Genomic DNA, 51,425 nt, shown 5'->3' with positions numbered 1-51,425 from the left:
TCGGCTTTTTCATTGACTTCGTTGCTTTCATAAACACCTCTACTTGCAGTATAAATACTACCTATCAAAGTGTCCTGTTCTATTAAACCATTACACGCGTCATGGTATCGCAGGCAATGCTGGCCATAAAAGTAGCTCGTCTAGGCACAATACCCTGCCAACCAAACACTCTATAACCTGCAATACGCGTTTCAAAGCCTAACCATTGAATAGGATTAAACATCATCCAGATAGCAATAATTTTGGTGACATAGCCAATACCTGCGGCAACAAATGGCATTGACGCATAAAGCAACCAATTATTTGATAGGTCCGTAAGGATATCAGCAAGGGATAGCATAAAATTCATACTCTCAGGCGATGGATTGGATGGCTTTATGCGTGTTTTATCCGAAGTCGCAGAGAGATAGCAGTGACAATTGTCAGCCGATGAGGTAATCGCAGTAATAGACTCTAGATAACATGATCAATAAATATATGTGTTAGTAAAAAGGGGTATTGTCGTGAGTGCCACCACCGTCTTAAATATCGAGGATTATCAATAGAGGTGGTTGATGTTTTGCGTGTGAGCTGCATTACTGATAAGTATTGACTCTTTCGCAACCATAATCAAAACATCAACAGACGCTAATTCATCATTATTTCTCGGTATCCTCTTCTGTATCTTCTGTCTCAGTATCTCCATCATTCAAAAAAGCCGAATCATCACCAGGTTTAACCAATTGCTCGTTGGGAAGCGTGAGTGCTTGTGTCTTTAGCATAGGATTTTCATTGGTTATCTGAGTGCTTGAGCCTAAGTTATCACTGGCTTTTACCGAGAAAGAAGTGGGGCTGTCTGCCATCGTTGTAGCCTCTTGAGATGTGTTAGGTTGAAAGCGTGCATCCTCTGTTTGAGAGGGAGTTTGGCTATCATCAGCGCCAAATTTGAGAAGCATGATAATCAGCGTCAGTAAACAAATCAGTATTAGCCAAGGCCATATAGGAATGTTTTTTTGCTCGGAGGTGGGCGCGTGGCTAGTCACATTGTTCATCATCATCACCGATTTGTACGCAATAAAATTCTGCAATTTGTCACAGAGAAGACATTTTTCTGCAATAAAAAAACACCATAGTAGCTTCCATAACGCATGCCGCTCTGTGCATGTATCGTCGCTGCCAATGAGCCTACTCAAGAAATATGTAGTCGATATGACAAAAAGATGAGTGTTTTATTGCAGCTCTTAAACAAGCCATGATTGATGTTGAACACGCATTAAGGAAGACATCTCACCGTATTTTCTCCTCCTTGTTTGAACTTAAGCCGCATGAACAATGTGAATGCTCAGAGGTTGAGAGAATGATGTTTAGCGTGTTGTCTAAACGGATGTTGAAAATCAAGCCGATATTGGGGATTGTATACTGATGTATTTGCGCTGTTTGCTCGTTATCACGACTACCATAACGGCTGGATTGACTGTGCCTGTTTATGCAGAGCACAGCACGACGTCTATAAAAAATCAGCAGCGTCCTGTACGTCAATTAGATTTATTAGAAATTATTGTGGATGGCAATACGGTATTGTCGGATAGCGAAATTCAAGAGGTATTATGGCCATTTTTGGGGCTGAATAAAGCACCTGAAGATGTGGATAAGGCACGTGAGGCACTAGAAAAATATTATCAAAAACAAGGTTATAAAACGGTATCGGTCAATATACCAAAACAATTTGTTAAAGAAGGAACTGTCAGTTTACATGTTGTTGAAGGCAAAATTAGGTCAGTATCTGTGACAGGAAGTCAGTACCACTCACTGACGCGTATCAAAAAACAGCTCTCCGAGTTTAGAGAGGGTCACGTTCCTAATTTTAATAAAGTACAAGAACAAATTCAGCAGGCTAACAGCTCAGCAGATAATGTAGTCACTCCGAGCTTAAAAGCGGTCAATACAGAGCCAATGCCAGAAGACTTGCTCGCTAAAGATAAAAATCAGCTTGGGCATAAACTGGCAAATTTTATTGATGTCGAGCTCGCGGTTGAAGATAAATTACCGTTACACGGTTTGGTCGAGTTGAATAACCGTTACACCCAAGGAACGAGTGAGTTTCGTTCGGCAGTGAATATCAGTTATGACAACTTATGGCAACGTGGACATAGTATTTCGTTGTTTTATCAAACCGCTCCCAAAGCACCGCAGGAAGCAGGAGTGATTGTTGCGAATTATAGTTTTAAGCAATTGCTGGCAGGAAAAAATGTCAATTTCTCTTTAGGTGGCATGCGCTCTAACAGTAATGTGTCTACTTTGGGCGGGATAGAAGTGATTGGTGGTGGCCACAGTTATAGTGCTAAAGCCTCATGGCCATTAGATTCTATTAATGAAAAAAAGTCACATGCTATTAATATAGGTATAGATTATAAAAGTTTTGCCTCTAAGGTGAAGTTGGCTGGCTCTAGCACCACAACGCCTATCCGTTATTATCCCTTATCGCTTGCTTACTCGTCGTTTAGCTACGATGAGCAAAGCAGCATTCAGTTTGACACCAGTTTTACCGTTGCCTTACCACAGCTAGGCAGTGATTCTTCACTGATTGACCAAAATCGTTTTGGTGCAAGTCGACAGATGATTTATAACCGCACCTCTATAGCCTATAACCGAGATTTGGCTAACGGTTGGCAATTATTGGCTAAAACGGTGGGGCAGATTAGTGATAGACCCCTAATATCTAACGAGCAATTAAGTGCGGGGGGAATGGATACAGTTCGGGGGTATTTAGAGTCAGAAGCCATTGGCGATTACGGTCTTAATACGGTGTTAGAGCTGCGTAGTAAATCACTGACCGAATACCTTAACGAGGGTTCTCGTTTACAAGCACTACAAGACCTAAGACCTTTTATATTTGTTGATGGTGCGAGTTTATATCAACATCAGCCTTTACCCGATAGTCCACGCAATGTGGATTTGGCGAGTGTGGGATTTGGCTTAAATATCAATGCTTTTCAATATCTTAACGCGGTATTAGACCTGAGTGTGCCTGTTGTTGATGGGCCAACAACACACAGTGGGGATAAACGCATTCTTTTTCGTCTTTGGACTGCTTTTTAGAGAGTATGCCTCATGGTTAATCAGATTAATAAACATACATCAATGCCATTGCGTGCGAAGACACTATTGTCTTTTGCGGTGTTGGGCTTAGTCGGGTTATCGAGTCAAGCCCAAGCGTGGTGGAGTAATGACTGGGCATATCGCAAGTCGATTACCTTAGATGCTCAGGCAGCAGGGGTATCAAATGAACAAAATACAGTGCCCGTGTTAATTCGTCTGCATGAGGGTATTTTGAAGTTTACAGACGTTGCGCCTGATGGCGCTGATATTCGCTTTGTTGCCGATGATGATAAAACACCGTTAAAGTTTCATATCGAAAAGTTTGACTCTGTATTTAATTTGGGTTTTGTTTGGGTGCATGTCCCTAAGTTGGCAGCAGGAAAGCCCACATCCATTTGGATGTATTACGGTAATCAAAAAGCGACTCCTGAAAATAATAGCAAAGATACCTACGATGCCAATCAAGTAGCCGTCTATCACTTTGCTGAAAAAGGTACACCAGTTCAAGACAGTAGCGCATTTCAGCATCATGCAACGAATTTTGTGGCTACCAATGAAAGTGGCTTAATTGGTAATGCAGCACGTTTTGACGGCACAGCCAGTTTAAGTTTGCCCGCCAGTATCACGACTACAGGTGGCACAGGTGTCACATGGTCGGCATGGGTAAAGCCTGTTGCGCCAGAAAGCTCGGTGATTTATGCGCAAGCGGCGGCCAATAATCTAATTGTTGGCTTAAATAATGGTGCTCCCTATGTGTCTGTCAATAATGTCTCTACGCCTTTGTCGGCACAAATTGCCGACAATAATTGGCATCATTTAGCGCTGACATCGAATGCAGGACAAACCACATTTTATGTGGATGGTCAGGTACGTGCCACGCTCAATCAAGGAATTAATGCCTTACAGGGATTAGCGACCGTTGGGGGATTGGGCAATCAGCAATTATTTCACGGTGAAGTTGATGAACTAAAAATTGCCAAAGTTGCCCGTGATGCCACCGCTATCCAATTAGAAGCCAATAACCAAGGCACCAATGACAAATTGGTACAGTTTGGTGGTGACGAGGCTTCCTCAAGCAGCGAGACTGGCTATTTTGGTGCGATTATGGCGTCTCTGACCTTTGACGGTTGGGTGGCGATTGGGTTTTTAATGGTCATGATGGTCATTAGTTGGATTGTCATGGCGCAAAAAGGGCGATTGATTGGCCGCGTTTCAAAAGCAAATAATTTCTTTTTGGAGTTATTTCAATCGGCAAAAGGGGATTTTGCTAAGTTGCATGCGGTGACTCAAGCCTCTGCCAACCCGCAAGAAGCACACCTAAACGCACAGCAATTTCTATTACTTAGTCACTCCCCTCTGATGCGTGTTTTTCAACGTGGTATCAATGAGTTACATGACCGTCTACAAATTGACCCCAGAACAGGTCGCCCACTTGCGGTGTTATCTGAACAATCTATTGAAGCGATTAGAGCTACCTTAAATGGTGCTTTAGTACGCGAGACACAATTCTTAAATAAAAATTTAGTACTGTTAACCATCGCGATTTCTGGAGGCCCTTTTATTGGCTTATTAGGCACAGTGATTGGGGTCATGATTACCTTTGCGGCGGTGGCGGCGGCAGGGGACGTGAATGTTAATGCCATTGCACCTGGTATTTCTGCGGCCTTAGCGGCAACCGTTGCGGGCTTGGCGGTCGCGATTCCTGCCCTGTTTGGTTACAACTACCTGTTAACACGCGTAAAAGAAAACACTGTAGAAATGAATGTTTTTATTGAAGATTTTATTGCGCGTATGGCCGAAAACTACAATGACCCAGCCGCATTACATGCGATGAGTGATGACTAAGTATGAGGAGTAATCAGCATGCAAGTGCAAGAGGATAAGGCCTACGACGACATCAATATTACCCCTATGCTCGACTTGGCGTATGTGCTTTTAGTGATGTTTATCATCATGACGACCGCCGCCGTGCAGGGGATTAAAGTCAATCTGCCAAAAACCAGCTCGCAGCCCAGTTTGGCTAAACCGAAAACGGTATCGGTGACTATTGCCAATGACGGTAAGATTTTTATGGATGCAGTGCCTGTATCAATGGCCGAACTAGAAGACCGTTTAAGGCAAAAGAAAGCGGAAAATCCTGAGTTGCCTGTGGTAGTGAGAGGCGATGGAGAAACGCAATATCGAAATGTGATTGATGTTTTGGCCTTGTTATCGAAGTTAGAAATTACCCAACTCGGTTTAGTTACACAGCGATTGGTGCAATGAATAGCGTGTTTGTGAACGGCGGCTTAGCAGCGACACCCGCAACATTTTGGCAAAAACATCTCAGTAAAATCCTGATTGCTGGACTCTTGCTATTGATTGTCGGGGCTATTTATTACCTTGTTGCCAATAAGCAGCCGAGTAAAAAAGTGATGCCTGCACAGGTGGTACAGTTGAAAATTATTGTTCCGCCGCCGCCACCCCCACCACCGCCGCCGCCAAAAGAAGAGCCAGTGAAGGTAAAAGAGCAAGTGCAACAGCCTACACCTGAGCCTGTACAAGCTGCGCCCATGCCTAAATCCGAAGCACCGCCCACGCCACAGTTAGCCGCAGATAGCGAAGGAGCTGGCGATTTGAGTGGTAAAGCAGGTGGTACTCCCTATACGGGCGACGGTGCGATAGGTGGGACAGGCGGGGGTAACGGTACAGGTGTAAAAGGCAGTTATCGGGGCGCATTGGTTAATGAGTTTAATGAGAAGTTAAAAGCAGAGCGTGCGCGTTTGCGTAGTAGTGTGCCAATTAAACCTATTTCTGTACGTGTCAATCTTGCGGCAGATGGAACGATAGAAAAGCTCGACTTGCTAGAAGGGACGGGTCGAAACGAGATGGATAGGATTGTGATGGATATTTTGCGCCAAATAAAGAAGACCGCTAGCCCTCCGCCTGATGGGCAGGCAAAAACTTATTCATTGCGTATCAGTTTTGATGATTAAACATTTTTTGAGATTGGAGTAGTAGTTAAATGACACGTGCTGAGCAGTCATCTGTGACCAAGCCTATGTTTAGGCAATCCCCATTATGGTTTGCGATTGCGTTAGCAATGAGTGCAAATGCGTGGGCAGCAAATGGCGAGGCTGAGACTAAGGCCGTGAATCATACTGCGCCAATCAGTGCCTATGCAGCGAAAGAGTTATTACGGTATTTAATTAACAGTAAATCCTTAAACGCAGGTGATGCTCAAAAAGTGGTTGAGCAGATGCAGTCTGAACAAGCAAAAAAGACATCCGAAGAGTTGCTAAAAAGTTTGATTAACAGCAAAGCGCTGTCTTTAGCAGATGCACAAAAATTAGTCGAGAGTTTGCGAGCAAATCAAACGCCAGTAGTCAATGCACTTAAAGATGATGGCATAGTCAAAAGTTCAACGCCTGAATCTAAAGAAAAAGTAGCCACACCTGTCAATACTACGAATAATATTGCCAACGCCAACGCCAACGCCAACGCCAACGCCAACGCCAACGCCAATCCTGCAACGACACCAGCACCCGTGGCTACAGAAAAAAAAGTAGAGTCACCAGAACCAGTAGGTCGTGTGCGTGCAGTGTATTTGCCAGATAGTGAACGACAAAAAATTAGAGAGGAAATTAAAGCAGAAGTATTGGCTGCTGCTAAGAAAGAAGAATGGGTGAAAATTCAAGAAGCACCCGAATGGACACGTAATATACGCTTTTTTGGCGACATTATGCTGCGTCAACAGGCCGACTTATATGATGACCGTAATTCTAGCCAGATTTTTAACTATCAAGCCATTAATAGCGGGAGTCCTATCAACACGACTGTCAAACAAGGAACAACGCCCGATTTATTAAGTTTTCCTTTTTTGAATACCACCAAGAATCGTCAACTTACCCGATTGCGGGCGCGTTTAGGCCTGCAAGCGACGGTCGCAGATAATGTTGAAGCAGGTTTAAGATTAGCAACAGGCTCAACCACAAATCCTGTCTCTAGCAATCAAACCTTAAGCTCAAATTTTGCCAAGAGCAACTTTTTATTAGACCGTGCATGGTTACGCTATCAAGCGACAGATACCATGAGTTTTAGTGCGGGCAGAATGGCTAATCCGTGGGTGTCAGCAACTGAGTTGGTGTGGGACAAAGATGTGAATTTTGATGGCTGGGCAGTGCAATATAAGCCACATAGGTTATCCAAAGCGAATTTTTCATTAACCACGGGGCTATTTTCTTTAGAAAGTACCGATGCCAACTTCCCAAATAACAGTCTATTCAAAGTGGGGAGCGAAAATAAATGGTTATACGCCCTACAACTGGCCAGCAAAATCAATGTTAGTGAAGAGCTCAGTTTACGTGGCAGTATGGCGTATTACGACTTTGCCAACGTGCAAGGGCAGGTATCTAAACCCTGTTATACCCCAGACAGTAGTACGTCTTGTAGTACAGACCATACCCGTCCAATTAATGTGCAAAAAGGCAACACCATGATGGCGCTGCGTGACACACAGCCCTTAAACAGTGGTGTAGACCCTGAATATCAATACTTTGGATTGGCTTCTCCCTATCGGTTATTAAATATTAATGTGTCATTAGACCAACGCTTAAACAGTGCACTGCATGCTCAATTTGATGTGGATATCGTCAAAAATCTCGCATTTAACAAGGCGAATATACAAAAGCGTCAACCCATTAATAATTTAGCGCCTTGTCCTGTCGCTAATCCTAATTGCAATCAGCAGTTTGTTGGTGGCGATTTAGGCTATCAAATGCAAATGCGAGTGGGTTATCCACAAATTAAATCCTTTGGTCAATGGAATACTAGCTTTGGCTATCGTTATGTGGAAACAGACGCTGTGTTAGATGCCTTGACTGACTCCGACTTTCATTTGGGTGGCACGAATACAAAAGGCTATTTTTTAGGGGCAAATTGGGGCTTTGCGAATAATGCATGGATAGGTGCAAAGTGGTCAAGTGCGACAGAAATAGAAAGTGAACCACTGGCAATTGATGTATTGCAAGTGGATGTCAATGTTCGCTTTTAAGGGGTAAATCATGAGTACCAAATTTGTGGTATCACTGTTGGTGATGGCTATAAGTACCCACGTTTATGCTGACCCCGCACTAGATAGAATGCGTGACCAACTACGCCAAACTGTGCTGCAAATGCGTCAGCTCGAAGACGAAAACCTGAGTCTAAAAGCAAAACTGGCCAATGCAAATACGATAGCGAGTGCTCCTGTGGTCAAAATAGTCACTAAAGACAACAGCGCAGAGTTGCTTAAGTTACGTACGACGGCGCAACGTGAGCTAGAAAAAGCCAGTGCATTACAAAAGCAAATAGATGAAATGACACAACAAAATCAACAACTACAAAACTATCTCACAGAAGTCAAAGTCATGCTGAGTCATCAACAGCAGTCTATCTTAGCATTGAACGAAAAAACGCTATGGGCAGAAAAAAGGCAAAAAATTTGCGAGCAGAGTAATCAGTCTTTGCTTGAGTTGAGTCAAGAGATTTTACAAGGCTATCAAAAGCAAAATTTTTGGCAAGCGATGCGTAAACATGAGCCACTCTTGGGTTTATATAACGTCAAAATGGAAACAATTTTACAAGGTTATCAACAAAAAATACTGGCTGCACAGTTAACGCCGAGTGTTAACGATAATCAAAACCAACAGCCTGTATCTGACAGTTTTTTGCCATAATCAAGGTATATAAGATGAGTGATATATTGCAAGTAGTTAGCCCTCAGCAGATGGTTGATATGTTACAAAAGGTTGGCTGTCGGGCAGTCATTAAACAAGAAGCACAGCAAGTGCAAGTACATAGTGCTGCACAAGGTCTAAATTTTGCTATTTCGTTTGGTCAGGCACAAGGTGAGGGTTTTACCGATATAGCATTTAGCTGCGCTATTAAAATAGAAGGTGACCCACCTGCGCAACTCATAGACGGCTGGAATCAACAAAAACGCTTCACCCGTTTGCTTAAGCAAGGGGAGTGGTTAGTGTTAGTGATGGATGTGTTAGTAGCAGGTGGCGTAACACCTGTATGGTTATCTTCTCAATGCGAATTATGGGACGGTTTACTCAAGGAGTATGTCCGTTATTTACAAAACCCAAGCGCTTCTAGTTAGGGCTTAATTATCTCAGGACTTAGGTGTTTCATGCCCCTCAATCCCCCTTTAATAAGGGGGGGATGCCGAAGGCAGGGCGGTAAATGTGAGCCAATAAGCGTCCTAATGTGAAATTTAATTGTTTGTTTTGACATGCGGAGATGAATCATGGTGCGTAGACGCTCTCTATTAGCCAAACGTATTGCGCCTAAACTGAGTTTATCGACCCAAGGTTATCTGCGTTTAGCGATGATGCAGGCATTGAGTTTGCCATTATGCATGCTCCCACAACTGAGTGAGGCTGCGCCTGCCTTTGGCAGTGCGGCATGGTTTGCCCAAAGCCAAAATACCAGCGCGAAGCCAACCGCACCAACATCAACCCCCAATAATGCGCTGGTGGTAGGGGGTGTAGTTACGCCTCAACAAGCGCTAAAACAAGCAGACCGCTCTTTAGAGAACTTAAGGCGTACCTTAAATACCGTCATGCAAACGCAACGTTTGCAGCAAATGGCGGCAAAAAATTTACTGGCGAATGCTAATGTCGCCAATGGTTTGACCAATGGGGGCTTACAAGTTGCGGCAGGCGCGGAGGCGGATGCCAAAAACCCAAGTCAATGTGTGGCTAATTTTAATTGTTTATGGCAAAACGCCAATTTACCCACCCAAACCACAGTCAATGGTCAGACCACGGTTAACATACAACAAACAGCCGCTAAAGCAATTTTGACGTGGGACTCGTTTAATGTTGGCGCACAAACGACCTTAAATTTTGACCAAAAATTAGGCACACAAACGGATGGTAAAAATGATTGGATTGCATTAAATAGAATTAATGCTTCAAGCTCACCAAGTCAAATTTTAGGTAAAATTAAAGCTGATGGTTCTGTCTATTTAATTAACCCCAATGGCATTATTTTTGGGCAAGGTAGCCAAGTCAATGTACATTCTCTCTTAGCTTCCTCTTTACCTATTTATTTGAATCCGCAGTCTAAATCGTTATTAGCCCCTAATACGGCATATGTGTCGGCAAGTAATAAGTTGTTTTTAGAAAGGGGTATTAACTCTGTGGGTACGAATACCGCAGCAGGTAATTTATTAGGCATAAACTCAGGTCAAACATTATCTATTAATGATAATGGTTCTGTCACACGCGGTCAAAATGGCCAAGCAGATACTATTAATTATCAGTTGCCTAAAGATATTAGCATAGAGCAAGGTGCAAATATTCGGGTCGGTAATTTAGGTTATGCCTTAATTGCTGCCCCTAATGTCAATAATGAGGGGACTATTTCTACCGATGGTGGCCAAGTCATTTTGGCGGCAGGTTTGGGGGTATCCTTAAAAAATCCTGCCAGTGGTTCGGTTTTACTCAACCCCACGATAACAGGTAAGTTACTAGATACTGCGAACAATAATAAAGATGTCACGCCTGTAGGCACTGTGAGTAATACAGGTTTAATTCAGGCGAATCGTGGTGATGTGCGTTTACAAGCAGGCCATATTCAGCAAGATGGCGTGATTATTGCCACCACCAGTATTAGTCGTGCAGGCTCAATTAATATATCGGCACAAGATGAACAAGCCACCGATAATGCCCAAGCGCGTACAGGCTCAGTGGTGTTTGGTGCTAACAGTGTCACTACTTTATTACCCGATAAACTGTTATCCGATAATTTGTATTTGCAAGTATTGGCCAATATGGCAGGCCAAGAAAATAATTTATTAACGATTATTAACAGCCAACAAACTGACAGTGAAAAAATCGCCGCCATCAATCAAGTTTTAGCCAAAGACCAGCAATTATCAGCCGATATGTTTGCTGAGAAAATGAACTCTCTAGCCAAGTTATTAATTTCTAATCCAAAATTCAAACAAGATTTATTGATTAAGCCTGTTAATTTAACCGATAAATTAAGTCTAATCAGTGATAAATTGGATGAGACAACGATTTCGAGTCCAACCGCAACACAAGTATTTCAAACGGGTAGTATCAATATCACAGGTGGGGCAGTCACCTTAAAAGAAAAAGCCTTGATTGAAGCACCTGCACAAAAAGTTAATATCAGTGCCATTAGCCAAAATGATGCCGTCATTAATTCTTCAGCCATTAAAGACGGTAGTCAAACAGGAAGGGTATTTTTGGATAAAAATGCCGTCATTGATGTTGCAGGTTTAGCCGATATTCAACAATCTGCTAATACGAGTTTAGTGACGATTCCACGTTTAGGCTTAAATGAGTTAGCCGATTCCCCATTACTAAGAAACAGTTTTTTATATGGCAAGTCGATTATTATTAATGGTGATATTAGTGGCACACGCAACGATGGTGTGAGTTGGGTGGGTACGCCATTAGCTAATTTGTCAGGTTATGTGCAACAAGTTAAACGTACAGTCGATTTATTATTACAAAATGGCGGTACAATCTCTTTAGCAGGCAATGAAGTTTTAAGCCAAGAAAGCTCTTTACTGAATTTAGATGGTGGTTATAGCCATTATTTAGGTGGCTATTTACCCACTACACGGTTAGTTACCGAAACGGGTCGGGTAGTGGACATTGCCAATGCTGACCCTACGGTGAATTATGTCGGTATTGCTGGGCAGTTTGTTGAAGACCATCAACGTTGGAACAGTTCACAGGTTTATATCAATCCGATTGTGCGCGGTGATAAAGGCATTTATGTAGAGGATTACATTAAAGGCGGCAATGCAGGTACTTTAAATTTATATGGTGTCACCACGACCTTATTATCGGGTGATGTCAGTGCCAAAGCGGTCAGTGGCCGTTATCAAGTTGCTGGTAATCAGCAAGCCAAAGGTGGTACGGTGAATTATGGCGCAACCACGAATGCCATCAATGCGGTATTACCTAGCCCCACCTTAATTCCTGTTAGTACCAGCTTTGTCTTGAGCAATAATATTGTTAGCCTCAATCAACTAGCTGAAAACTTTAATGAGAAAAGTGTCATTCAACCTAGCACTAAAGCGATTAGCGATACCCAAAATTTAGACCACTGGACACCTGTGGATGTCAACAAGCTAGAGCAAGCAGGGGTGGCTAACGTCAATGTGGTGGCGGATACCTTTGGTGCTAACCGTTTGGGTGGTGAAGTTGTTGTTAATGAAGATGTAGATTTTGAAGTTCAATACGGTGGCAAAATCAGCCTGAGTGGCTCAAAAATCAAAGTGGATGGTAAATTAACGAGTCATTCAGGGGCAATCAATTTAGTCAGTACAGGCCGTACCTTTATTGAAGGCACAACGACGATGCCTGATAGCCAAACACCATTAAGTCGTGGTGATATTAGCATCGGTAGTAAAGCGGTTTTAGATACCAGTGGTTTATGGATTAATGATACGGGCAAAGACGCTAATCAAATTTTTGGTTCAGCCTATAGCAATGGGGGTAGTGTCAGTTTAGTCACTCAACAAAATGCCATTAATAAAAATGGTGTGGCTACCGATACCACAGGCTCAATTAACTTAAGTCAGGGCAGTGTGATTGATGTGTCGAGTGGTGGTTATGTGGCCAATACCGCCAAAGTCAATCAAAAGAATTTAGTCCCAATTGGTAAATCGGGTGATGTTAGTTTAGAAACTTATGTGCCTGCTCAATTACCCTTTGGTGGCGATGGTGCGCCACCTTTACCCAGTGATGACCCTGTATCGGGTGCAAAATTAAATTTAGCAGGTACGATTAAAGCCTTAGGTTTTAGTGGTGGCGGTAAGTTAAGTTTAAGAACATTAGGTTTACAAATTGGCGGCTCTGCCTCCGAAGATGCCCCGTGGACAATGGTATTACCCGAAAATTATTTTGATAACATGGGCTTTGGTCATATTTATTTGCAAGCCGAATATGATGCCAAAATTGCCGAATTTACTACCTTAAAACCACGTCAGTTGAGTTATGTCACCGACCAAGCATGGCGTTTATCTGACTTACCTTCATTTAGCAATTTATTAGACATTGCCGAGCAACAAGATTATTTAAAAGTGGGTCAGTGGGATGATAGTCGTCGCCAAGCGGTCAATTTAAGTATTTATGCAGGGGATTTTGCCACATGGCAAACCAATCAGCTTGGTGGTTTACCACCTGATTATACTGACTCGGGCATTACAGGTGCATTTAGCTTAGAAAAAGGCGCGGCCATTCAAGCCGATAATCAAGCCAAAGTCACGTTAGGCTCAATGACTCAAGTGAATATTAAAGGCAGTGTGGTAGCGCATGGTGGCGAAGTCACCATTACTGCCGATACTGCGCGTGGTGGTTATGCTCAAGTACCGGGTTTGGTGGTTAATGGTAATGCCTTTACCTCCGATAACAAATCCATTTGGTTATCTGCTGATAGTTTATTAGATGTATCAGGCACAACCTTATTAGACCCCTTAGCCTTTGGCGTCTCAGGCCAAAAATTAACATCAGGCAAGGTGTTGGATGGCGGCACAGTGACCATCACCAATGACACAGGCTATGTTATTGCGGTGAATTGCCAAGATAACAATAGTTGTACGGCGAATAATACTAAACAAGCAGCAACCATCAATGTATCAGGCACAACAGCAAGCCTAGATTTAGCCAATGAGCAAGGCCAATGGCAAAGCCAAAAAGTGGCGAGTAACGCAGGTAAAATCCGTATTGGTGCCGCTAAAGGCTTGTATTTTCATGGCAATCTACAAGGACACAGCGGCGACAATAATACCGAAGGTGCGAGTTTAGCCATCACCCCCTTAGTTGGACGTTTTAATACGCCAGAAGAATTTAAGGGGGCAAAAGCCATTCATTTAACCCAGCATCTCGTGGCAATGCCTGATGCCGCTAAAACCCCGACCCCCGAAGTAGATACATTTATTGAACATGATGCCGATGACAGTGTTGCCCCAACAGGCATTTTGCATTTTGCGGCGGATAGTCTAAAGGATTCGGGCATCAGTAGTTTGAATTTAGGCGTTGACCCTAAGCTAAACAGCTCACAAGCGCCATTACCGATTATTTTTTCGGAAGATGTTAAATTATCCCTGAGTAATCGCTTAAATATTAATATGTCTATGATGTTGACGGGTGTTTATACGCCTAACGTCAATATTGATGATGAAAGTACGGAGTTTATTAGTCAGTTTCGTGTCTTTAGCCCTAGCACTAAAGCAACATTAGGGACAATTATTGACGAAGAAGAAACCGTTTTTTTAACAGGAAAAGTAGAATATCTACAAAAAGAGTTTGATATTCAGTTAGATGCATCGTATGTCAATGTCAGTGGTTTGCATTTTGGCGCGAACTATCCGCTCTACTATACAACGGATGATTTTGACAATTTAAGTCCTGCCGATGTGGAAGGTAATCTCTTAATGCGCATGACTTTTGCCAAGGATACCGCCCCTATTTTTGAGCGTATTATTGAGCGAGATGAGGGCACGACCACCACAACCACCAATTTATACGCACCAACCACAGACGGGAGTGGTCTTAACTACACGGTGGATTCGCGTTATGTGGAAGATGGCGAATTAGTTAAGAGTCGAGATGATGAGACCTTTGTCAGCTTATTACCCAAATTTTATAAGTCTAAATTAACCATTAATGCCGATGCAATGGACTTGGGTGGCCAATTTATGATTGATGGTTTTGCCAATGTCGCCTTAAACAGTAAAGGCGATATGCGGTTTGTCACACCGTCAAGTTATGACTATTTACGAGACGCCAGCAATATTACCCGCGCAACGGCTGTACCAGGTTTATTACAAACAACGGCAGAGTTGAACTTAAATGCAGGACAACTCTATCCTGCAACAGGTAATAAATTTATCGTCAATGCGATGGGGCATTACGAAAATCACATTCTTAAAGAAGCAGATGACCCTGAAGACCCAGAAACGACCTATACCTATAGTCAACTCAATGACTTAAAAGGCAATAAAATCCATATTGGGAAAACAGCTAATAGCAGAAGTAGCACACCCTTATCGGTGGGTGGCAGTTTGGTCTTTAACGCCGAAACCATTAATCAAGGCGGTGTGATTAAAGCGCCACAAGGCGAAATTGTTTTGGGTGCAATCAGTGCCAACGACAGCGAAGCCTTAACACGACTCAGTTTTCCTGCAACCAATTTAGATGGCTCGGCCTTAAAAGTACAAGTACCTGTTATTCAAACAAAAGAAGTCAACCTATTAGCAGGTAGTCAAACATCGGTATCCTTAGAGAATTTACTTATTCCTTATGGTATGACTGCGGATGGTCAAAATCTGCAATACAATGGCAGTGCCAGCTCCGCAGCAGGAGCCGCTACGTCGGTCGATAACCTAAAAACCGCGCCCAATAAAATGTTGTCCATCAATGGACAACAAGTGAATTTGGCGTCAGGCGCAAGCATTAATGTGGCAGGTGGTGGTGATTTACAAGCGCAAGAATGGATTGCAGGCACAGGCGGTTCTAGAGATGTATTGGCGGCTTATAACACCAGTTATGCGACAGGCTCAGCAACACAAGTGCCTTTATATGCCGACGGCCGTCCTGTGTATGCCATTGTTAAAGGCGTACAACCTCAACTCGCCGCGTATGACCCACAATTTATGGCTGACCCCTTAATTGGTCAAAGTGTTTATTTAAGTGGTATAGATGGCTTAGCCGCAGGTACATATACCTTATTGCCTGCGCGTTATGCCACTTTGCTTAATGCTTATCGTATTGTACAAGACACGGCCTTAGTCGATAGTTTGGCTCGTGATAATACGGTATTGGCAGATGGTACATTACGTGTCGCAGGCTATTTTAAGGACAGTATTTCGGGTAATAAATCGGCACGTACGACCAGCTTTTTTGTACAAAAGCCCGAAGTATGGCAACAGTATTCGCAATACCAATTCACGAGCTTAAATACCTATTTTGCCAATAATGAAGCAACCAAACTGGCCAATTTGCCCAAAGATGCAGGCCAATTAGTGTTAAATGCCCAACAAAGTTTAAGTTTAGGCGCTAAGGTCAACGGTCAAGCGGTTACTGGTGGGTTGGGTGCGGACATCAATATTGCCGCCCCTAATTTATTAATTGCCAATAAACAAACAGCCAATATCGAAGGTTTTGTTCGGGTGGATGTTGACGAGTTAAATAAGCTCAATGCAGGACGTTTAGTGTTAGGTGGCACAAGTACACGCCAAAGTAATGTGGATTTGCTCAAAGCCAAAGCCACACAAGTAGTGGTTGATACCGCAGGTAAAGCGCTAACGGCCAATGAAATTATTGTTATGGCACAAAGCCCACAACCCACAGACGAAGTACCAGAGCCAACCGTAGGTGCAGTGACCATTAAGCAAAATAGTATTTTGCAAGCACAAGGCAATAGCGAACGCGTAAGAGCGACCCCCTTACAAGTCGGGTTATTAGCTGATTTTGATGATAACGGTAATGATATTGATGCCGCAAATGGTAATGGCGCGTTATTACGTTTAAGCAGTGGCAAAGAGGTTTTAATTAACCGTATTAATGTTGCAGGCATTGACGGCGAAGGGGATACCACCACAGGCAATCTCAATATTGGCAATAATGTCAGTTTGGTGGCTAATAGTATTAGCCTAGATGCAACAGGCAATACCAATGTCGCTGCCAGCACAAAATTTGCTGCACAAAGTATTGATGCCAATGGCGCAACGGTAATTTTTAGCGAAAACAACAGTAATCAAAATGGCTTAGTGTTAAGCAGTCAATTATTACAACAATTATCAGCGATTGATAAAGTGACGATTCGTAGCCGTAGCAGCATGGCGTTTAATGGCAATGTGAATATTAATATTCCTAAAGAGCTAACTTTAAGTGCTGCTAGCTTAGTGAGTGACGGGGGTCAAAGCCAAATTAATAGTGAACGCTTAACCTTGGGTAATGATTTAGAAACAGGACTGGCCACTAGTTCGGATAAAAAAGGTCAGCTCGTGTTTAATACTAAGCAGTTTTTACTGCAAGGTGGCAAAATTAATTTAGCAGGATTTGACCACTTTACCGTCAATGCCTCACAAGGTATGGCCAGTAATGGTGTGTCACAGTTAGAGGCTCAATCTGCCCAAGTGACATTTAATACACCTGTACTTACCGCCTTAACAGGCAGTCAAAGTACGATTAGTACGCAACAAACGCTCACCGTGAATAGCTTAGCATCGCAAGCAACACCGATTGATGCGGCAGGCGGTAAATTAACACTAAAAGCCAATGGCTTAACTGTAAATAGTCAGTTACAAGCAAATTCGGGCAAAATTAGCTTGGATGCAGGGACTGGTGAGTTGTTATTAGGCGATAAGGCCAAATTAGATGTCAGCAGTCATCGTAAAGATTTTTATGATGTCACGCGCTATAGCCCCGCAGGGGATATTAATTTACAGGCTCAAGGCGATATTAAAGTCGCCGAGAATGCACAACTCAATTTAGCAGGTTTAGGGGATAGCCAAGCAGGTCAATTACGCATTCAAGGACAAGGCAAAATAGAGTTGTTAGCGCTTGCCAATGCTAAAGCAAAACAAAGTAGCCAAAGTGGTCGTTTTAGTTTAACGAGTACATCAGCAGTCGATTTAAATAATTTAGTCGATTGGTTAAATGACAGTGGTTTTCAACGCAGTGTGAACATTAGCAGCAAACAAGGCAATTTAGTCTTAGCTGCTAACAAAACCTTAAATGCCCATCAAATTCAATTACAAGCGCAAGGTGGGACAGGCCAACAAGACCGTCAAAACGGTAATGTCATTATTGACGGTACACTCAACGCAGCTAATGGCCAAGTGGCAAAAATTAGCTTAGAAGGGCGTAGCAGTGTCCAAATCAATGGACAGTTATTAGCGAATAATGCCCAACAAGCAGGTGAAATTAACTTAATGACATCAGGTCAAGGCAATGGCCAAGTGGATGCTAACTATGGTTATCGTCTAGTGGATGCCAATGACAGTGGCAAAATTGTTTTAGCTCAGAGTGCCGTCTTAAATGTGGCATCTGCTAAGCAACAACAAGGCAACATTAATTTACGTTTACCGTTATTAGCTAATCAATCCTTGAATCTGCTCAATCAAGGCGCAAGCATAAATAACCAAGCCTTAGTCAGTATTCAACCGATAGCCAGTTGGCACACCACAGACAGTAGTACAGGCAATCAACATTTTGATGGCATTATTGATCCTGCGGGTGCGTATGGTGCAGATGGTAAAAAATTAACCAACACTCTCAATAGCAACCATCAACAGTTTTATGGCCAAACCTTAGCGCAATTTATCCAACAAGTGACTGTGGATGTGTCGGGATGGGGAAATACGACGGGTACTGAATTGCGTAAAGTGATTGAATTGGTTAATCCTAGCACAACGATAAATGACGGTAATATCACCGTATTAAGCCATTGGAATTTGGCCGCTCAAGACAATAATCAAGGGGTATACCGTACCGATAAAGGCATAGCACCGATATTACAATTAACCGCTGAAAAAGATATTCAACTCAAAGCCAGTTTGAGTGATGGCTTCCAATTAGCCAATAAAGTCACGCTAGAACAATCGGGCGTGGTTGACCCAGATGCCGAGCCATCAACTAATCCAAACAGTGTTGACTTAGATAACGCCTTATTAGGTAGCCAAACATCACCCACGAGCTTAGGATTGCTAACTGCAAATTTAATGACGGGTGATAGCAGTTCATTTAGTTTATGGGCAAAAACGGGTGATATTCGTTTAGAAGGAAAAGAATTAGTTAAGCCAAGCAGCACCGATAATCGTTCTTTAGCTATTCCAACCATGTTGCGTACAGGCGTAGGCAATATTGACTTAAAAGCAGGCAATGATATTGCGATTGTTGATACCTTAGCCCCTGCGGTGATTTATAGTGCAGGTAAAGTTGAGCAGCAAAATAGCCAGTCAACCATTGTCCAGAGCAAACAAGGTTTGCCTCTGTTAGTAAATAATGGCCTCGTCAATAGTAGTAAAGGGGGTAATATTACCTTAGTCGCAGGCCGTCATATTATTGGCCAAGAAATGATTACCGATGATGCAAATGGCACGGTGACTGGTCAAGCAAAAATGGATATGAGTCAATTTTGGTGGCCGTGGTTACAAAACCCTTGTTTCTTTACCGAAGTGGGCTGTGGCAACAATACCTCATCGGCGATTAACTTAGCGATGTTTAATCAAGGCATCTTAAGTGTCGGTGGTGATGTTGATATTGCCGCACAAGGTAATATCCGTGATTTGTCGGTGTCTTTACCGACAACATGGACAAAAACCAATAATCAAACTCAAACTTATGGTGGCGGTAATTTAGACCTATATGCAGGCGGTAATCTATTAAGTGGTACTTATTTTGTTGCCAAAGGGACGGGTAATATCAAAGTAGATGGCGTGATGAGTGCCGATTTATTTGATGATAACTTTAATCCTATCGCCACCTTGTTTGGTTTACAAGATGCTAAACTGAATATTGTTGTCAATAGTTATGCCGAAGCAGGCGGCGTATTTAATCCTTCTTGGTTATTCGCTGGCTTTGATAGTCAATCGTATAGTGCAAATTCAGCATTTAACTTACAGTCCATTGCCAGTAGTGTGGTGTTAGGCAATTTAGCGACTACTGCGGGCAGTAGTTACGGCGTCAACGAAGATATTGAAAGTCCATTATCACAGGCTTACCATTTTATTGCGCCTGCTCACGTTGATTTAGTGGCTGCATTTGGTTCGGTCAATATCCGTAAAAATCTAGAGTTATATCCCTCCGCAACAGGTCAACTTAATATTTTGGCTGATGGCAATATTAATCTCATCAACAATGATGTAAATAACAGTTATGTCGGGTTAATTGATGCGGATGCCTCCGTATTGCCCTCTATTGATAATCCAATCATCGCTAATGTGAAAGCCAGCTTTATCAAGAGTGGCCAAAACGCTGCCGTAGATTTACACACTGCTTTAGGCTTGCATCGTGCAGATAATCAACCGATGCGTTTATATAGTGTGACGGGTAGTTTGGTGAATGGTCATCCTGAGCGTCAATATAATGGGGCAATGATTATTGCGAGTCCCAAATTTGCCGATATTCGAGCAGGTTTAGATATTGTGAATTTGTCATTTATGGGACAGCATTTATATGCTTCGGATGTGACCAATGTACAAGCAGGGCGTGATTTTTATAATCCAAGTTTAGTGGCTAACCAAAGTGTGCCATTTGTTGAGTTAGGGGGGTTAGGGGCGTTAAACATTCAAGCGGGACGTAATTTAGGGCCATTAACCTCTGCCAATGATGCCTTGACTCAAGGTTATTTATTGCCGAGCAATCCGTCATATCCCGCCATTCGTACTATCGCAAACAAGAATAATGCCTACTTACCGCGTACAGGTGCAGACATTCACTTAGCATTTGGCCTCAGTCCAGAGATGCAAGGTTATGATGAGACCATTGCCATTAATCCTTTAGGGACTGTCCAGTTACCAACAGCCAAAATACAGATTGATGCCTTTGCAAATACCTATCTGAATCCAGCCGTTTTACACAACCCTGACGATGTGAATGACAGTTTAGGTACGCCAGATTATCGTCAACAGTTAGTTAATTTTGTTGGTCAATATCAGCAAGACCAATTAGTACGGACACAACAAACAGGCCAGTCTGACTTATTAACGGCGGCACAGTCATGGTCGTTACTGAGTACCGAGCAACAAAAACAACAAGCACAACAGGCGTGGCAGTTATTTAGTCAATTACCCATAGGTCAACGTCAGCGTTTAGTCAGTGCGGTGTTTTTAGATATTCTGAATCAAGTGGGTTTAGATTATAACCGCGAAAGTAGTCGTTTTAGTGGTCAATATGGTCGTGGTTATAAAGCCATTGATACCTTATTCCCTGCCAGTCTAGGATTTACGGCAAACAGCCTGACAGGCAAAAATGGCGCACAGCAAACGGTCAAAACAGGCGTGTTTGATATGCGTGGCTCAACCGTACAAACACAAAAAGGCGGTGATATTGCCATTTTAGGCGCAGGCGGACAAATATTAGTTGGTAGCACCTCGGCACCCCCCCAAGTCGCGGCCTCACAAAGTACCGCAGGTATTGGCCCCAGTAGCCAAGGTATTTTAACCCTCGAAAAGGGTAAAATTGGTCTTTTTACGGATGGCAGCGTGTTATTGGCACAAAGTCGTATTTTTTCAGTACAAGGGGGCGATTTGCTGATTTGGAGTTCTAACGGCGATGTAAATGCGGGTAAAGGGGCAAAAACCAGCTCCGAAGTCCCCCCCTTAAAATACGAATGTAATATCGACCAGTTTTGCTTATTAGATGCAAAATCACAAGTCAGTGGTGCGGGTATTGCCGTATTACCGCCTAAAGCGGGTGAACCTGAAGGCACTGCAAATTTGATTGCGCCTGTTGGCACAGTGGACGCAGGTGATGCAGGGATTCGAGTATCTGGAAGTCTGAATGTCGCAGCCTTTAAGGTAGCAAATGCGGACAATATTCAGGTACAAGGAAAGTCGGTGGGCGTACCAACGGGTACAACCGATACTGCCGCCTTGTCTTCGGCAAGCTCTGTTGCAGCTGCCGCTCAACAATCTGCCGATGCGATGGCCGCAGCCCGTCAACAACAACGTAAAGACTTTATCCCATCAAACTTCCTATTTGAATTTATTGGTGGCGATGACGAGTAAGCTAACGCAAAAAAGGCAGAGAGTTTCTGCCTTTTGTATTGATGACTCTCCAACTTAAGACTTAGGCACTTGTTCGGTATAAGCCTACGGCTTTTTAGTTGAAATATGACTGTTTATAACGCACTGTTGGGACGTTGTGGTGCAACTGTTTGAGCCAAGGGTGAAGCGGGGCTTTCAAGCCACACCGTTGCTTGCCCGCTGAACGCCTGAGCCATGCAGGGCGAAGGCTGGATTGCTGTTAAGCAACGAGTTTCGCACCACGAAAGGGTTTTGCTGACGTTGGCCGAAACCAAAGTCAGTCCCGCGGAGGGCGGCTGTCATAGGGGTCTGAAATAATTTCTATATAAAAATCAATAAATTAACATTTTTTATTCCGAGCTCAGGTTATCTATAAACTCAATCAGATGTCATTATCAATACTCAAAAATCCCCCCAATAACACCGTCTGAAAACTTCATCAAATTGCAATCAATATGCAATGAAAGCGCTGGATAATCTTTCCCGTAGACCATAATGCTGTTGGTTAATAAACAGAATGAAAAAATTCATGTGTTTGCTGTTTAGTTGCATAGTCAGTACCCATTTACACGCAGACGTTGAACTGAATGGCTTATTGTTGAATCAAACACGAACATTTGCAGGGCAGGCTTTTTACGTCGCATTTGTGGATAATTGGCAAGTACTCGATAGTCAAGGTCAATACAACTTAGTGATTGTTGAACGTCCATCGGCACGCAGTGGTAGTCAGATTAGTGTCAAATACGGCGAACAAATCATCTACCAACAAGTGCTGCATTTTAATGCGCAGAAGGCACAAAGAGCAGGTCAAGCAGCCGCTAGCGTTGTATTTGAGCGGGTTATGAATGAGCAGGTGGAGCAGGTGCTTTCTACAAATCCTGACATGGCTCAAGACGAAATTAAACTGAACTGATTTAGGTAGAGATGAATGAATAAGCGGTATTGCATCATAGGGTTCATGTTAGTTGCCAATACAAATTATGCAGGCCCCTTGATTTATACACCTATCAATCCCTCTTTTGGGGGTAATCCTGCTTATGGTTCTATTTTATTGGGTGAGGCGCAAGTACAAGACCAACATAAAGCGCCTGTAGAACCTAAAAAAGTAGACTCTGCCTTAGAGACATTTAATAAACGCTTACAAACCGCCTTAATTAATCGGCTGACCACGAATGTGATTTCTAGTGTTGTCAATGGTACGGGTAAAGTGCAACCTGGTATCGTAGAAACGACGGATTTTAAAGTGGAAATAACCGATATTGGTCAAGGTTTACTAAGAATTACGACAACGTCTAAACTCACCGGACAGGTTCAGACGTTTGAGTATGATCAAGAGGCAGAGAGTAGCCTCTAAATACTTTAACTTAAGTTTAAATTCAATTCCCAGAGGAAGCGAAAATGTTTAAAAAGAACCTGTTAGCGATTGCTGTATTAACAATGAGCAGCGGTGTGGTGTTAGCCGATAACGAAGCCTATATTAGCCAAGGTGATGATACGGGCACAGCCAGTATTGCCACCGTTGAGCAAATTTATACCGATGTCGCCAGCGCACATTTTGGTATGATTGTTCAAAATATCACCGACACAAGTACAGCTACTGTGTATCAAGGTTTAACCGATACAGCGGGTGCAGCAGGCACTGTTGACCCAACAGCACCCACGATTACAACACCATTAGGCACAACAATTGACCCTACCTTAGCGGCTTTTGCAGATTTATTATCTACACCTTATGAGCCATTAACAGGCGCTGTGACTAACTTTGCTTTAGTAAAACAAGACGGTGCTGCCAATGCCATCGCTACTATTTATCAAGTAACGGGTGATGAAGTTGCCGATATCGACAATGCAGGCATTGCCTCTGTGACTGACCCTGTCAGTGGTAACACGGTGGGTATCGATGCAGGTACATTGACCGATGGTATTAATGAAATTGAACCAGGTGTGGTATCTGGTACAACCGATGCTAACTCTGGCAATATTGCCGCCATTTCTCAAGGTGCAGAAGTCACAGACCGTGCAGGTAATGTGTTAGGTATCGCCGCTCAAGGTGATGCAAGCGATAGCGAAATTGCGTTAATTGTACAAATGGGTACAGGTAACATGGCGCAAATTTTACAAGCGGGTGATACACAGTTTGCGGCTATCATTCAAGACGATACCAATAACGATGCGTATATTGCTCAGTATGGTGGTGCAAGCAACAGTGCAACTATCACACAAACAGCCGTTCAAGATATTGCCACCATTTATCAAGCAGGTGATGGTAATACCGCCCGTATTTATCAACATCCCGCTTTGTAATGTAGTCTAGGGCAAGACATATTTGGATATATTTGTCTTGCCTATCATAGCTACTTAAAGGCTAAAGATAGGGTAGTCATTTACCGTATAGGATGAGAGATAAAGGATGAACGCAATACTGGCAGGTAATTAGCAGTTTGCGTACGTGTAGATGATGCAGACAAGGATGTTGTTATAAAGGCTCCCTTTAGGTTTGCCAGCACTAAAGGGAGTTTTTATATTGTTATCGTAGGTATGCTGTGTCATAGCGTATGTATGTTGAAAAGCAGTATGAATTTTAATTTTAGAGACGGTAGCGCACAATGTTGATAAATAACATAAAGCCTTTGTTATTATCCCTCATCATGGTTCATTTAACGGCATGTAGTGTCATGAATACCAAGCCGTTAGAAAGTTTCGGTACTGCAGAATTAACACCCAATACCAATATGACGCGTGAATTAAATAACCTTCCACTGCCACGCGGTAAAATCGTCACCGCAGTTTATGGTTTCAAAGACCAGTCTGGACAATATAAAGCCAATCCAGACAGTAACTTTTCGACGGCTGTCACGCAGGGTGGCACATCTATTTTGGTGAAAGCGCTCAGAGACTCCAAATGGTTTATGCCAGTAGAACGTGAAAATCTACAAAATGTATTAACCGAGCGCAAAATTATTCGTGCTATTGAACAGCCAAACGATTCGGAGACTAAAAATCCCATTAAATTACCCACATTAATGGGCGCGAAATTATTAATAGAAGGTGCAGTTGTTGGTTATGACTCTAATATTAAAACAGGGGGTCTAGGTGTTAAGTACTTAGGTGTTGGTTCGGCAGGCCAATATCGTGCTGACCAAGTCACGGTGAATCTACGTGCTGTAGATGCCAATACAGGTCAAATATTACATACCGTTTCAACCACAAAAACGGTTTATTCAACCCAATTAACATCGGGTGTTTATAAATTTATTTCCTATAAAAGTTTGTTAGAGGCAGAAGTCGGCACAACCTTAAATGAGCCTGTACAAATTGCTGTGCAAGAAGCGATAGAGGCCGCAGTTGTCAATTTAATTGTAGAAGGTATTGATAACCGAAGTTGGTTATTGGCAAATGATAGTGACAAAAATGCACCTATTTTTCAACGCTATCGTCAACAGCGTATGGATAATCTGGCCTTAAATGATACGCAGGATAAAGCTAAAAAAATAAAGCCTACCATGTTAAATGAGGTTGATAATGCCTTCGATAGCACAAAAATTAAAGAACAAAATAAGCTAAAGACAGAGCAAATTAAACGTGTTCCTATATCGTCTGAGGCGAAGAGTCAGGCCTTTAGTTTTGATTAATGGAGTGAAGGTATGAGCAAAAAATATGGTTATGTATTAGCGGTTCTGATATCGCCTGTTTTTGCCGCCGACCCGTTAGATGTGCAAGACATAGACTTAAAAGCCGATAGTTTTAGAGCTGCCAATACAGGTGCAATGCCTGTGACTTATGAAGATGAAATTCTTATTCATCAAATTGGCATAGCAAATTATGCACGCAGTGAACAATTTGGCGTGATTGAGGCGAATGCGAGTATTAGACAAACAGGCAATCATAATGCATCAGGCACTTATCAGGCAGATGGTGTGAGCAACCTGATTAATCTCACTCAGCAGGGCGATAATAACTTTGCCTTGATTAGTCAGTCGGGTGACATAAATAGTGCCAATATCAACCAATTAAATGATAATAATCGTCTCACCTTAGACCAACAAGGGGCAAATAATACGGCTAATATAGACCAGTTTGGTAACTCATCGCTCATATTTAACCAAACGGGAGACCAAACGGCTAATATTACGCTTTCTAATACCGCGCAAGGCAGTATTACTCAAATATCACCCACACTCACTTTAGATATTCAAAATTAATATTATTATCATTAAGCCGCTTCACATATAATTACAGGGAGTCTAAAAAGAATAGACTCTTAAAAAATAATAGGACGCCTCTATAAGACGTTTTTAGCCACAGCTATACCGCGTTTATCTCACCAACCTTAGCGATTACTAAAATATAGCGTACAACGAAAGTTGATTTATATGTTTGCTGTAAGTAGTCGCTGATAGATAATAATGACTACTCATCAGACTATCATTTGATTCTGTGTTGAATCAGACGCAGATAGATGGCGCTCTCTTATATGGCAGAAGATGACTGGCCTAGAGTTGAATTATGTCTTTTTTATTAACAATTTATTAATTTTCTAACTTGTTTGTATGTGTTTTTTTGTCATAAAAAATACATGGTTTTGTAGTCTAAATTTCAATCAAATGCAATGTTTGTTGCCTAAACTCCCTGCCAGTCATGTAAGTCCGGTACATGGCCAAATTCATTCTAACAAACCCAACAGGGGAGAGAACCATGACCCGTTTAACTCGTATTGCTGCGGCTATTGCCACTGTGATGGTAGTGCCTGTATATGCAGCCAGTACTCCGCCAGTAGCCAATGGGACTATTTATGGTGGTGGTGCAACATTGCCAGTCAGTGCTTATGTGGGTGGTGCATACTTAAAGAGTAACCCAGCCAAACGTTTAAGTGTTACCTCGACGTCTGCAAAAGTATTAGAAGCCGACCCAGCCGACCCTAAATCTCTATTTGGTAATTTTACGGTAAATGGTGTGGGCGGCGACAAGACGAAGTTATATAAAGTGTCTTATTGTGGTACTGGCTCTGGTTTAGGTCGTAATGTCATTCGTGGTACAGCAGATGCGACTGGTACTTGTGGTGATTATAATGGTAATCCAACTGGCTTTTCTGCATTAACTGCGGCGGCTGACTTTGCAGGTACAGACGCACCTTTCTCTGCAACAGAATATAACTCTTTTGCCACTGGCCCACGCGCTGCTCGTGTAGCACCTGTGCAATTTCCAGCCGTTGCTGCTTCTATTGCCATTGTCTATAATAATGCTGATTTAGGTAATACCACTTTAAATTTGACTGAGTCGCAAATTTGTCAAATTTTTGCAGGTCAAATTACTAACTGGAATCAAATCAATCCCGTATTACCCAGCAAAACAATTAAGTTAGTACCACGTTCTGACAGTTCTGGTACAACCTTCTCCATGACCAACCATTTATCTGCGGTATGTCCAACAGCCGTTCCTAACGCTGTGACAGGTTTTCAAACCCAAAATACCTTTACCGGTATCAGTGGTTTGCCAGCAGGCTCTGTGCCTGCAAGTGGTAACGGTGGTGTAGTCACCACGGTTCTAGCCACAGACGGTGCGATTGGTTATGCTGATATTGCAGACGGTAAAATTCGTGCTGCGTTAGCAGGTGGTCAATTATTACGTCATGCCACGGTTTCTATTAAGCCAGACGTTGCTGCTTATACTGAAACTGTGATTCAACGTAATGCCGACGGCACACCAAAAATCAAAAATGGTGCAGTTGTAACGAAATTAGTTAAGTACAAAGCACAAGTCTTCAAAAAGCACGACCCATTAAAAAACTTACCTAAATCTGTTGCCTTAACATCTGTTGGTAATAAAGCATTAGGTGCTAATGATGCGAATGGTCGTCCAACCTTAGTAGATTTAACACCCATCTCGGGTTCTACATCGGGTTGTATGCAATTAGTTGACCCATCTTCTTATGCTAAACCAGCGATTAACGCTAAAAAAGGTGACTACGTACAATATCCTATTATTGCAGTTAGTTACTTAACGGGTTATGAGGCAGGTTATGCAGCAGGTGGTGATACTGCTAAGGCGGATGCAGTACGTGCTTTATTTAAATTACCTTACGGTATCAGTAGCAAAGTGAAAACTATTGGTTCTAAAACGGGTTTTGCTGGCTTAACCTTGACGTTGACCAATGCCCCTACAGGCGTTACGACAGGTTCAGCTTTAGTGGATGCCTGTGTGAAAAACTAAGTATAGATAGGACATATCGCATAAAAGGACGTTTTGGAATTGATGGATAAAGGATACAATAGCAAGGATGCTTTTTGCACAACGTGGATTGTCTTGTGTACAAAAATAGAATGATGTTTTGGCGTGATATGGACTAATGCCGCTAGGCTAAAACAAGTTAACCCATAAAAAAGGCTTACAATTTTGTAAGCCTTTTTTTATATGGTGGGTCTGCACGGACTTGAACCGTGGACCAAAGGATTATGAGGGCTTTTCTATATTATCCATACTTGTTCCATGATGTTTATTTGGTTATTATAAATCAATAGCTTACATGATGACTCAGTCCAATGCTGTCTTATATTGACACATCTTGTTTGCAAATAACAGTGACCAAATCAGTGACCAATTTAATGGTGAAAATATGGCACGAGCCACATTAGCTTTGACAGAAAAGAGTTTAAAAGAACTCGTAGTAGAAAGTAGTGAAAGGGCAAGTATCAGTCATAAAGACCCAGGTATATCAGGTTCATTAATTGCTAAGCGCAGAGTGCTGCAAAGTGAAATTTTAGTTGTATTCTTTTTTCGTAATCAATCAATTGGCTATGACCAAACCCGACAAATTGGAGTGTGGGCAGGGGCTGGCCGCAATAAGAGCGATTATGGGGTAACTCTAAAGGAAGCATTGGCTATCTATCGTGAATGGGGTGAAATAGCTAAGAACCATCCTGATATTAAAGCTTATTTTGAAGCACAAGAATTACGCCAAAAACAAGCCGACGAACACGCGGCAAAATTAGCTGAGATTGAAGCTCGTAAGGGTACAGTGGCTCACTTATTGGAGGCTTATCGTGCATCTTTAGAAGGGCGACATGCTTATCGCGAAACTGAATCCATTTTTAGACGATTACCTGATAGTTTTTTAAATTTATATGCCAAAGATGTAAAACCTGAAAATATTACTAAAATTATTTCTGATTATTTAAAAGCTCCGCCCACAGGTGGAGGGATTGGTAACACCAGTAAAACAAATGCGAGTGCTAATAAACGAGTAACAGGAGATAAATTAAGACGTTATTTACAAGCAGCATTTAATTTTGGTATGCAAGCTGATAATGATCCATTACATCATGTTCAATCTGGTAGAATATTCGGTATTAATTATAATCCAGCCTCTGCTGTAAAAAGAATAGATCCTGATAATGCAAATACTCGCTCATTAACCAATGATGAAATGCGATTTTTGCTAGAAGAAATTAATAAACTTAGCCCTCTAAATAAATCTCTTGCATTAACTCATATTTATTTTGGCGGCCAGCGTATTCAGCAATTATTCAAAGTTGAATGGGCAAATATTGATGATAAAGGAATTATATTAATTGATAAAAAAGGTAAGGGCAAAACAAATAAAACAAGTGAGCATGTATTGCCTATTACACCTAGAATGAGAGAAATATTATCATTATTTTATATGGCAAATAGACAAGCACCAGGCCCTTTTTCTTTAAATGGTCAAATTTTGGTTAATCCAGGTACGATTACCGATTTATTTGTTTCTTTAAATAGTAGTCTTATTAAACAGGGCAAAGCACAAAAATTTTCAGCTAAAAATATTCGAGTTACTTGCGAAACATATTTAAGTTCGCAAGGGGTGGATAAACAAAAAAGGGCATGGTTATTATCTCATGGTAGAACAGGAGTGCAAGATAAGCATTATGATCGTTATGATCATTGGCAAGAAAAATTTGATTTATTGGTTATATGGCAAATCTATTTGGACTCCCTCTATCTAAATAATTGTTGATTTAATATATAGAGTAAAAGGAGTTAATTTTAGTGACTGTCAGATTAAGTCGGAGATAATATTCAGCTAAATCGGTGTTTACACAGACTGATTTACAGAATCATTATTTTTTTCGTCGTCAGTCTTTGCTGTTACATCACCAAATATATCGATTTGACTGGCTTTTAAATTAGACCGAAAGAATCCAAGTTTATCTTTAATTTGTTTGTTAATAATCGTTTTGCGCTTCTGGAATTTTGATTCTATAGCCTTGTAGTCGTCTGTCACTATAAATGGCGTATAGTGCATTTTTTCAAAAATATGTTCGTACTTACATAAATCTTTTAAAACTTCTTCAAAAACTGCTTCTTGACACTTTTTTAATATATTCAGTTTTTTTATTTTTTCTGCATCACTATTTTGGGTAACTAGGCTTGGAACCCTGACTGTAGATGGCTTAATTGACTCTCTAAGTTGAGCCTCAAGTTGTTTTTTGAACTGGGCAACATCATTGATGATATGTTCCAATGTTTGACTAAGAGGCTGTTCACCAGCAATATTTTTTAACTTGCCTTGAATGCTCTTGTCCATGACAAAGCTATAGTTTTTTTGGTTATCTTTATTTTTAAGATGCCTGTTACGTCTTTGATCTTTTGCAGCCTTCATTAGTTTATGTAAGTTGATGGCCTTATCTTGATTATGCCATTTTCTGATGCTATCAATGGTATTGAAAAGTACATCTTCTAGATTTTCATTTTGTGGAAATCCATAGTTGTCAATTAATCCCTTCTTATTTAAATAGTTAGTTGCCCACTCTACTTCATCTTCATTTTTATAGTCTAACCAATCAAAAAGACTCTTTTTTTTGTTCATTTTTTGCACCACTTTGGTTGTGTTTTTTACTATATTACACGTAACAAACTTAGCTTAAAACGTATATTTACATAGTAACCATACACGTATATTTTTAGAATCATTACCAGTAGGTTTTTTTAGGTTAAATATGCTTATCTGGAAGGCCTATATGATATATAGTGTCACTATTACTAATTTTCTTTTATGGAAGGTGGCTTGATGTCTAATTCGTTCCAATACACAAAAGCGATCTTATTGGATACTTCGTTGAAGTTATCAACCGAAGAGAAGTATTTTTTAATTAGGCTTGTTGATACTTATGGCTATGAAAAATTAAAGACCAATTACTTTGTAGATAAGACTATTAATGAGCTTGAAGAGCTTTTGGGGATGAGTGATTATTTAATTGCAAAAACTAGAGATAGCTTAATTGAGAAAGGCTATCTCATAGAACCTGAAATAGTAGGTTACACCAAAGTAAGTCGTGGTCGACCAAGAGTCAGATTCGCGTTTGCTACATTGATAGTTTCAATGATAAATAAATTAAGCAAACATAAGATTGAGGATGACCATGCTCAGCGCATTGAGTCCTTACTTTTATGGAATGATAAAGGCGAAAGCCATAAAGAATTAACACCAAGCAATCGCATTCTATTGGCTGTGTTGTACGCCCATGCTAATCCTTGTGGAGCTGTTTATAATCTTGGTGTGATGCAGATGGCTAAATTATCGGGCTTAAAAACGAGGGATAGAACAGAAGGTCAATTAGAAAAACTGACAAAATTGTGTTTTATTTTGGATAGGGTGTCAGGTACAACTGGTAAGTATTTTTTTGGCAATGTAAAAGGCGAGATTTTTCTGAATATATTTAATGACGGACTTAGGAGGAGTGGGGCATCTGCGAATTTAATCTTATTTTTGTATAATTTTAATCATGAATATACCAAGAATTGGTCTGCTGATAAATTATTAGTACACTCAAATACAAGACTTACAAAGGCCTCTATTAATGAAAAAACTGTAAATCATTTGATGTTTTGTTTATCGGATATAAAAGCCTTAATTAATAATGAGGTTTTGGTAAATTCTCTTGCATGGAAACGAACAGTCATCTTGCCTGATTGTAGTTGGTGCAGTGATTTGACTGATGAGGCAAATATGGTGATGCATTCTATTGATGAACATCGTTTATTGCCCTTATTGTTAGATTCTTCTTTGAATACCCCCGCATTAAAAAAATTATTACAGCATAAAATTCATTATTATGCCTCGATGATGTTATCCCGACATTGGAATAAAATTACCCCCAAGCTAATTATAATCCAACCATTATTCGATGAGTTGATAGAACAGCTGATTTCAAAAAAAAATAAAATTAATTTATTAGAGCTGGCAACGTTATTAGTTGCAGATGTAGAGGTGAAAGAACAGTTAGTGAAAGAATTAAATGAAAATTTAGTTGAGTTTTTTCACTATTGTATCTATCAGTTAATTTTTGAAACGGCTTTTCTCACAAAAGGACTTTTAGAAATGTTATACAAGGGTGAAGCTGTTGATTTTAACAGTGCAGTTTATAGTATTTTGTCGATAGGCTATGATTCTAATCGTAGAATGAAAAATTTCGGTGTCATCGCAAAATTTGCTAATAAAAGACCTTGTCATACCTATAAAACAATAACACTTCATAGAAACAATCCAGTAATTAGTAATTTTCAGGATTTAAATTTTCTGCAAGATGACGAACATAAAGCGTTTCGATTTTATGTTAAAAGCTAATTTTTAAGTTTTATCTCAGCTAACTTTCTTACCTTCTTTGTAGCCCTAAGTGACGGCATAGACCCTATAAAAATTCACCATCAAAATGATGATGAATTTGGTGGGTAAATAATATTATCTCATCCCCTATACCCATAAATATTATTAATATAATCAATACTTATTACATAGTAATAGTGAAACCTATTTAACCTATAAGATTAGTAAGCTAGTAAAAAATAATCTTAAAGAGAGTTCTGTCTACAGACAGAACCAATCCTTAGTAATATTTAATGAAGATTGCTCTTGTTATGGCAATGTTGCCAATAACTGGAGATTGATAAATGACGTACTCAAGATATTCTTCAATAAAAATAGACCAAAGCTTTGTACTCATGAATATTGAAGCCCTAGTAGAGCGGATCATACAAAATCCGAATGCTTCGTTAAGTTTTATTCCTTTTGATATTTGGCTATCACTCTATGATCCTTATCGTTTTCAGTATAGCGAGCAAATTAATGCTTTCTGGTTTGGATGTCATCAAGCAGGTTTATTTGAATCAAATGTAATTTCGTATCAAACCTTACAACTAGATAAGTTTGTTCAAGGTATTTTGGCTTACAGTAGTCAAGATACATTTAAACGTGAGTTATCAGATCAACGTTATCAAACTAAAGCCAACCGAGAAAGCCTAGAGTCGTATATTCGTTCAATACAAGAAAAGTATGCACGTTTATTAGTACTTAGAATAGATTTTGGGTATGCAAAGACAAAAATTGGTTCGCTGTGTATTAGCGATGTTTATGAACATCTTGGTAGTATGAAGCAGTTTTATTATGAAAATCCGTTATTCAAGCATTTGGTTGCAAGTGGTTGGCGTATCGAACAGGGAAAAGAGAAGGGTTACCACATTCATGCCTTTTATTGTTTTAAAGGCTCTGAGCATCAAAACGATTGGTATTTAGCCCAAGAAATTGGCCGACTATGGAAAGCTATAACTGTAGATTTTGATGGTGTGTATCACAGTTGTAATACACCTGAGAATAAGGCAATTTATCAACGAGCTAATCGTTTAGGTGTTGGTATGATTCATCGAGGTAATGGAGTGAGCTGTGAAAATATGGTTCATGCCCTAAGCTATTTAACGAAGCCTGAAAAAGACGACCAATACTTGCGAATGAAGCCCAAAGGCCGAAGGACGTTTGGTAAAACGCAGTAATGTGAAATAGGGGAGTGAGCGATGTGGTTCGCTCTCCAGCGGTATTTTTTTATTGGCATGGCTTCTATTATGCGGAAAAGCATCCGCATAACTGAGGATACTAAAATGAACATGCCCATAAACACAACAATTAGCCATCAACCAACTTACAAAATGTTGAGTATGAAGCAACTGATTGAACAAACAGGCTTAAGCCGCTCAACACTGTACAACATGATGGACGTAAAATCAAAGCGTTACGACCCTACATTTCCACGAGCCATTAAATTGACAGAAGCAAGGGTGTGTTGGCTGGAGTCAGAAGTCAACGCATGGCTTGAGAGTAAAATTAACAGCAGTAGAGGCTAAGTCAGTTGATAATCATGTTTGATACGCAATGACTCAATACATTTTATCTGAGCCATTGCCTCATCAACAGAGTTAAATACCTCTACCTTACGCCTAAACTTTTTAGCCCCAATACGCCCCCATTCACACGACACGACATACGCGTTAAACAAATCACTAGCCAATGAAATTGCATAAAAGCGGTAACAATTACGCGCAGGCTCAATTTTAGTCCACGTAGAAAGCATGATATTACCCAAGGTGTTCAATAAAGCATCAATAACCTTAGAGCAGATTTTATCTCTTTTCTAGCTTAAATAACCCACAAGGCGACATACATTGTCACTTGCTGGGTTATTTAGGTGGGGGCGTTATCAGGGCTTGAGTAGTTTAATCAATTCGCTCGGATCTTGATGAATGACATCACACAACTCGACAAATTCCATCACATCTAATTTACAGTTTACACGATCTACTTTACCAATTTAGCTTGACCATAATACATTCGTCAGGCTATCTTTGATTTTTATTAAACTTATCTAGTCTTAACTGTAAGCATGAGTAGTAGGTGCTAATAAATACTAACTAAAAACCAAGTAGAAATGGACAGATAGTAATAAAAAAATGTTGCTAAAGATAACTCGTTTTTTTGTTTATTTTCTCATGTCAACAATTATTATAATCTGTATGACTTATAGATAGTTTAATTTGAGATACCATTGCTACTATTTGACATTTAATAATATTTAAGGATGAAAGCAATCATTATGACTAACATCAATGTGTTTCTTCGCGACAATCTTCTGGCGATTGCTGAGAAGAATCTTTCAATAGCTCCTCAGATTGAGGAAAAAAAACTTAACAATGCAATTAAGTCATTTAATTATTCTGGCAGCTCATCAAATGTTGTGGCTTTATATGATACAACTATGTTAGGTAGTGGCAAAGATGGTCTGCTCTTCACAGGGAAACAAGTAATTTACCGTGCTGCTTTTTCTGATCCTATTTCAATCGACTTTGATTCTATTCTTAATGTGGAGTGTGTCGAAACTTTGATGGGTAGTAAGTTGGAGCATTCAATTGAGGTAACCCGAAAGGATAAGCCAAGCGTTATTCTTAAAAACCTAGGAGGATGCAATTACAAGAAACTTGCTGAAATACTCCAAAAGACAAGCCAAGACTTTGAAGATTATAAGGAAGAAAAACAGCTGGTACCAATTGACGAGATGAGCGAAGCCTTAAAGGAGGCGTACATAAAAGCTATTATCAGTATGGCTTATGATAATGACAATCATATTGATGATAAGGAGTTCGCAGAAATTCTATTGCTAATGACTCGTTTAGTACTTAGTCCAGAGTCTCGACTACACCTCCGTACTTATATGGCATCTACAGATCAGTTAACCACACTAGAAACTCTAGTTGAGATTATTGATAAGGAGTGTCCTGATGGGCAGATAAAATCTGTTCACATTTCATTAGTTAAAGACATGATTAATATCTATTTTTGTACGGATAGTACGGATATAAGTAAATTTGTGTTTCTCCAGAAGCATAGACATCTGTTGAATGTGACAGATAAAGAGATTGATTTGATCAAGGATACTATTACTAACGACCATAATATGCTCAAGGAAGACTACTCAGATGATCAAATAATTTCTGCATTGAAAGAGCTCTCAGCCAAGGCTGCGGCAGTAGGAACTCCTTTGGCAGCAGTCTATTTATCAGGTTCGGTGGTTGGTATGTCAGCAGCTGGTTTGACATCTGGACTGGCAACAATGGGTTTAGGGGGGATGTTGGGGCTATCCAGCATGGCTAGCGGAATTGGAGTAGCTGTGCTTCTAGGCGTTGGTGCTTATACGGGGATGCGTAAGCTAACTGGAGCAGACGAGCTTACTCGTTCAAAGCGGCGTGAGTTGATGTTGAATGAAGTCATAAAGCAAACTCAAGCCACAATTTCCTTACTTATTCAGGATGTTAACTTTGTTATCGTCAAGCTCAACGAGTGTATTCTTACCCATGGTACTCAAGATGTGCGCATTAAACAGCTGACAGCATTACTGACTCAGATGACAAGTGCAGGTACTGTGCTGACTCAAAAATCAGATGTTGCTCAAGGCAGTGCCACTAAGTTGCAATGTGCTCAATTCCTTGATGAGAATAAGCTTAAAGCTTTAACTAAGGAACCAACTAAGCAAGAGCTTGAAGGCGTTATTCGTGGTTTCTATGAACTAAGGACATTTAAAGAAGTTAAGGAAGGTCAATCTCCTCAACAGGTTAATAAGTTGGCTCTCAGACGTGAGTTAACAGTTGCGCAGTATGAAAGTTTGGCAAAGGCATTTGAAGCTATTGGTTACTTCAATGTCTCTGATGTTTTGAAAAGCACGGCAGTAGATGCTGCTAGTAAAGCTAAAGATAAACTCGCGGGTTTTTTCTCATGAGAGACAAAAAAAAATTAGAAGATCAAGGAAGCATGATGCTTATCCAAAAGCATCAACTTCATGAAGCTCACAATCAATTAGGGCGTATTGGAGGAGTGCTTGACAAGATGCTAGATGAACAGCAGAAAAATGAAGAGATTTTAGAGACTCTCATCGCTCAGGCTGAGTTAGTAATTGCGAATTCAAACATTAGTATCGTATTAGAAGACGATGAGCATTTGTTAGTAGAAGAGTCACTCTACATTGAGATTGAGCATACTCCATCTGAAGGAATACAGCAGATTTCGACTATTGATTATATTGAAATTTCTAATTCGAGTGATTGGTCTGATTATCAAGAAAGAGCACTTGAATATGCAAATCGTAATGGTATTGATCTTGAGGGAGATCCCTTTCGCAATTTGATGAGTATTAGCCAGCGTATTGAACTAGAGAAAAGAATAAGGGAAGAGTTTTCTATCAAAGGAGCAAAATGTGACAAATATGACTATATGGTCGCGGGTACATGTGGGTTGATAGGTGGCTTACTTGATGTTTTTTTTGTTGGTACGCCAGGCCAAGGTGGTTTAACAGGTTTTGCTGATGAGTTGACTGATAAAGCAGTTCAACAGTTCGCGAGTTATTGTGGCTGGAAAGGCCATCGTGAGGGGCAAGATCCTACGGCGAGTGCAATTGGTTTTCTGGAACGTATATACAAAGTCAATTATGATCACCGACATGGCGGAGATGTTGATCGCCGATTTGACATGAGTACTAGAAATCACCACATTAAAAGTCTGGGGCATTCCCCAGATATAGTGGGTTTATTTTTTTCTATTCTTGACCAGTTTAATAGTACGGCACACTTTATTGATGACGGACGTATTATCAGCGTTGATACAGAAACGTTTGAGCTTAAAGGATCTAATTTTACATCAAAATTAATTGCAGGTTTTGCCAATTGGCTTGGTCACTTGTTTTCGGATGTTGCAGGCTCTTCTGGTGCATTAGGTAGGGGGTCTGGAATTCCAATACCCTTTTATTCACTCCTACAATTTATCAATGTTGGGCAGTTTGGCCAACATCGACAATCCTTTGCTAAGATCGTCGTCCAAGTTTTTGAGCAAGGCTATGACTTGCGTCATGGTATAGCGATGGCTATTCCTGTGCTAGTTACCGAATTACTGACCAGAATCATGTGGGTCGTGAAGCGGCGATTTTATCATGACTATTTATGGTCTGAGTGCATTCCAACAGCTAATGATCCTGAACTTCGTAGAATGTTACTGATAGCTCATGGTTCATTATGCTTAGTTGATACAACTGATGCTACTTTACGCTCTGGCGGTAATATTATTCAATTTTTACTTAGAACCAATATGATTGCTTGGATCAGGTTTGGCACTTTAGCTTTAAAAGAGCTTCAAGTATGGTACAAGGAAGGAGGGCTGAATATAGATGCTATAGACGATTATCTTGATGCTGAGTGTGAGCGATTATTGAAAGTGTAAGGTCACTTCTGTATATGGGGCGAAAAAAAATGTGCCAATTGACTCATAGCTAGTACAGATAATTTTATGGTCGTATTGGCTAACACAAGAAAAGTGACTAAGTATGATAAAACTCTAATTATGCAAATATTAATTTAAGTCTATAGCGTTTTATATCAGCATTGGCACATATCAACACGTAATGTCATTTCAACTAGCAAAATACAACATAAAATTAAAATTAGTGGTATGCTCTTTTACAAATACTGATATTTACTGCAAGAGACAAGGTCATGATTCGCTGTCATCTTGCCCGAATTATGGGCGAACACAAGATGCGTATTGCAGACGTTGCCAGACAAACTGGGCTTAGTCGTGCCACGGTAACATTGCTTTACAACGAGACAGCTCAAAAGGTGGACTTGGTAGCTATTGAGAAGCTCTGCACGCTTTTTGAGTGCCAAGTGGGTGACTTACTCGAAATAACACAACAATAAATAGGGATGATGATGAAATTTAATGAGGATACCCGAGTAAAGATTCCTACCATCCTTCATTTGATGAGGCTTGGTTATCGCTATCTGTCGCTCAAAGACCAAAGTTGGGATATTGAGACAAATATTTTTCCACAGTTGTTTAAAGCCGCTATTAGCAAAATCAATTCAGGCATCGAAGAGGCCGAAGCAGGCCGTGTGTTGGAAGATGTAAAACTATTATTGGATAACGAGGATTTAGGACGAGCGTTCTTTGAGCGTTTATCAGAGCGTTCAAATATCAAGCTGATTGACTTTGAAAATTTTAATAACAACAGTTTTCATGTTGTTACCGAGCTGACCTGCCAAAATGGTGATGAAGAATTTCGCCCAGACATTACCCTACTTATAAATGGTATGCCGTTAGTTTTTATAGAGGTAAAAAAGCCAAATAATCGTGAAGGCATACTGGCAGAGCGTGACCGCATTAATAAACGTTTTCAAAATCCTAAGTTTAAACGCTTTGCCAATATCACTCAGTTTATGATTTTCTCCAACAATATGGAGTACGATGACGGCGACCCAGAACCCGTGCAAGGTGCTTTCTACGCCAGCAGTTCTTACCATAAGCCTGTATTTAACTATTTTCGTGAAGAAGAAATATTAAACCTTACGGCACTGTTAAAGCCTGTATCAGATGAAGAAGAGCTGAACGTTTTAAAAGATAATAATTTGGAAGTAATCCGCAGCAATCCAGAATTTCAGACTAACAAGCAACCCGAACGTCCAACTAACCGTATATGCACGTCATTGGTGAGCAGAGAGCGTTTGGCGTTTATTTTGCGCTATTCACTGGCTTATGTGTCAGAAAGTGACGGCCTGCAAAAGCACATCATGCGTTACCCGCAGTTGTTTGCTACTAAGGCCATTGCACGTAAGCTAAATGAAGGCGTAAAAAAAGGCATTATCTGGCACACTCAAGGCAGTGGTAAAACCGCGCTTACCTTTTATAATGTGCGCTTTTTAACGGACTACTTTCAACAGAAACAGGTTATCCCCAAATTTTACTTTATTGTTGATCGTTTAGACTTGCTGCAACAAGCACAGCGCGAATTTACTGCTCGAGGTCTAACAGTACACACCATAAATTCGCGAGATGCCTTTACCCGCGATATTAAAGCCACACAGGTAATTCACAATCATTCTGGCAAGCCAGAAATTACGGTAGTGAATATTCAAAAGTTTAAAGATGACCCAGATGTCATCAGCACCAAAGATTATAATGTCGCGATTCAGCGAGTTTATTTTTTAGACGAAGTGCATCGCAGCTATAACCCTAAAGGGAGCTTTTTGGCCAATTTAAGCCAATCAGACACCAACGCCATTAAAATTGGTTTAACGGGTACACCGCTATTGGGTGATGACTACAACTCCCGCGCCTTATTTGGCGATTACATTCACAAGTATTATTACAACGCTTCCATTGCTGATGGCTACACCTTGCGGTTAATTCGTGAGGAAATCAGCACGCAGTACAAAATCGAATTACAAAAAGCCCTAGAAGAAGCCGAAGTGAAGATGGGCGATGTTGACCGTAAGCTCATTTATGCCCATCGCAGTTTTGTTGAACCGATGCTTAATTACATTATCACCGACTTTGAACAAAGTCGTGGTAACTTCAACGATGCCAGCATTGGGGCTATGGTTATTTGCGATAGCTCCGAACAAGCCAAGCAAATGTTTGACATCTTTAATGAGGTTTATGCCAAAGAGTCACTAATGCCTGCCCAAAACAACATGGTTTTGGAGGCTAAGCCAAGTACGACCGTTTATACAGACGCTTTAAAACAAGCTCAAAAAGTAAAAAGTGCCGCACTGATTTTGCATGATGTGGGTACTAAAGAGGAACGTAAAAACTGGGTAGAAGATTTTAAGGCTGGTAAAATTGACTTTTTGTTTGTGTACAACATGCTCCTGACAGGCTTTGATGCCAAACGATTGAAGAAGCTCTACTTAGGCCGTGTGATTCGTAAGCATAATTTGCTACAGGCACTTACACGCGTAAACCGCACCTATAAAGATTTTCGTTATGGTTACGTGGTGGATTTTGCCGATATTCGTAAAGAATTTGATGCCACCAATAAAGCCTACTTTGACGAGTTACAGTCGGAGCTTGGCGATGAAATGGAACACTACTCCCACCTGTTTAAATCGACTGATGAAATTAAACAGGAAATTGAACATATCAAAGATGTGTTATTTCGTTTTGACACCAACAACATGGAAGAGTTTTGTAATCAGATTAGCCAAATTCAAGACCGCGATACGGTACTTGCACTAAAAAAAGCGTTGGCCGATGCGCGTAGCCTTTATAATCTGATTCGTTTGCAAGGGGAATACAGCTTTTTAGATGAACTGGATTTTGCCAAGATTAACATTCTGTACCGCGAAACCAGTAATCACTTGGATTTACTCAATCTCAAGAATGATTTAGAAAGCGGTCAAGACACCAGTAACTTGCTAAACAGGGCGTTGGAAGAGGTGATTTTTAAGTTTGTAAAAATTGGCGAAGAAGAGTTAGTGCTGGCCGATAAACTAAAAAATACCCTACGCCAAACCCGCGAAGCCCTAGCGAGCAACTTTGACCAACAAGACCTACAGTTTATTAGCTTAAAAGAAGAGCTAGAACGCCTCTTCAAAAAGAAAAACCTCAGCGAAGTGACTCAAGAAGAAATGGTTGCCAATATCGACGCACTGAATAAAATTCACAACCGAGTCAAAGAACTGAATCGACAAAACAATCAGTTGCGTCAAAAGTATTTAGGTGATGCCAAGTACACGCGTATTCACAAACGCCTGCAAGAAAGGCAAAACCAGCAAAGTGACATTAGCGAATCGGAGCGCAAAATCTTTGCTGCATTAACAGGCATAAAGCAAGATGCTGACGAGCAGGTACTTAACAATAGTCAAATTTTAGACAACGAAGGCTACTTTGAACGTCAAATGATGCCATTGGTCATTTCGCGCTTTATGAAAGAGCAGCAAATAAAGCTCAATGCCGATGCCTCGCGCTACATCAATCACTTGGTTGTGGCCGAATATTTAAAAGAATTTAACACTGGCAGCCAATTTTGGTAATGCCAACATTACTCATTAGGATGTAAAAGCAGAAATGGTAGAACTCGAGTTTCAGCAAAAAACCAAAGCCTTAATTGATAGCTTAAAAAGTATTTGTGCAAACTATGGCTTAGGCAATGACGGTAACGAATTCAAAATTATTACCCAAACCTTTTTGTATAAGTTTTTGAATGACAAATTTGCCTTTGAAGCCAAAAAACTCGATGAAACCATCGCCAAGGCTCCAAAGTGGGAAGAAGCGATTACCAGCATGAGTGAAGACGACATTGACATGCTGCAATTACAAATGGGCGGCGATACGGCACGTTTAAAACCCCAGCACTTTATTAGCTATTTGTTTGGCAAACAAAACGCACCCGATTTTGCTAAATTGTTTGATGATACCTTGATGGATATTGCTATCACTAACAATGACGTGTTTGCGGTAAAAACCGATGGTGGGGCTAAGGTCGTGCTGTTTGACCGTATTAGTCAATACATTGCCGATGACTCTAAACGTGATGCCTTTTGCCGTGCGATTATCAATAAGTTAGTAGAGTTTAGTTTTGAACGTATTTTTACGCAAAAATTTGACTTTTATGCCACTATTTTTGAATATCTCATCAAAGACTACAACAGCAACTCAGGCAGCAAATATGCCGAGTATTTTACGCCTCATGCGGTAGCGCGCATTATGGCGGAAATTTTAGTGCCTAAAGCCGAACGTGGTACGGTGAAGAACGTTGCCTGCTACGACCCATCGGCAGGTTCTGGCACACTGTTAATGAACGTGGCACATGCGATTGGTGAAAACCGATGCAGTATTTACACCCAAGATATTTCGCAAAAATCCTCTAGCTTGTTACGTTTAAATCTCATTTTAAATAATTTGGTGCATTCTATCCCCAATGTGATTCAGGGGAATACGGTATTGCATCCCTATCACAAAGACGGCAAAAACCTCAAACGCTTTGACTATATTGTTTCTAATCCGCCGTTTAAACTGAATTTTAGTGATTTTCGTGATGATTTATACACTAAAGAAAACAAAGAGCGTTTTTTTGCAGGCATACCAAAGGTTCCACCCAAAGACAAAGATAAAATGGCGATTTATCAGTTGTTTTTGCAACACATTATTGCCTCGCTCAAAGCCAATGGTAAGGCAGCCGTGGTGGTTCCAACAGGTTTTATTACCGCCCAATCGGGTATTGATAAAGATATTCGCAAATATTTAGTCACAAACAAGATGTTGGCAGGTGTGGTTTCTATGCCGTCAAATATCTTTGCAACGACGGGTACTAATGTTTCTATTTTGTTTATTGATGCCAGCAATAAAGGCGATGTGGTGCTGGTTGATGCTTCTAATTTGGGTGATAAAGTCAAAGACGGTAAAAACCAAAAAACGGTGTTAAGCGCGGCAGAGGAGCAACAAATTATTGATGTGTTTAATGCTAAACAGGCGATGGAAGATTTTTCGGTTGTGGTGAGTTATGAGGAGATTGCAGCCAAAAATTACTCCTTAAGTGCGGGCCAATATTTTGATGTCAAAATTGAATATGTCGATATTACGCCTGAGCAATTTGCCCAAAAGATGCAGGGCTTTACGCATAATTTGGATGGCTTGTTTAGTCAGTCCCGAGAGTTAGAAGCTGAGATTAAAAAGCAGTTGGCGGGGTTGAAGTATGCTAAGTAGCGAATGGAAGTACGTACTCGGTGAAGAGTTTTGCTTAAAAGTTACTGATGGTACTCATGATTCTCCGAAACAAGCCGAGCATGGAAAGCCTTTGATTACATCAAAACATATCAAAGGTGATGAAATTGACTTTGAGACAGCATACTTAATAAGTGAGGAAGATTTTAACGAAATCAACAAGCGTAGTCAGGTCGATCAATGGGATGTGATTATCAGTATGATCGGTGCATATTGCGGATTTTGCTTCATAGAGAGCAATGAAGAAATAGACTATGCCGTAAAAAACGTTGGATTATTTAAAACTGGTTCTGAAGTTAATGCTAAATGGCTTTATTACTATTTAAATTCCCCAATAGGTAAAGCCCACCTTGATGCAGTGAAAAGTGGTTCAACACAGCCATACATAGCCCTTGGTGCGCTCAGAAAACTTCCAATTCTCATTCCTAAAAAAGAAGGTGTGAAAGAAAAGCTTCTTAAAGCCATAGACTCCATAGATTCAAAAATTAGAGTAAATAACCGCATTAATGCCGAGCTAGAAGCGATGGCCAAAACCCTGTACGACTACTGGTTTGTGCAGTTCGACTTTCCCGATGCTAACGGTAAACCCTACAAAACGGCTGGCGGTAAAATGGTTTATAACGAGGTATTGAAAAGGGAAATTCCAGAGGGGTGGAGAGATGCATCTCTAGTTGATATTGCGATATTTACAAACGGTATTGCTTGTCAGAAATATTATCCGACTGGGGATGAATTGACCTACAAAGTTATCAAAATAAGAGAATTTAGTTCAGGTTTTGATGAAAGTTCTGAATCAGTTCGCCAGTCTGTACCCAAAAAAGTTGTTGTTAATGATGGTGATATTCTTTTCTCGTGGTCGGCAACTTTGGAGGTTAAATTATGGACTGGTGGTACTGGAGCCTTAAATCAGCATATTTTCAAAGTTACTTCGGATAATTACCCTAAAACATTTTATTATTTTGAAGTTTTGAAATATTTAGAGTATTTCAAAAAAGTAGCTGAACTTAGAAAAACTACGATGGGACATATTACCAAAGAGCATCTTGTTGAAAGTCGAGTAAGCCTGCCACCGAAAGAGCTAATTCAGGCTATGGACGAAAAGCTTTCACCAGTTATTAGCAAAATAGTTAGCAATTATCAGCAAAATGTAGAACTTGCAAAGCTCCGTGACTGGCTTCTTCCCATGCTCATGAATGGGCAGGTTACTCTAAAATAATTTAATTAAAGGATGGCGATATGGACATTGAAATTAAACACTGTAACAACATTACGAAGGCCACTGTGGCGATTGTGCCGAATAAATTGAATCTTAAGTTTGCCCCAAATGGAACTGGTAAAAGTACAATTTCTAAGGCGATTCAATACACTGTAACAGGTGACATAAAGGCACTTGCTGAACTTTTACCTTTCAAGTATCGCAGCGAAAATTTTAATAATATTCAACCTGAAGTGCTTGGTGTTGAAAGTATCAGCAGTATTCTCTGTTTTAATGAAGAATATGTGAATAACTTTACTTTTAGGCCTGAAGAGCTAGTTAGTAATAGTTTTGATATTTTCATACGCACAGACGCTTATCAAGAAAAAGAGAGAGACATAGAAACATTTACTAGTTTAGTTAAGCAACAATTTGCGAACAATCCAGATATTGAAGTGCTTTTATCAAATTTAAATGAACTGTCACGCGCATTTAAAGTAACTGCCAGTGGGGGCTTGGCCAAAACATCAACAGGTGCGAAGGCTCTCTCTAGTTCAAATAAAATTGATCATATCCCAGAAGGATTACAGCCCTATCAACCCTTCATACAAAGTTCAAACTGTGTAAATTGGATTGATTGGCAAGCCAAGGGGCACAAGGAGTTTTCAAATTTATCTGAATCTTGCCCATTTTGTACAAGTGATGCGACAAATAAGAAAGAACAAATAGCAAATGTAAGCAAAGAATATGACAAGAATTTAATTAAAAGTCTTGTGGGTATAATTGATGTTATCAATAAGTTGGGTGAATATTTTTCACATGCAGCAAGGGAGAAGTTAGATGTCATTAAATCGTTAAAAAATGGCCTCGAAAAAGAACATGAAACCTTTATTGTAACAGTAAAGTCACAGATTGATAATTTGGTAGCAAAGCTAGAAACACTCAAAGGTTTGACTGGGTTTGATTTTAACGAAGGAGAAAATGTTAAACAAAAATTGCAGGGCTATATAATCGACCTTCAGTTTTTCGATATCTTAAATTCGGTTAAAACGACTGATACTATATCCATAATAAATTCATCAATTGAAGAACTTATAAAGCAAGCAGGCCCTTTACAAGGGAAAATTAATCTTCAGCGAATAGAAATGAGAAAATTGATTGAAAAGCATCAGACTGATATTAATGCTTTTCTAACTTTCGCAGGTTATCGCTATCAAGTCGCAATTGTTGGTGAAGGCGAACAGGCTCAGTTAAAATTAAGGCATGTCGATAATTCATCTCACCTTAGTGGTGGGAGTCAGTATTTAAGTTTTGGCGAACGAAATGCTTTCTCAATAGTGCTTTTTATGTATGAATGCCTAGCTAAAAAACCTGATTTGATCATACTTGATGACCCTATATCTTCTTTTGATAAAAATAAAAAGTACGCAATTTTTGAAATGTTGTTTCGCCGAGATGCTAGCGACTGTCTAAAAAGCAAGACTGTCTTGATGCTTACCCATGATGTTGAGCCAATTATTGATACTTTAAAATCGGTTAGTAAGCGATTTAGTAATCAAGTTTATGCCTCGTATTTACGCTTAGGTAATGGAGAAATTACTGAGCAATCCATTTCTAATGAAGATATAAAAACTTTTGTTCAGATTTGTAACAATATATTTTCGTCTCAAAATGACCTAATTATAAAGTTGATATATCTGCGACGAAGATATGAAGTTTTAGGCGATCTTGGAAATGGATATGAGGTTCTATCAAATTTGTTTAAAAAGCGAGTTGAGCCAGAGGATTTTCGTATTCCTAGAAATGAACACGGGGAAAACACGCCATTGTCAACTAATAATTTAAATGATGGCATTAGCGATATAAAAAGATTTATTCCAGATGTTCCAGACGATTATCCATCATTGATTGTTTTCTTCTGTAATGAAGAACGCATAAAAGAGCTCTATATGCAAAGTAATAATGGCTATGAGAAATTGCAACTGATTAGGATTTTAATAAATATAGAAAAAGTCAAAAATTCAGTCATTAAAAAATTTATCAACGAAACTTACCATATAGAAAATGAGTTTATATTTCAGCTTGATCCAACATGCTTCGACCTTATTCCTCAGTATGTTGTGAATGAGTGTGACAAGATACTAGCAGAGTTTAGCGAGGTGAACTCAAATGGCTAAAGGCCTTACCGTATCATCACATGACCGCCAAAATATCCTCAACAGTTGCTACGCTTTTCAACAAGCCTTGTGGGCAAGTTTTGTGACATTTGGCCAAGAAAAGCGACTCGCCAATTCTGTAATAGCTGTGGGGTGAAAAAATGGTACCTGCACAGCCTAAAATTTATCATATTGTTCATGTTGACCGACTCGCTTCGATTTTAGCGTCTAATTGCTTGTTGTGTGACGCGCAAATTAACGCTAACAATGTCACTGGCACTATGATTGGCATGAACAGCATCAAGCAACGCCGACTTAATGAGTTAACCTTAACAAGCCATCCTGAACTTTATGTTGGGCAATGTGTACCATTTTATTTTTGTCCTCGCTCTATTATGTTGTATGTGATTCATATGGCAGACAATCAAGAGCTAGCATACCGAGGTGGGCAGGAGCCTATCATACATTTACAGGCAGATCTTCATGCTAGTGTTGAATGGGCGCAGCAGCAAAATCGGCGATGGGCTTTTACGCTATCGAATGCAGGATCGCGTTTTTTTGAAGACCGAAATGATTTATCACAATTAAATGAGTTGGATTGGCAGGCAATTACTGCAACTCAATGGCAAAGCTGTAAAGAGGGTAAACAGGCAGAGTTTTTAATGGAGCATAGTTTTCCTTGGCATCTAGTAGAGCAAATTGCTGTAAAAACTTCCACCGTTTACCAACAGGTAGTCAACACCTTGCAAACGGCTACCCACAGACCATCTGTTACCGTTAAATCAAATTGGTATTATTGAGGAGGCCGTAGATATGATTAAAATAACTCATGGTGATATTTTGCGAGCCGATGCAGAAGCGATTATTAATACCGTGAATTGTGTTGGTGTGATGGGGCGTGGAATAGCACTGCAATTTAAAAAAGCGTGGCCAAATAATTTTAATGCGTATGCTGTTGCTTGCAAAAAACAAGAAGTAATGCCTGGAAAAATGTTTATTTTTGAGACGGGCCAATTAGCTAATCCTCTCTACATTATTAATTTCCCAACTAAACGTCACTGGAAGGGAGCAAGCAGGATTGAAGACATCGAAGCTGGGCTGGTTGCATTGGTTAATGATATTAAAAGGTTGAATATTAAATCTATTGCTATTCCGCCTTTAGGTGCTGGTTTAGGTGGGCTGGACTGGAAGATCGTAAGAGAAAAAATTGAAGCGGCGATGGTGCCGTTAAATGATGTAGAGATTTTACTTTACGAGCCTGCTGGTGCACCCCAAAATGACACAATAGCTAAGCAAAAAGCAATACCTAATATGACTGCTGGGAGGGCGGTTTTAGTTGAGCTAGTGCAGCGTTATTTAAAAGGCTTGCTTGATCCGACGGTTTCTTTACTGGAAGTGCATAAGCTTTTATATTTCATGCAAGAAGCTGGAGAACCATTACGCTTGAAGTATGAAAAAGCACATTATGGGCCGTATGCACAAAATTTACGTCATGTCCTTAATGCCATAGAGGGACATTTTATATCGGGTTATGCTGATGGTGGAGATGCACCAGAGAAAGAGCTAAGACTTGTTCCTGGTGCTGTTGAAGATGCGCAAGCATTTCTTATACAACATCCTGCTACTCGGGCACGATTTGAGAAAGTATCACAGTTGGTTGAAGGCTTTGAGTCACCGCAAGGCTTAGAGCTATTGGCAACCGTACATTGGTTAAGTAAACACGAGCAAGCAAAAAACACCGAAGAACTTGTTCAAAAAGTTCATTCATGGAATGCACGAAAAAAAATGTTTACACCAAGGCAAATTGCAATTGCCGAGCAAGTTTTAAAAAAACAAGACTGGATGGCAGCATAGCTGTCTATCCAGCTCTATTTGTTTTTGAGCAAAAAAATAACTTTCAGTTGCATAGAAAATGGAGGCATCATCATTAACTGAATTAGCCTCACTTATAACTAATACTCCTTTGGCAACAACACCGTTGTCACCGACCTATCAGCCTCGGTAATAATCCACACTTTAGCTGTGTCTAAGGGATAAACCGACATAATGCGATAGCCGCGTTTAATGGCCTCTTGATTGCTTAAGGCATCTTCCGCAGGCACATTGCCCCAATCACCTGATTGATGACGAGCCAATAAGCTAAAGCATGAAGTGTTATGTTGAGCTAACAGGTCAAGGGCATTGGGCGTAGCCACCGTTTGACCGAGTGAAAATAAAGGATTGCTACAAAGTAACATGATGATTCTCCGCGTGGATGTTAAGGTTAATTAGGGGAAGTGCTTTGCGCTTGTAAACGCTGACCGAGCTTTTGCTTTAAAACACCATTGGTGGTTTTAGGGGTAGAGTCGGGATTTATTGAACTGTTTAAAGTGTTTGTTGTTGAACTTGATTGACCTTGTACCGAGTTATCATCATCAACATTGGGATAAAACTCCTCCAACAACTCAGGAATTTCTTCTTCGCTAAATTCAAATTGTGCGTTGTTAAATCCTGCTTGTGCGGCTTGGTCTAAGGCCTGTTGCTGAAAGCCTATCTCTTGCCGTTGTTGATTCAGAGTTTTGGCTTGTTGCAAGGCTTCGGCTAAGGTGTGGTTATCTCTTAAGGTTAAATCCACGTAATAAATCGCTGAACGATGACTCTGTGTTGTGCTTTTACCGCGTAGTTTTAATTGCAGCGGTAAACAGGCTAATAAGTCTCCTGAGATGGCTTGGTAATAACTTAAGCGTGCCGCTAAAGTGCGGATGCTGTTAAAGCCTGTGGTTCTAAAGATAAACGTGCCAATATCTTCCTCATCATTAACAACAACGTGTAAACGACCATAGGGCTTACAGTGACCTGTTCGGGCTAAGTCACAGGCTTCGGGACTAGGGCAGGGTAACTGTTGAATGCCTTGTGGTGTATATCGTCGACAAGTCTCACCATTACCCACACACAGCGGTCTGCCTGTTTGTCGGTCAAATAGACTGTATTCAGCACGTAGGTTTAACTCAGGCGAATTAAATAACAGGCGAACAGGAATCGTGCGTAGTTTGCCGTTACTGGTGGTTTGTGCTTGGCGGAGTTGTTCATCTAAGGGATGCAGTAACCAACCGTCTTTATGTTGGACTTGAGTGGTTAAGGTAAATTGGTCGTCTTTTTCGGGTAAACGTTTACCATTTTTTTCGACCATTTTACCAATGCTAATCCGACCGATAATCGGTGGGGTGATGGCTAAGCCTTTAATCATGATGTTCTCCAAAAAATAAAAAAGCCCTTGTCGTGATACAAGGGCTGTATGCCGTATCAGGGTAAAAGTGAGTGGTGGAATCGGTTTGAGTTAATCGAATTTAATATTGAGTCACTGGTTAATCAGTCACTTTAGAATTTGATGAAGGCCGTTCATAGACTAAAAAGCGTCTGCTACCGACTTTGCTGCGCTGATACTGTTGACAGAGTTGTGGATGGTCTTTAGCGAGTGCGGTGGTATCTAGGTAAACCGAGTCTTTGGCCTTTTTCCATGACAAAGAGCCTTGAGCAAATTGGGCATAACTGGCTTCACCGAGATTCTGTTGTAGCAGTTGTTTATAAAATTCCTCCTGTTGTTGGTAAAAGCTTAATTGTTTACGTGTGTTGATGAGCGAGTCAAACAAGCTAGAAACATGGGTATTGTCGCTAAAATCAACCGTCTGACCGTAGTCTTGTGGGAACAAACAGCGTAGGGCAACGCCTGATGATTCAGAGCCATCGGCACAAGGTGGTATATTGCTTTGCACGTAACGCCAAAATAACCGCTCTAATTCAATCAGTTTGGCAATTAACTCTTCATCACGTTCAATGCGATAAATCTTTAATTGCTGACCACAAATCAACACACAGACATCAGCCGCTTGTAAACCTGTTACGGCTAATTGATGTTGCACCTGACATTGCACATACTCAGGTACACCGTCTTTCCACAGTTTTGCGCCATATTCGCCTGCGGTTTTACACTCTAAGAGTTGTACCTCATCACTGCCAACGATCCGATAATCAATATTGGCCAACATCCATGACTTGTCACTATCGGCATGTTGCAGAATGGCATTCACCTTACGCACTTTACGGCCAGTCACTTTGGTGTAATGTTGCGCGACAATCGGTTCTAAAATTTGACCCCAATACATCTTGGAGTCTATATCGGGTTTCGTTTCAGACTCTTCAGGGCTATCTTCGCTAAAACGCCCTGTTTTAATCATCCACAATTCCAACTGGGATTGATAAGGATTTAAACCAACAGCAGCGGCAGCATCACTACCGCCAATGCCTTGACGGCGAACAGCTAACCATTCGCTACGGCTTAAGCCTTTGGTGTTGATTAAACGAATGGCATTGCCACTGTGGGTTTTAGTGGTGTTCTTTGGCGTAGTTGAATCAGTGATTTCGTGACTCATTACGGTTGCTAAGGATGAGTTGACAATAGGATTGCCCATACTAGCAGACGATGTACTTTGCTCTGAATGAAGATGCTCCATAAAAACCTCGACATAAAAAAAGCACAGCCTGCAATACAGACTGTGCTTGAGTGAAGGAAAGAAATTATCAAAGGTTGATTAACAGTGATTAGACTCAGGTCATCATTACGCTAGGCACACGTTGCCTCCCTTCTGAAAAGATGGTCGCTTGTGGATTAGCCGAACTGAGTAATGACCACCACCACGGCAACGCATGAGGGTTACTCAGCGGTAAATGTTGATCGGCATAACCATGATTATCACTGAGATGAATTTCAAGACAGTGGGGACTGCTCAGTAATTCATGCACTAAGCTCCATTCCACATGGTTACTCTGTACTGCCAAAATATTCAAATGCGACAAATCTAAAGCGTAATTCACCCCTGATTCGAGCAGTTGTTGATATTCTTGCCATGT

At 40.6% G+C, this 51,425-nt stretch carries 36 protein-coding genes; 28 read left to right on the top strand and 8 right to left on the bottom strand.

Going from position 1 to position 51,425, the window contains the following annotated elements:
• Positions 1 to 82 precede the first annotated feature (82 nt).
• Both C8N29_RS14560 and C8N29_RS14555 read right to left on the bottom strand, forming a co-directional pair.
• Positions 83 to 280 (bottom strand): hypothetical protein, encoded by a 198-nt coding sequence (locus C8N29_RS14560; RefSeq protein WP_107866803.1) that lies wholly within the window; start codon positions 278 to 280, stop codon positions 83 to 85.
• A gap of 358 nt (positions 281 to 638) precedes the next feature.
• On the bottom strand, positions 639 to 1,037 hold the full coding sequence (locus tag C8N29_RS14555; RefSeq protein ID WP_107866802.1) for a hypothetical protein: 399 nt from the start codon (positions 1,035 to 1,037) through the stop codon (positions 639 to 641).
• Between the two features lie 364 nt (positions 1,038 to 1,401).
• On the opposite strand from C8N29_RS14555, the gene C8N29_RS14550 reads away from it, so the two are divergent.
• From C8N29_RS14550 to C8N29_RS14480, 15 genes are all read left to right on the top strand, one after another.
• Positions 1,402 to 3,078, top strand: a complete 1,677-nt coding sequence (locus C8N29_RS14550) for a ShlB/FhaC/HecB family hemolysin secretion/activation protein (protein WP_107866801.1) — start codon at positions 1,402 to 1,404, stop codon at positions 3,076 to 3,078.
• Between the two features lie 12 nt (positions 3,079 to 3,090).
• Entirely contained in the window at positions 3,091 to 4,923 is a 1,833-nt protein-coding gene (locus C8N29_RS14545) for a DUF2341 domain-containing protein (protein WP_107866800.1), read from the top strand.
• Positions 4,924 to 4,941: 18 nt separating this feature from the next.
• Positions 4,942 to 5,343, top strand: coding sequence for an ExbD/TolR family protein (locus C8N29_RS14540; RefSeq protein ID WP_107866799.1), 402 nt, complete (start codon positions 4,942 to 4,944; stop codon positions 5,341 to 5,343).
• Entirely contained in the window at positions 5,340 to 6,053 is a 714-nt protein-coding gene (locus C8N29_RS14535) for an energy transducer TonB family protein (RefSeq protein WP_107866798.1), read from the top strand. The genes C8N29_RS14540 and C8N29_RS14535 overlap by 4 nt, the downstream gene beginning before the upstream one ends.
• 29 nt (positions 6,054 to 6,082) lie before the next feature.
• Positions 6,083 to 8,110 carry a putative porin gene (locus C8N29_RS14530; RefSeq protein WP_107866797.1) on the top strand — a complete coding sequence of 676 codons (2,028 nt, stop codon included), beginning with the start codon at positions 6,083 to 6,085 and terminating at the stop codon, positions 8,108 to 8,110.
• A 10-nt stretch (positions 8,111 to 8,120) separates the two neighbouring features.
• Positions 8,121 to 8,774, top strand: a complete 654-nt coding sequence (locus tag C8N29_RS14525; protein ID WP_107866796.1) for a hypothetical protein — start codon at positions 8,121 to 8,123, stop codon at positions 8,772 to 8,774.
• Positions 8,775 to 8,788: 14 nt separating this feature from the next.
• Complete coding sequence (locus tag C8N29_RS14520) at positions 8,789 to 9,202, top strand: YbjN domain-containing protein (RefSeq protein WP_107866795.1); 414 nt, start codon at positions 8,789 to 8,791, stop codon at positions 9,200 to 9,202.
• Positions 9,203 to 9,349: 147 nt separating this feature from the next.
• Positions 9,350 to 21,826: a filamentous haemagglutinin family protein gene (locus C8N29_RS14515; protein ID WP_107866794.1), complete on the top strand. Its 12,477-nt coding sequence runs from the start codon at positions 9,350 to 9,352 to the stop codon at positions 21,824 to 21,826.
• Between the two features lie 547 nt (positions 21,827 to 22,373).
• A complete protein-coding gene (locus C8N29_RS14510) occupies positions 22,374 to 22,757 on the top strand; it encodes a CsgE family curli-type amyloid fiber assembly protein (RefSeq protein WP_170107005.1) in 384 nt (127 codons plus the stop codon).
• Between the two features lie 45 nt (positions 22,758 to 22,802).
• Complete coding sequence (locus C8N29_RS14505; protein ID WP_170107004.1) at positions 22,803 to 23,198, top strand: curli assembly protein CsgF; 396 nt, start codon at positions 22,803 to 22,805, stop codon at positions 23,196 to 23,198.
• Positions 23,199 to 23,242: 44 nt separating this feature from the next.
• Positions 23,243 to 24,148: a hypothetical protein gene (locus tag C8N29_RS14500; protein WP_107866791.1), complete on the top strand. Its 906-nt coding sequence runs from the start codon at positions 23,243 to 23,245 to the stop codon at positions 24,146 to 24,148.
• A gap of 371 nt (positions 24,149 to 24,519) precedes the next feature.
• On the top strand, positions 24,520 to 25,476 hold the full coding sequence (locus C8N29_RS14495) for a CsgG/HfaB family protein (RefSeq protein WP_239987183.1): 957 nt from the start codon (positions 24,520 to 24,522) through the stop codon (positions 25,474 to 25,476).
• A 12-nt stretch (positions 25,477 to 25,488) separates the two neighbouring features.
• Entirely contained in the window at positions 25,489 to 26,046 is a 558-nt protein-coding gene (locus C8N29_RS14490) for a hypothetical protein (RefSeq protein WP_107866789.1), read from the top strand.
• 493 nt (positions 26,047 to 26,539) lie between these two features.
• Positions 26,540 to 28,054, top strand: coding sequence for a substrate-binding domain-containing protein (locus C8N29_RS14485; RefSeq protein ID WP_170107003.1), 1,515 nt, complete (start codon positions 26,540 to 26,542; stop codon positions 28,052 to 28,054).
• A gap of 352 nt (positions 28,055 to 28,406) precedes the next feature.
• Positions 28,407 to 29,837, top strand: coding sequence for a site-specific integrase (locus tag C8N29_RS14480; protein ID WP_107866787.1), 1,431 nt, complete (start codon positions 28,407 to 28,409; stop codon positions 29,835 to 29,837).
• Positions 29,838 to 29,915: 78 nt separating this feature from the next.
• Here C8N29_RS14480 and C8N29_RS14475 read toward each other — a convergent pair whose 3' ends face one another.
• A complete protein-coding gene (locus C8N29_RS14475) occupies positions 29,916 to 30,689 on the bottom strand; it encodes a hypothetical protein (RefSeq protein WP_107866786.1) in 774 nt (257 codons plus the stop codon).
• A gap of 249 nt (positions 30,690 to 30,938) precedes the next feature.
• Between C8N29_RS14475 and C8N29_RS14470 the strand changes: the two genes are divergently transcribed.
• From C8N29_RS14470 to C8N29_RS14460, 3 genes are all read left to right on the top strand, one after another.
• On the top strand, positions 30,939 to 32,447 hold the full coding sequence (locus C8N29_RS14470) for a hypothetical protein (RefSeq protein ID WP_146164477.1): 1,509 nt from the start codon (positions 30,939 to 30,941) through the stop codon (positions 32,445 to 32,447).
• A gap of 374 nt (positions 32,448 to 32,821) precedes the next feature.
• Positions 32,822 to 33,646, top strand: a complete 825-nt coding sequence (locus tag C8N29_RS14465; RefSeq protein WP_170107002.1) for a YagK/YfjJ domain-containing protein — start codon at positions 32,822 to 32,824, stop codon at positions 33,644 to 33,646.
• Between the two features lie 105 nt (positions 33,647 to 33,751).
• The gene (locus tag C8N29_RS14460) at positions 33,752 to 33,994 is read left to right on the top strand and encodes a helix-turn-helix transcriptional regulator (protein ID WP_239987182.1); all 243 of its coding nucleotides are present in this window, start codon (positions 33,752 to 33,754) and stop codon (positions 33,992 to 33,994) included.
• Here C8N29_RS14460 and C8N29_RS17445 read toward each other — a convergent pair.
• Positions 33,991 to 34,221, bottom strand: coding sequence for a WGR domain-containing protein (locus C8N29_RS17445; RefSeq protein ID WP_107866783.1), 231 nt, complete (start codon positions 34,219 to 34,221; stop codon positions 33,991 to 33,993). The two genes, C8N29_RS14460 and C8N29_RS17445, sit on opposite strands and share 4 nt — an antisense overlap.
• 504 nt (positions 34,222 to 34,725) lie before the next feature.
• On the opposite strand from C8N29_RS17445, the gene C8N29_RS14450 reads away from it, so the two are divergent.
• The 10 genes from C8N29_RS14450 to darG all read left to right on the top strand — a co-directional run bounded on the left by C8N29_RS14450 (position 34,726) and on the right by darG (position 48,392).
• Positions 34,726 to 36,417, top strand: coding sequence for a hypothetical protein (locus C8N29_RS14450; RefSeq protein WP_107866782.1), 1,692 nt, complete (start codon positions 34,726 to 34,728; stop codon positions 36,415 to 36,417).
• Positions 36,414 to 37,907: a hypothetical protein gene (locus tag C8N29_RS14445; protein ID WP_107866781.1), complete on the top strand. Its 1,494-nt coding sequence runs from the start codon at positions 36,414 to 36,416 to the stop codon at positions 37,905 to 37,907. The genes C8N29_RS14450 and C8N29_RS14445 overlap by 4 nt, the downstream gene beginning before the upstream one ends.
• Before the next feature lie 272 nt (positions 37,908 to 38,179).
• A complete protein-coding gene (locus tag C8N29_RS14440; protein WP_107866780.1) occupies positions 38,180 to 38,383 on the top strand; it encodes a helix-turn-helix domain-containing protein in 204 nt (67 codons plus the stop codon).
• Positions 38,384 to 38,389: 6 nt separating this feature from the next.
• Complete coding sequence (locus C8N29_RS14435) at positions 38,390 to 41,497, top strand: type I restriction endonuclease subunit R (RefSeq protein WP_239987181.1); 3,108 nt, start codon at positions 38,390 to 38,392, stop codon at positions 41,495 to 41,497.
• Between the two features lie 34 nt (positions 41,498 to 41,531).
• The gene (locus C8N29_RS14430; protein ID WP_107866778.1) at positions 41,532 to 43,169 is read left to right on the top strand and encodes an HsdM family class I SAM-dependent methyltransferase; all 1,638 of its coding nucleotides are present in this window, start codon (positions 41,532 to 41,534) and stop codon (positions 43,167 to 43,169) included.
• The gene (locus C8N29_RS14425) at positions 43,159 to 44,403 is read left to right on the top strand and encodes a restriction endonuclease subunit S (RefSeq protein ID WP_107866777.1); all 1,245 of its coding nucleotides are present in this window, start codon (positions 43,159 to 43,161) and stop codon (positions 44,401 to 44,403) included. Before C8N29_RS14430 ends, C8N29_RS14425 begins: the two co-directional genes overlap by 11 nt.
• A gap of 20 nt (positions 44,404 to 44,423) precedes the next feature.
• Complete coding sequence (locus tag C8N29_RS17230; RefSeq protein WP_107866776.1) at positions 44,424 to 46,559, top strand: AAA family ATPase; 2,136 nt, start codon at positions 44,424 to 44,426, stop codon at positions 46,557 to 46,559.
• Complete coding sequence (locus C8N29_RS16790; RefSeq protein ID WP_170107001.1) at positions 46,552 to 46,695, top strand: hypothetical protein; 144 nt, start codon at positions 46,552 to 46,554, stop codon at positions 46,693 to 46,695. The genes C8N29_RS17230 and C8N29_RS16790 overlap by 8 nt, the downstream gene beginning before the upstream one ends.
• A gap of 4 nt (positions 46,696 to 46,699) precedes the next feature.
• Positions 46,700 to 47,338, top strand: a complete 639-nt coding sequence (darT, locus tag C8N29_RS14415) for a type II toxin-antitoxin system toxin DNA ADP-ribosyl transferase DarT (protein WP_107866775.1) — start codon at positions 46,700 to 46,702, stop codon at positions 47,336 to 47,338.
• A gap of 13 nt (positions 47,339 to 47,351) precedes the next feature.
• Positions 47,352 to 48,392 carry a type II toxin-antitoxin system antitoxin DNA ADP-ribosyl glycohydrolase DarG gene (gene darG, locus C8N29_RS14410; RefSeq protein WP_107866774.1) on the top strand — a complete coding sequence of 347 codons (1,041 nt, stop codon included), beginning with the start codon at positions 47,352 to 47,354 and terminating at the stop codon, positions 48,390 to 48,392.
• Positions 48,393 to 48,490: 98 nt separating this feature from the next.
• On the opposite strand, the gene C8N29_RS14405 is transcribed toward darG, so the two are convergent.
• From C8N29_RS14405 to C8N29_RS16785, 4 genes are all read right to left on the bottom strand, one after another.
• Positions 48,491 to 48,775: a hypothetical protein gene (locus C8N29_RS14405; RefSeq protein ID WP_107866773.1), complete on the bottom strand. Its 285-nt coding sequence runs from the start codon at positions 48,773 to 48,775 to the stop codon at positions 48,491 to 48,493.
• Positions 48,776 to 48,801: 26 nt separating this feature from the next.
• Complete coding sequence (locus C8N29_RS14400) at positions 48,802 to 49,764, bottom strand: recombination directionality factor (protein WP_107866772.1); 963 nt, start codon at positions 49,762 to 49,764, stop codon at positions 48,802 to 48,804.
• A gap of 118 nt (positions 49,765 to 49,882) precedes the next feature.
• Complete coding sequence (locus tag C8N29_RS14395) at positions 49,883 to 51,028, bottom strand: YqaJ viral recombinase family nuclease (RefSeq protein ID WP_239987180.1); 1,146 nt, start codon at positions 51,026 to 51,028, stop codon at positions 49,883 to 49,885.
• A 94-nt stretch (positions 51,029 to 51,122) separates the two neighbouring features.
• On the bottom strand, positions 51,123 to 51,425 hold a 303-nt coding region (locus tag C8N29_RS16785), incomplete at its 5' end, for a hypothetical protein (RefSeq protein ID WP_204509368.1).

This window comes from Agitococcus lubricus, from assembly GCF_003051055.1.
In the GTDB taxonomy this organism is placed as follows: domain Bacteria; phylum Pseudomonadota; class Gammaproteobacteria; order Pseudomonadales; family Moraxellaceae; genus Agitococcus; species Agitococcus lubricus.
Note: the sequence above shows the minus strand (reverse complement) of the source record. Positions and strands in the feature narration are given on the sequence as shown.

Excerpts from the sequence above, each read along its gene's own strand:
- darG (WP_107866774.1), top strand. The coding sequence starts at position 47,352 with ATGATTAAAATAACTCATGGTGATATTTTGCGAGCCGATGCAGAAGCG.
- C8N29_RS14485 (WP_170107003.1), top strand. The coding sequence starts at position 26,540 with ATGACCCGTTTAACTCGTATTGCTGCGGCTATTGCCACTGTGATGGTA.
- C8N29_RS14505 (WP_170107004.1), top strand. The coding sequence starts at position 22,803 with ATGTTAGTTGCCAATACAAATTATGCAGGCCCCTTGATTTATACACCT.
- C8N29_RS17445 (WP_107866783.1), bottom strand. The coding sequence starts at position 34,221 with ATGCTTTCTACGTGGACTAAAATTGAGCCTGCGCGTAATTGTTACCGC.
- C8N29_RS14425 (WP_107866777.1), top strand. The coding sequence starts at position 43,159 with ATGCTAAGTAGCGAATGGAAGTACGTACTCGGTGAAGAGTTTTGCTTA.
- C8N29_RS16790 (WP_170107001.1), top strand. The coding sequence starts at position 46,552 with ATGGCTAAAGGCCTTACCGTATCATCACATGACCGCCAAAATATCCTC.
- C8N29_RS14530 (WP_107866797.1), top strand. The coding sequence starts at position 6,083 with ATGACACGTGCTGAGCAGTCATCTGTGACCAAGCCTATGTTTAGGCAA.
- darT (WP_107866775.1), top strand. The coding sequence starts at position 46,700 with ATGGTACCTGCACAGCCTAAAATTTATCATATTGTTCATGTTGACCGA.
- C8N29_RS14435 (WP_239987181.1), top strand. The coding sequence starts at position 38,390 with ATGATGATGAAATTTAATGAGGATACCCGAGTAAAGATTCCTACCATC.
- C8N29_RS14500 (WP_107866791.1), top strand. The coding sequence starts at position 23,243 with ATGTTTAAAAAGAACCTGTTAGCGATTGCTGTATTAACAATGAGCAGC.
- C8N29_RS14465 (WP_170107002.1), top strand. The coding sequence starts at position 32,822 with ATGAATATTGAAGCCCTAGTAGAGCGGATCATACAAAATCCGAATGCT.
- C8N29_RS14555 (WP_107866802.1), bottom strand. The coding sequence starts at position 1,037 with ATGATGATGAACAATGTGACTAGCCACGCGCCCACCTCCGAGCAAAAA.
- C8N29_RS14490 (WP_107866789.1), top strand. The coding sequence starts at position 25,489 with ATGAGCAAAAAATATGGTTATGTATTAGCGGTTCTGATATCGCCTGTT.
- C8N29_RS14460 (WP_239987182.1), top strand. The coding sequence starts at position 33,752 with ATGAACATGCCCATAAACACAACAATTAGCCATCAACCAACTTACAAA.
- C8N29_RS14445 (WP_107866781.1), top strand. The coding sequence starts at position 36,414 with ATGAGAGACAAAAAAAAATTAGAAGATCAAGGAAGCATGATGCTTATC.
- C8N29_RS14510 (WP_170107005.1), top strand. The coding sequence starts at position 22,374 with ATGTGTTTGCTGTTTAGTTGCATAGTCAGTACCCATTTACACGCAGAC.
- C8N29_RS14545 (WP_107866800.1), top strand. The coding sequence starts at position 3,091 with ATGGTTAATCAGATTAATAAACATACATCAATGCCATTGCGTGCGAAG.
- C8N29_RS14450 (WP_107866782.1), top strand. The coding sequence starts at position 34,726 with ATGAAAGCAATCATTATGACTAACATCAATGTGTTTCTTCGCGACAAT.
- C8N29_RS14540 (WP_107866799.1), top strand. The coding sequence starts at position 4,942 with ATGCAAGTGCAAGAGGATAAGGCCTACGACGACATCAATATTACCCCT.
- C8N29_RS14440 (WP_107866780.1), top strand. The coding sequence starts at position 38,180 with ATGATTCGCTGTCATCTTGCCCGAATTATGGGCGAACACAAGATGCGT.
- C8N29_RS14550 (WP_107866801.1), top strand. The coding sequence starts at position 1,402 with ATGTATTTGCGCTGTTTGCTCGTTATCACGACTACCATAACGGCTGGA.
- C8N29_RS14525 (WP_107866796.1), top strand. The coding sequence starts at position 8,121 with ATGAGTACCAAATTTGTGGTATCACTGTTGGTGATGGCTATAAGTACC.
- C8N29_RS14520 (WP_107866795.1), top strand. The coding sequence starts at position 8,789 with ATGAGTGATATATTGCAAGTAGTTAGCCCTCAGCAGATGGTTGATATG.
- C8N29_RS14400 (WP_107866772.1), bottom strand. The coding sequence starts at position 49,764 with ATGATTAAAGGCTTAGCCATCACCCCACCGATTATCGGTCGGATTAGC.
- C8N29_RS14430 (WP_107866778.1), top strand. The coding sequence starts at position 41,532 with ATGGTAGAACTCGAGTTTCAGCAAAAAACCAAAGCCTTAATTGATAGC.
- C8N29_RS14495 (WP_239987183.1), top strand. The coding sequence starts at position 24,520 with ATGAATACCAAGCCGTTAGAAAGTTTCGGTACTGCAGAATTAACACCC.
- C8N29_RS14405 (WP_107866773.1), bottom strand. The coding sequence starts at position 48,775 with ATGTTACTTTGTAGCAATCCTTTATTTTCACTCGGTCAAACGGTGGCT.
- C8N29_RS14395 (WP_239987180.1), bottom strand. The coding sequence starts at position 51,028 with ATGGAGCATCTTCATTCAGAGCAAAGTACATCGTCTGCTAGTATGGGC.
- C8N29_RS14475 (WP_107866786.1), bottom strand. The coding sequence starts at position 30,689 with ATGAACAAAAAAAAGAGTCTTTTTGATTGGTTAGACTATAAAAATGAA.
- C8N29_RS14560 (WP_107866803.1), bottom strand. The coding sequence starts at position 280 with ATGCCATTTGTTGCCGCAGGTATTGGCTATGTCACCAAAATTATTGCT.
- C8N29_RS14515 (WP_107866794.1), top strand. The coding sequence starts at position 9,350 with ATGGTGCGTAGACGCTCTCTATTAGCCAAACGTATTGCGCCTAAACTG.
- C8N29_RS17230 (WP_107866776.1), top strand. The coding sequence starts at position 44,424 with ATGGACATTGAAATTAAACACTGTAACAACATTACGAAGGCCACTGTG.
- C8N29_RS14535 (WP_107866798.1), top strand. The coding sequence starts at position 5,340 with ATGAATAGCGTGTTTGTGAACGGCGGCTTAGCAGCGACACCCGCAACA.